This window comes from Pseudomonas sp. ATCC 43928 (assembly GCF_005938665.2).
In the GTDB taxonomy this organism is placed as follows: domain Bacteria; phylum Pseudomonadota; class Gammaproteobacteria; order Pseudomonadales; family Pseudomonadaceae; genus Aquipseudomonas.
In genome coordinates this window covers 6,067,034-6,123,772 of the sequence record NZ_CP041753.1, presented here as the reverse complement: position 1 = coordinate 6,123,772, position 56,739 = coordinate 6,067,034, and the positions used below count along the sequence as shown (strand labels likewise).

Below are 56,739 nucleotides of genomic sequence, written 5' to 3'. Positions count from 1 at the left end.
CGGCATCGTCGACACCACGCCGGATGCGTGCCCGATCATCTCGAAGACTCCGGTACCGAACATGTTCTTCAACTGCGGTTGGGGCACCGGTGGCTTCAAGGCTACACCTGGCTCGGGCAACGTGTTTGCCGCAAGCCTGGCCAAGGGTGAAATGCACCCATTGGCTGCACCTTTCTCCATCGACCGCTTCCACAGCGGTGCGTTGATCGACGAACACGGCGCTGCAGCAGTCGCCCACTAACAGGAGAAATCCCTATGTTGCATATCTTCTGTCCTCACTGTGGCGAACTGCGCTCCGAAGAGGAATTCCATGCATCCGGCCAGGCGCACATCCCGCGTCCACTGGATCCGAACAGCTGCACCGACGAGGAGTGGGGCGACTACATGTTCTTCCGCGATAACCCTCGCGGTCTGCACCACGAACTGTGGGATCACGTCGCCGGTTGCCGTCAGTATTTCAACGTGACCCGTGACACCGTGACCTACGAGATTCTCGAAACCTACAAGATCGGCACCAAGCCGCAGTTCACCGACAAGACCGACAGCCCGAAAGCGGCCGCCACGGCTCTGGGAGAGAAGGTATGAGCCAGATCAATCGCCTGTCCAACGGCGGACGCATCGACCGCAACAAAGTGCTGAGCTTCACCTTCAACGGCCAGGTCTACAAAGGCTTTGAAGGCGACTCGCTGGCTGCAGCCTTGCTGGCCAACGGTGTCGACATCGTCGGCCGCAGCTTCAAGTATTCGCGCCCTCGCGGCATCTTCGCCGCCGGTGCCGAAGAGCCGAACGCCGTGCTGCAGATCGGTGCGACCGAAGCCACGCAGATCCCGAACGTACGCGCCACGCAACAAGCGTTGTATCAAGGCCTGGTCGCCACCAGCACCAACGGCTGGCCAAGCGTGAACAACGACATGATGGGGATTCTCGGCAAGGTCGGCGGCAAGCTGATGCCACCGGGCTTCTACTACAAAACCTTCATGTACCCGCAATCGTTCTGGATGACTTACGAGAAGTACATTCGTAAGGCAGCCGGTCTTGGCCGTTCGCCGACCGAGAACGATCCGGACACCTACGACTACATGAACCAGCACTGCGACGTGCTGATCGTCGGCGCTGGCCCTGCGGGTCTGGCGGCTGCACTGGCGGCTGCCCGCAGCGGCGCCCGTGTGATCCTGGCCGATGAACAGGAAGAGTTTGGCGGCAGCCTGCTCGACTCCCGCGAAAGCCTCGATGGCAAACCAGCTACTGAGTGGGTTGCCAGCGTCATCGCCGAGCTGAAAAACACCCCTGACGTGCTGCTGTTGCCGCGCGCCACGGTCAACGGTTACCACGACCATAACTTCCTGACCATTCACGAGCGCCTCACCGATCACCTCGGCGACCGCGCTCCGATCGGCCAGGTGCGTCAGCGCATCCACCGGGTTCGCGCCAAGCGCGTGGTGCTGGCGACAGGCGCTCACGAGCGTCCACTGGTTTACGGTAACAACGACGTGCCGGGCAACATGCTCGCCGGCGCTGTGTCGACTTATGTACGTCGCTATGGCGTGGCACCTGGCAAGAAACTGGTGCTGTCGACTAACAACGACCACGCCTACCGCGTTGCCCTGGACTGGCTCGACGCCAGCCTGCAAGTGGTGGCCATCGCCGACGCCCGCAGCAACCCTCGCGGTGCGCTGGTGGAAGAAGCGCGGGCCAAAGGCATTCGCATCCTGACCGGCAGCGCCGTGATCGAGGCCCGTGGCAGCAAGCACGTGACCGCCGCTCGCGTTGCAGCGATTGATGTAAAAGCACACACCGTGACCAGCCCGGGCGAATGGCTCGATTGCGACCTGGTCGCCAGCTCCGGCGGTTACAGCCCAGTGGTTCACCTGGCTTCGCACCTGGGTGGCAAGCCGATCTGGCGTGAAGACATCCTCGGTTTCGTACCGGGCGAAGCACCGCAGAAACGCGTGTGCGTCGGTGGCATCAACGGCGTCTACAGCCTCGGCGATTCGTTGGCCGATGGTTTTGAAGGCGGTGCTCGCGCTGCCAGCGAAGCTGGATTCGGCAAGGTCGAAGGCGTACTGCCCAAAGCCCTGAGCCGACTCGAAGAGCCGACGCTGGCGCTGTTCCAGGTGCCTCACGAGAAAGCCACTGCCCGTGCGCCGAAGCAATTCGTCGACCTGCAGAACGACGTCACCGCAGCCGCCATCGAACTGGCGACCCGCGAAGGCTTCGAGTCGGTCGAGCACGTCAAGCGCTACACCGCACTGGGCTTCGGCACCGATCAGGGCAAGCTCGGCAACGTCAACGGCCTGGCCATCGCTGCCCGTTCGCTGAACGTGACCATCCCGCAGATGGGCACCACCATGTTCCGCCCGAACTACACGCCGGTGACTTTCGGCGCCGTGGCCGGTCGTCACTGTGGGCACATCTTCGAGCCGGTTCGCTTCACCGCGCTGCATCACTGGCACGTTAAGAATGGCGCCGAGTTCGAAGACGTCGGTCAGTGGAAACGTCCTTGGTACTTCCCGAAAAACGGTGAAGACCTGCATGCCGCCGTCAAACGCGAATGCAAAGCCGTGCGCGACAGCGTCGGCCTGCTGGACGCTTCGACCCTGGGCAAGATCGACATCCAGGGCCCGGACTCCCGCGAGTTCCTCAACCGTATCTACACCAACGCCTGGACCAAGCTCGACGTGGGCAAGGCGCGCTACGGCCTGATGTGTAAAGAAGACGGCATGGTGTTCGACGACGGCGTGACTGCATGCCTGGCCGACAACCATTTCGTGATGACCACCACCACCGGCGGCGCTGCGCGCGTGCTGCAATGGCTGGAAATCTACCACCAGACCGAATGGCCAGACCTGAAGGTGTACTTCACTTCCGTGACGGATCACTGGGCAACCATGACCCTGTCCGGGCCGAACAGCCGCAAGCTGCTCAGCGAAGTCACCGACGCCGACCTGAGCAACGAAGCCTTCCCGTTCATGACCTGGAAAGAAGCCCTGGTCGGTGGCGTGCCGGCGCGGATTTTCCGGATTTCGTTTACCGGTGAGCTGTCGTACGAAGTCAACGTGCAGGCCGACTATGCGATGGGCGTGCTGGAAAAAATTGTTGATGCTGGCAAGAAGTACAACCTGACGCCATATGGCACTGAAACCATGCACGTACTGCGGGCCGAGAAGGGCTTCATCATCGTCGGTCAGGATACTGACAGCTCGATGACCCCGGACGACCTGAACATGGGCTGGTGTGTCGGTCGCACCAAACCGTTCTCGTGGATCGGCTGGCGTGGCATGAACCGCGAAGACTGTGTGCGTGATCAGCGCAAACAGCTGGTTGGCCTGAAGCCGATCGATCCGACCAAATGGCTGCCGGAAGGTGCGCAACTGGTGTTCAACACCAAGCAAGCGATTCCGATGACCATGGTGGGTCACGTGACTTCCAGTTACTTGCACAACTCCCTGGGCTATTCGTTTGCCATGGGCGTGGTCAAGGGCGGCTTGAAGCGCATGGGTGAGCGGGTGTTCGCACCGCTGGCCGACGGCAGCGTGATCGAGGCGGAAATCGTTTCTTCGGTGTTCTTCGATCCGAAAGGCGATCGCCAGAACGTGTAATCGATCACCCCCCGCGCCAGGCGCGGGGGGCGACAAAGAATTCAAGACAGGTGCTTTATGACCGCAGCCAATGTTTACCAACAACGCCCAACCACCGGGGCCAAGGCCGAGTCGTCGCTGCATCACGCCGACCTCGCCAGCCTGGTGGGCAAGGGTCGCAAGAACGCCGGCGTGATCGTGCGTGAGAAAAAACTCCTCGGTCACCTGACCATCCGTGGCGATGGCCACGACGCCGCGTTCGCCGCTGGTGTGCACAAGGCTCTTGGCATCGAGTTGCCAGGTGCGCTGACCGTGATCATCAAAGGCGAAACCAGCCTGCAATGGATGGGGCCGGATGAATGGCTGCTGGTCGTGCCGACCGGTGAAGAATTCGCCGCCGAGAAAAAGCTCCGTGAAGCGCTGGGCGACCTGCACATCCAGATCGTCAACGTCAGCGGTGGCCAGCAGATCCTCGAACTCAGCGGCCCGAACGTGCGTCAGGTGCTGATGAAGTCCACCAGCTACGACGTGCACCCCAACAACTTCCCGGTGGGCAAGGCTGTGGGCACGGTGTTCGCCAAGTCGCAACTGGTGATCCGCCATACCGCCGAAGACACCTGGGAACTGCTGATTCGCCGCAGCTTCTCGGATTACTGGTGGTTGTGGTTGCAGGATGCGTCGGCTGAGTACGGGCTTAGCGTCCAGGCGTAATAGTGGCGAGGGAGCTTGCTCCCGCTCGGCTGCGCAGCAGTCGTAAAACCTGAGTCCGCGTTCCTTCTGCAGGAATGCGGTTGCTGACATAGGGGTCGCTTCGCAACCCAGCGGGAGCAAGCTCCCTCGCCACAGAGTTCTCTCTGATCACAGATGTAGCAGCAGGAGTCACCGCACTATGAGCCGCGCCCCAGACACATGGATTCTGACCGCCGACTGCCCAAGCGTCCTCGGCACCGTGGATGCGGTGACCCGCTTTCTGTTCGAGCAGGGCTGCTACGTCACCGAGCACCACTCCTTTGATGACCGGCTCTCAGGCCGTTTCTTCATCCGAGTGGAATTTCGGCAACCCGACGCTTTCGACGAACAAGCCTTCCGCGCAGGCCTGGCGGAGCGTGGTGCCGCCTTCGGGATGGTCTTCGAGCTGACCCCGCCGAACTACCGGCCGAAAGTGGTGATCATGGTCTCCAAGGCCGATCACTGCCTCAACGACTTGCTCTACCGCCAGCGCATCGGCCAGTTGTCGATGGACGTGGTCGCGGTGGTCTCCAACCACCCGGACCTCAAGCCGTTGGCCGACTGGCACCAGATTCCGTACTACCACTTTCCGCTGGACCCCAACGACAAACCATCGCAAGAGCGCCAGGTCTGGCAGGTGATCGAAGAGGCCGGCGCCGAGCTGGTGATCCTTGCCCGCTACATGCAGGTTCTGTCGCCAGAGCTGTGCCGCAAACTCGATGGCAAGGCGATCAACATTCACCACTCCCTGCTGCCGGGCTTCAAGGGCGCCAAGCCGTATCACCAGGCCTACAACAAAGGCGTGAAACTGGTCGGCGCCACGGCGCATTACATCAACAACGATCTGGATGAAGGTCCGATCATCGCCCAGGGCGTGGAAGCCGTGGATCACAGTCACTATCCCGAAGACTTGATCGCCAAGGGGCGGGATATCGAAGGGCTGACGTTGGCGCGGGCCGTGGGTTATCACATTGAAAGACGCGTGTTCCTTAACGCTAACAGGACAGTTGTTCTCTAGCGTTTTTACTGCCTGAAAAGATCGCCTGTCTCTGTAGACGCTGCCGAAGGCTCGGGCCGCGTTCGGACGATCTTTTGATTTATCGAGCAATCAACGCGCCGCCGCTTCCTGGCGACGCGACCGCTACATAAAAACAACAGCGAGGTGAAAGCATGTCTGGTAATCGTGGTGTGGTGTATCTCGGCGCAGGCAAGGTCGAAGTACAGAAAATCGACTATCCCAAAATGCAGGACCCGCGCGGCAGGAAGATCGAGCACGGTGTCATCCTGCGCGTAGTTTCCACCAACATCTGTGGTTCCGATCAGCACATGGTGCGCGGGCGTACCACCGCTCAGACCGGTCTGGTGCTGGGCCACGAGATCACGGGTGAAGTGATCGAGAAGGGCAGCGGTGTCGAGAACCTGCAGATCGGCGACTTGGTGTCGGTACCTTTCAACGTTGCCTGTGGCCGTTGCCGTTCGTGCAAAGAGCAACATACTGGCGTCTGCCTGAGCGTTAACCCGGCGCGTCCGGGCGGTGCCTATGGTTATGTCGACATGGGTGACTGGACCGGTGGCCAAGCCGAATACGCGTTTGTGCCGTATGCCGACTTCAACCTGCTGAAACTTCCAGATCGCGACCGGGCCATGGAAAAAATCCGTGACCTGACCTGTCTCTCCGACATTCTGCCCACCGGTTACCACGGCGCAGTGACTGCCGGCGTCGGCCCTGGCAGCACCGTGTACATTGCCGGCGCCGGCCCGGTTGGCCTGGCAGCTGCCGCTTCCGCTCGCCTGCTGGGTGCTGCGGTGGTGATCATCGGTGACGTCAACCCGATCCGCCTGGCCCATGCCAAGGCTCAGGGCTTCGAAATCGCCGACCTGTCGACAGACACCCCACTGCACGAACAGATCGCTGCACTGTTGGGCGAACCAGAAGTGGACTGCGCCGTCGATGCCGTAGGCTTCGAAGCTCGCGGTCACGGCCATGCCGGCGTGAAGCACGAGGCTCCCGCCACCGTACTCAACTCGCTGATGGGCGTGGTTCGCGTCGCTGGCAAAATCGGTATTCCTGGCCTGTACGTCACCGAAGATCCGGGTGCAGTGGACGCTGCCGCGAAAATGGGCAGCCTGAGCATTCGCTTCGGCCTGGGCTGGGCCAAATCCCACAGCTTCCACACCGGCCAGACGCCAGTGATGAAGTACAACCGCCAGCTGATGCAGGCGATCATGTGGGACCGCATCAAGATTGCCGAAATCGTGGGTGTGGAAGTCATCAGCCTGGATGACGCACCACGGGGTTACGGCGAGTTCGACGCGGGCGTGCCGAAGAAGTTTGTGATCGATCCGCACAAGTTGTTTAGTGCGGCGTAAGGCCTGGAGCAAGACGGAAAAAAGGGCGACAGTGATGTCGCCCTTTTTTATTCTTCTATGGGGTTCTTAACGTTTGATGAGAAGTTGTAATAGAGTCGATATAACTATATTGCCCGGATTAAATAAAAACAGGTGCTGCAGGTTAGAAAGGAAATGTGTGGGCTAGCTGTCGAGGGGCAATGGTTTGTTGGTGTATTCGTGGCCGACAATTGTAATGTTGATTGCGTAGAGCTGTCCGTTGTCACCTTGGACGACATCATACGTTACCTTATCGCCGACCTTCGGATGATAGTCGCCTGGGTTGATGCAAAAAATAATCGGCTGAATGTCCGAATCTATATTTTCCAAGCTTTTCGATGGCAGCGACGTAGAGTCGTTCATAACCAAGTTGCCAAATTGTTCCAGTAGTTTCTCCATCACTGCGACCCCCTTAAAAATGGCCTGCGCATACGGCTATACAACGCAGGCCTTATTGGATGCTCATACACGGAACGGTGTTTTTTACTCTGGTTGCACTTGCTCGGCCTGCATTCCTTTCTGCCCTTTTGTTGCTACAAAAGAGACTGTCTGACCCTCTTTCAGGGATTTAAAACCATCGCTTTGAATTGCTTTGAAATGCACAAAAAGGTCTGCGGCACCACTATCTGGTGTAATGAATCCAAAGCCCTTTTCATCATTGAACCATTTAACTTTACCCTTTTCTCTGTCAGACATATTGATGCTTCCTACCTAAGCGAAAACGAAGAAATGTGAGCTGCTTTTTACTGGTTTACTCACAATTGCTGTTGTTACGAATTCAGCTTAATTATGCTGTACGGAAGCAGCAACTGTCAGATCTGACAGTTTTTATATCGGTAGGATGTAAATGAGAGCTTTTTTATAGCTGCGAACAAGCCGAAGTATTCCATTGCTATTTTGGCGCTCCGTTCCAGAGGTAAAAATGGCTAACCCCGCAAGGAACAATGCCCCCCAAACCCCGGTCAAATCGGCAGTTTTACCGCTCCTGTTACCGGGCGGTCTTCATGTGGCACAAGAGGATGTCTGGATGAACGTTTCACGCTGTTTTGCACTGGCATCGCTCATGGCTGTCGCTTCGTTGACGACGCTGGCCGCCAGCCCGGCCTTTGCACAGTTAAGCCTCAGCGATGCGGTCAAGGCGGTGTCATCGATGCAGGACGACGAGGATGTCGAGGGTGTCGAGGCCGATGATGTCGATGGCATCGTGGCGGCGGCGCCTAAGGCCGCCGGTTTGCTCAATACCCTGGGCTCGCAGCTCGACATCACCCCGGAGCAGGCCATCGGCGGCGCCGGTGCGATGCTGGGCCTGGCGAGGAATCAGCTCAGCGGCCAGGACTTCTCCGAACTGAGCAAAAGCGTGCCGGGCCTCGCTCAGATCGCCGGCAACAGCGCGATCAGTGGCCTGACTGGCTTGGGTGGGTTGCTCGGTGCGGGTTCAGACAAGAATGCGTTGCTCGATGGCTTGCTGGGTAACGTCAAAGACACCAAGGACCTGAACAACGCCTTCAGCGCCCTGGGCATGGACACCGGGATGGTCGGCGTGTTTGCCCCGGTGATCCTGCAATACCTCGGTCAGCAAGGCGTTGCCGGTTCGCTGTTGCAAAACCTCGGCGGGATCTGGGGCACCGGCGCCGGTAGCTAAGTCAGCCCTCGGCGCGTAGTGCCTGGATGCGCCGGTCCTTCACGATCCAGAGCTGGTTGACCCAGTTCTGGATTGTTTCGCGAAACTCCGGATCGTTTTCGTAATCGCCTTGCCACAGTGCCGGGTCCAGTTCGCGGGTGTGGATGTCGATGATCACTTTGGGCACGTTGCCACTAAGCAAATCCCAGAACCCCGGAATCTTCTGCTGCGGATACACCACCGTCACATCGAGAATGGCGTCCAACTGTTCGCCCATCGCCGCCAGCACGAACGCCACGCCGCCCGCCTTGGGCTTGAGCAGGTGGGTGAACGGTGACTGTTGTTGGGCGCTTTTCGCCGCGGTGTAGCGGGTGCCTTCCAGGTAGTTGACCACGGTCACCGGCTGGCGCTTGTACAACTCGCAAGCTTGTTTGGTGATCTCCAGGTCCTTGCCGGCCAGCTCCGGGTGCTTCTCCAGGAACGCCTTGCTGTAGCGCTTCATGAACGGATAGTCCAACGCCCACCAGGCGAGGCCCAGGAATGGCACCCAGATCAGTTCTTTCTTGAGGAAGAACTTGAAGAACGGCGTGCGCCGGTTCAGTGCCTGGATCAGCGCCGGGATATCGACCCAGGACTGATGGTTACCGATCACCAGATACGAGGTGTCGCCGCGCAGCTCATCGCCGCCGCGAATGTCCCATTGGGTGGGAATGCACAGGCGGAAGATCAGCTTGTCGATCTCGGCCCAGGTTTCGGCAATCCACATCACCGCCCACGAGGCGTAATCGCGAAAGCGCCCGGGCAGGAGCAGTTTGAGCAGCGCGAACACCATCAAAGGCCCGAACAGGACCAGCGTGTTGAGCAATAGCAGCAGGGTAACGAAACAGCCGGTGAGCAGGCGGCGCATAGATAACTCTTGAAAGCGTGTGGGCGCGCCATGATAAGCAGCTTCGGTTGGCAGGCCAAATCGGTGGTGACGAATGTTTCACCTTGGTAGCGGTATGCTCTCAGCGTATCGCTGTTGCCTTTGTGGCGAGGGAGCTTGCTCCCGCTGGGTTGCGCAGCGGCCCTAAAACCAGGCGCCGCGATTTTCAGGTATACCGCAGGCAACGGTTTTGCGAGCGCCGCGCCCCCGAACGGGAGCAAGCTACCTCGCCACAAAAGTGGGAAGTGGTCCAACTATCGTTGTTTTTTGCGGTCTAGAATTCGGCCAATGCGTCCACATCCCTCAAGGAAGCCCCTTACGTGAAATCTCTCCTTGCACTGCTTGCCCTCGTGACCCTGCCGGTCCTGGCCGCCGAGCCGACCCTGTACGGGCGTTACGAATACATCGCGCTGCCGGAAATCGGCGGTGAAGTCCTCAAGGCCAAAATGGACACCGGCGCCCTGACCGCGTCGCTGTCGGCCAAAGACATCGAAACCTTCACCCGCGACGGCGACGAGTGGGTACGTTTCCGTCTCGCCACCAAAGGCGCGAGCAACAAGGTCTACGAACACAAGGTCGCGCGGATCAGCAAGATCAAGAACCGTGCCGATGAAGAAGATGAAGACAAGGCCGTGAGCGAAGTGACCAAGCGTCCGGTGGTCGATCTGGAACTGTGCCTGGGCAACGTCAAGCGCACCGTCGAGGTCAACCTCACCGACCGCAGCAGCTTCAACTATCCGCTGCTGATCGGCGCCAAAGCCCTGCGCGAATTCGGCGCAGCAGTGAACCCGGCGCGTCGCTTTACAGCCGACAAACCCGACTGCTGATTGACGGCGAATCAGCCTTGGGGCACCGTTCGCCCACTTAACCAGTGGGCTCGGACGCCATGCCTCATATCCTGATTGTCGAAGACGAAGCGGCGATTGCCGACACCCTGATTTTCGCCTTGCAGGGCGAGGGCTTTACCACCACCTGGTTGAGCCTTGGCGCGGCGGCGCTCGAACATCAGCGCGCCACGCCGGCCGACCTGATCATTCTCGATATCGGCTTGCCGGATATCAGCGGCTTCGAGACCTGCAAGCAATTGCGGCGTTTCAGTGACGTGCCGGTGATGTTCCTCAGTGCCCGTGACGCCGAGATCGACCGCGTGGTGGGCCTGGAAATCGGCGCCGACGACTACGTGGTCAAACCGTTCAGCCCCCGGGAAGTGGCGGCGCGGGTCCGGGCGATTCTCAAGCGCATGGCACCACGACCGGTGTCGGAGGTGGCTTCAGCGCTGTTTCGCATCGACGGCGATCGGGTGCAGATCAGCTATCGCAACCAGCCGCTGAGCCTGACTCGCCATGAGTTTCGTTTGCTGCAATGCCTGCTGGAACAACCTGAGCGAGTCTTCAGCCGCGAGCAATTGCTCGATGCGCTGGGCGTGGCCGCCGATGCCGGTTACGAGCGCAGCATCGACAGCCACATCAAGAGCGTGCGCGCCAAATTGCGCCTGGTGAAGGCCGACGCCGAGCCGATCCAGACTCATCGCGGCCTCGGCTACAGCTACAGCCCGGGGCACAGCTGATGTCACTGGGGATCCGGATTTTTCTGGTCTACGTGCTGTTCATCGGCCTGACCGGCTACTTCGTGCTCAACACCGTGATGGAAGAAATCCGCCCCGGTGTGCGCCAATCCACCGAAGAAACCCTGGTGGACACCGCCAACCTGATGGCCGAGATCCTGCGCGACGACTTCAAGGCCGGCACCCTCAGCCAGAACCGCTGGCCCGAGTTGCTCAAGGCTTATGGCGAGCGACAACCGCAGGCGAAAATCTGGGGCCTGTCGAAGAATCAGGTCAATCACCGCATTTACGTCACCGATGCCAAGGGCATCGTGGTGCTGGACTCCAGCGGGATTGCGGTGGGCCAGGACTACTCGCGCTGGAATGACGTCTACCTGACCCTGCGTGGCGAGTACGGCGCGCGTTCGACGCGCAGCAACCCCGATGACTCGAACTCGTCGGTGATGCACGTCGGGGCACCGATTCGCGACAACGGCCAGATCATCGGCGTGGTGACGGTGGCCAAACCCAACAGCTCACTGCAGCCTTACGTCGATCGCACCGAGCGCCGATTGTTGGCATATGGCGCCGGGTTGATCGGCCTCGGTTTGTTGTTCGGTGCGCTGTTGTCCTGGTGGCTGAGCGCGGCGCTGCGGCGGTTGACGGCCTATGCCCAGGCCGTCAGTGAAGGCCGCCGGGTCGAGGTGCCGCATTACCGCGGGGGCGAACTGGAACAACTGGCCACGGCGCTGGAGCACATGCGTACCCAACTCGAGGGCAAAGCCTACGTCGAGCGTTATGTGCACACCCTGACCCATGAATTGAAAAGCCCGCTGGCGGCGATTCGTGGCGCAGCGGAGCTGCTGCAAGGCGAAATGCCGCCAGCCCAGCAGCAGCGCTTCGTCAGTAACATCGACAGCGAAAGTGCGCGCATGCAGCAGTTGATCGAGCGACTGTTGAACCTGGCGCAGGTTGAGCAACGCCAAGGGTTGGAGGAGCGGGTGGTGGTGCCGTTGGCGGGCCTGGTGGAAGAACTGTTGAACGCGCAGGCTGCACGAATTGAAGGCAAGCAATTGCGTGTGGAGCGGCAAATTGCGGCGGATCTGAATCTGCTTGGCGAGCCGTTCCTATTGCGCCAGGCGCTGGGCAATCTGCTGGAGAATGCCTTGGACTTCACCCCAGCGAACGGCGTGCTGCGATTGTGTGCCGAACGAGTCGGTGAGCAGATCGAGTTCAAGCTGTTCAACCAGGCCGAAGCGATTCCCGACTATGCGTTGCCACGCTTGAGCGAGCGCTTCTACTCGCTGCCGCGTCCGGACAGTGGACGCAAGAGCACCGGTTTGGGGCTCAACTTCGTTGAGGAAGTGGTCAAGTTGCATGGTGGTGTGATGAGTATCGGCAACGTCGACGGCGGTGTTCAAGTGCGTTTGCGGTTGCCTTCAAGCCGCTGAAGATCGCAGCCTTCGGCAGCTCCTGCGCCGAGCGCAAATTCCACACACTCTCCACATTCCTCCCACAAAACCCCCACATACCCAATCCAGACTTTCCCCATCCAAACAGGGAGAGTCCCATGAACCGAAGCCTGACCCTAAAACTCGGGGCAATTGCCCTGCTGATTCTGTTGCTGCTGATCCCGCTACTGATGATCAACGGCGTGATCCAGGAGCGCCAGCAACTGCGTGACGGTGTACTCGAAGACATCGCCCGCAGTTCCAGTTACAGCCAGCAATTGAGCGGCCCGCTGATGGTGGTGCCCTATCGCAAAACAGTGCGCACCTGGAAAACCAACGAAAAAACCAACCAGCGTTATCAGGATGTCGGCGAGGAGCGTGGACGTTTGTATTTCTTGCCGGAGCGTTTCGAACTCGACGGCCAGGTCCAGACAGAGCTGCGCTCCCGGGGCATCTACGAGGCGCGACTGTTCCATGCCGATAACCGCATCAGCGGGCATTTTTCGGTTCCGGCACAACTGGGCATTAAGGAAGACTTCGCCGATTACCGCTTCGATCAGCCGTTCCTGGCTGTTGGCATCAGCGACATCCGCGGCATCGAAAATGCGCTGAAACTCGAACTCAATGGCCAGAAGCTGGATTTTGTACCGGGTAGCCAGGTGGGCTGGCTGGGCGAGGGTGTGCATGTGACGTTGCCGGCGCTGGACACCCAACAGGCCACGGAGCTGGCCTTCGGTTTCGACTTGCGTCTGCAAGGCACCGGCCAGTTACAGGTTCTGCCGGTGGGCAAGACCAGCAAGGTTTCACTGGCGGCCAATTGGCCTCACCCCAGCTTCATCGGCAATTACCTGCCGGCCCAGCGGGAAATCACCGATCAGGGCTTTACGGCCAATTGGCAGACCTCGTTTTTCTCCACCAACCTGCAAGAAGCGTTGAACAGTTGCGTGTCGGGCGGTCATTGCGAGGCGTTCAGCGGTCGTAGTTTCGGCGTGAGTTTCATCGACCCGGTGGACCAGTACCTGAAAAGCGACCGGGCAATCAAATACGCATTGCTGTTTATCGTCCTGACCTTCGCCGGTTTCTTCCTGTTCGAAGTGTTGAAAAGCCTGGCGGTGCACCCGGTGCAGTACGCCTTGGTGGGTGTAGCGCTGGCGTTCTTCTACCTGTTGCTGTTGTCGCTGTCCGAACACATCGGCTTTGCCCTGGCGTATCTGCTGTCGGCGAGTAGCTGTGTGGCGTTGATCGGTTTTTATGTCTGCCATGTGCTGCGCAGCGTGCGTCATGGTTTGAGCTTTTCGGCGGGGTTGGCGGCGCTATACGGGCTGCTTTACGGCTTGTTGAGCGCCGAGGATTACGCGCTGTTGATGGGCTCGCTGCTGTTGTTCGGGCTACTGGGTGTGTTCATGGTGCTGACCCGCAAGCTGGACTGGTACGGGATCGGGCAGAAAACCGCGAAGCCCTTGGACTTTGATATAGGTGCCGTGGAATGAGCCGGTGGTTGGGGTTGCACGAGGATCAGCGAGTGGGTGAGGTGTTGGCGACGCGGATTGCCAGGTTGTTTGCACAGAGATCAAAAGATCGCAGCCTGCGGCAGCTCCCACAGGAGCACGCGTTCGGCGTAGGAGCTGCCGAAGGCTGCGATCTTCTGAGGCCGGCATGGCCGACCAAAGATCAAACCTTGGGCATCGTCGCGATCATCGAAGGCCGCTGACTCACTTCGAAATACCACTCGGCCAACTTTGGATTTTCCTTGCGCCATTCCAGATCCGGATGGCGTAAATCCAGATAACCCAAGGCACAGGCCACACTGATCGCTGCCACATCGAAATGGCTGGTCAGCTCGGCAATCGCATCGGCCTCCAACAGCGCCAGGGCGCGACGAATCTTGTCGCGCTGACCGTCGAGCCATGCGTCCCAATGTTTCTCCGGTGAGCGCAGGGCCACTTCATAGCGAATCATCACGGCGGCATCCATGATCCCGTCTGCCAGAGAAGCCAGGGTCAAGCGCCGCCAGCGTGCCGAGCCTTCACGAGGAATCAGCGGATTGCCGACGTGTTGGTGATCGAGGTAATCGAGGATCACCCGGCTGTCGTACAACACATTGCCGTCGGCCAGGCGCAGCGCCGGAATCTTGCCCAGCGGGTTGTCTTTGTTGAGAGCCTGATCCGGGCTGACCGGCGTGAGCTGGCAGGCTTGCAGCGCCACGCGGTTCGTTTGGCCGGTCTCGTGCAGCAGCACCATGACTTTGCGAACAAAGGGCGAGGCGGGGTTGTGGAACAGGGTCATGCTGGGGGCGGACATGGCGGCATCTCGATCATGGGCAGTGTCGGGAGCATAGCGCTTTGGTGTTTGAGCTCAAGCTCGTTCCCACAGCAATTGTGTCGTTTGCCGATTTCGTGAACAGCACAATCCCTGTAAGAGCGAGGCTTGCCCGCGAAGGCGTCAGAACAGGCGCCGCTGATTCAGAAAGAAGGCGCTTGCCGCCGCCGCTTCCACTGACTCAGCCGCTGCTGCAGGTTCAACGGGCTATGAATCTGTTGCTGCCGCGCTCGGCTGAACAAAATCAGCATCAGCTCCGCCGTCGCCAAGGCATCGGCGCTGGCGTTATGCCGTTCGAAGACCTCCAGCTTGAACCAGTCGATCCACTCATCCAGCCCGGCCTCGCGAAAGTGTGCCTGGGGACAAAGCAGCGGGGCGATGTCTGCCACGTCCAGAAACGGATGCTGCAGCTTGTAACCCAGATGTTCTTTCAGTGCGCGCCCGAGCATGTGCTGATCGAACGGCGCATGAAAAGCCAACACCGGGCTGTCGCCGACAAATTCCATGAATTCGAGCAGGGCCTGCGCGGGGTCGCTGCCGGCGGCAATGGCGCTCGGACCCAGCCCATGAATCAACACGCTGGGGCCGAGTTTGAGTTCGGTGCATTGCAGCGTGCGCTCGAACTGCTGGCTGAAATCGATCGCCCCGTCCTCGATCACCACGGCTCCGATGGACAGCAGCCGATCCTTGTTCAGGTTCAGCCCGGTGGTTTCCAGGTCGAGCACCACCCAGCGTTGCTCGCGCAGGCTGCAGTCGCTCAGCTGGGCCACGGCCGGCAAGCGCTCCAGACGGTGTTGCAGTTCGCCGGGCAAAACGGGACTGGCCGGGCGCAGCCATGAAAACAGGCTCATAACTGATACCGCAGGGTCAGGCTGCTTTGCAGGCGTTGGGCCTGGCGCAGGGATTCACGCAAGATGCGTCGGTCCAGATGATTGAGGCTGTCGGGATCGACCCGGTTGGAGTAGGGCAAGTTTTCACGGGTCTGTAGCTGATGTTGCTGCATGCGGGTTTGCTGGATGAAGTGGTACGCCTCTTCATAGGCCGCGCCGTCCAGCTGATCGATGACCTCTTTTTCCACCAATTGGCGAAAGCGCTCCAAGGTGTTGTTGGCATCGATGCCGTGGGCCAGGGCCAGCACTCGTGCGCCGTCGACGAATGGAGTCAGGCCCTGGAGTTTCAGGTCGAGGGTGGCTTTCTCGCCATTCTTGCGTGCCAGGACGAATTCGCGGAAACGTCCTACGGGCGGACGGTTGCGCAGGGCGTTCTCGGCCATCATGCGCTGGAACAACCGGTTGTCGCCGACCTGATCGAGAATGCCCCGGCGCAGTTGCTCACAGCCTCGCTCATCGCCCCAGACCACGCGCAGATCGAAATAGATACTCGACCCCAACAGGTTTTCTGGTGTCGCCTCGCGGATAAATGCCGCAAAGCGTCGTGCCCACTCGATCCGGGACAAACACAGCTCGGGGTTGCCGGCCATGATGTTGCCTTTGCACAAGGTAAAGCCGCACAGTGCGAGGCTCTGATTGACCTGCTGGGCGATGGGCAGCAACTTGCCGCGAATCTCGGCGGCGTGGGCCGCATCGCGAGCTTCGAACAGAATGCCGTTGTCCTGATCGGTGTGCAGCGTCTGCTCGCGGCGGCCTTCGCTGCCGAAGCAAAGCCAACTGAACGGCACACCGGGATCACCTTTCTCCGCGATGGCCAGTTCGATCACCCGGCAGACGGTGTGGTCGTTGAGCAGGGTGATGATATGGGTGATCTGCGTCGAGGACGCGCCGTGGGCTAGCATCCGCTCGACCAATTGGCCGATTTCGCCGCGGATCGCCACCAGGTTTTCCACCCGCTGGGCGCTGCGAATGGTCCGCGCCAGGTGCACCAGATCGACCCTTTGCAGGGAAAACAGGTCACGCTCCGAAACCACGCCACACAGGCGCTGGTCCTTGACCAGGCAGACGTGGGCGATGTGTCGCTCGGTCATGGCGATCGCTGCGTCGAAGGCACTGTGGTCCGGCGACAGGAAAAACGGCGCCCGGGTCATGTGCCGCTCGATGGATTCATTGAAATCACTGGTGCCGTTGGCCACCACGTGTCGCAAGTCGCGAAGGGTGAAAATGCCCAGCGGCGCCTTTTGTTCATCGACCACCACAATGCTGCCGACTTGCTGATCGTGCATCAGCGTCACCGCTTCACGCAGAGGTGTGATCGGGCTGCAGGTTACCGGGTGACGCATGGCCAATTCGCCCAGCCGGGTATTGAGCGAATACTGGGTGCCGAGGGTTTCCACGGCTTTTTGCTGGACTTGCTGATTGACCTGATCCAGCAAGCTGCTGACACCCCGTAGGGCAAAGTCGCGGAACGGATTGGACAGTGCGAACAGTTTGATGAACGCGAGCTTGTTCAGCTGTAGGCAAAAGGTATCTTCGGCCGCCAGATGTTCGGTGCGGGTTGCACGTTCGCCCAGCAGCGCGGCAAGGGGGAAACACTCGCCGGTGGTGATTTCGAAAGTGGTTTCGGTGCCGCCCTTGGCCGTGTGCGGGCGCTCCCCCACGACCCGGCCCTGTTTGACGATGTAGAAATGCTCAATCGGGCCATCGGCGGGTTTGATGATGCTTTCGCCGGGGGCATAAAAACGCAGCTGGCATTGCTCCACCAGATAGGCCAGGTGAGCGTTTTCCATCTGATTGAAGGGTGGGAAGCGCTGCAGGAATTGCAAAGTGCCCTGGATGTTCTGCAACACCGCGGTTTTCCCTGCCTGGGTGAAGGCGTCCGCTTTACTCATAACCATTACCGCAGTCTTTTTCTGATTGTTGTGTCGGATCGTTGTTTCAGATCGTTCCAGGCATGGTCGACCCCTGCGGGCAGGGTGCCCATTGGACGTAAGTCTAGGTAGGCAGTGCAGCGGCCGGAATATGGGAAATGTCTGACACAACGGTGGGAAAAACCTCCTACATTGTCTATTGGAAAAGTTTCCGACGAAGTGCACATTGAAGTCTGCTGAGCGATGTCTGACACCCTGTGTCAGGGATCGCATTGAAAACGTTGAGAACGCCATGTCCGACCACGATATTTTGAGTGATGCCGAGCGCGAAGCGCTCAGCGCCGTCATGCTGGAACCAGACTTGCCGCCGCAGCGGGTGCTGATCGTCGATGACGATAAGGATGCCCGCGAATTGCTGTCGGAAATTCTGGGGCTCGATGGCATTCACTGCATGACGGCGGCCAGTGGCGAAACGGCGCTCAAAATGCTGGAAGAGAAGCCATCGATCGGTCTGGTGATTACCGACCTGCGGATGGGGCACGTCGATGGCCTGGAACTGATCCGCCAAGTGCGTGAGTCGGCACGTGCGGCATTGCCGATCATCATCGTTTCCGGCGACGCCGACGTGAAGGATGCGATCGAAGCCATGCATTTGCACGTCGTGGACTTTTTGCTCAAGCCCATCGATAGCGAAAAATTGCTTGAATTGGTCAAGCATGAGCTGGGGATGGATGTGTAGCGCGGACTTCCAGGTTGGCAGCTTTTGTGGCGAGGGAGCTTGCTCCCGCTGGGTTGCGAAGCAGCCCCAAAAACTGCGATCCCAATGTCCCTGATACACCGCATACGCCGGATTTACGACTGCTGCGCAGTCGAGCGGGAGCAAGCTCCCTCGCCACAGGGGACCGCAGCGTGTCTAGTCCTGAAACAGGTGTGAACCTATTTCAGGAAGAAACAGCGTAAATGAAAAAGCCCTGATCTCTTGATCAGGGCTTTTTCACGTCCGGCGTCAGCGTTTACTCAAAGGCCATTGGCAGCCTTGAACTCGCGACGACGACGGTGCAGAACCGGCTCGGTGTAGCCGTTCGGCTGTTTAGTGCCTTCGACCACCAACTCGACCGCCGCCTGGAAGGCGATGTTGCTGTCGAAGTTTGGTGCCAGCGGGCGGTACAACGGGTCGTTGGCGTTCTGACGGTCAACCACCGGCGCCATGCGCTTGAGGCTTTCCATCACTTGCGCTTCGGTAACGATGCCGTGGCGCAGCCAGTTGGCGATGTGCTGGCTGGAAATACGCAGCGTCGCACGGTCTTCCATCAGGCCGACGTCGTTGATGTCCGGCACTTTCGAGCAACCTACGCCCTGGTCGATCCAGCGCACCACGTAACCGAGAATGCCCTGGGCGTTGTTGTCCAGTTCGTTCTTGATCTGTTCCGCAGTCCAGCTCGGATTTACAGCCAGCGGGATAGTCAGGATGTCGTCCACCGAAGCACGCGCACGTTTGGCCAGCTCGGCCTGACGGGCGAACACGTCGACCTTGTGGTAGTGCAACGCGTGCAGCGCAGCAGCGGTCGGCGATGGAACCCAGGCGGTGTTGGCACCGGCCAATGGGTGAGCGATTTTCTGTTCCAGCATGGCGGCCATCAGGTCGGGCATGGCCCACATGCCTTTACCGATCTGGGCACGACCTTGCAGGCCGGTGCTCAAACCGATGTCGACGTTCCAGTTCTCGTAGGCACTGATCCACTTCTCGGCCTTCATGTCGGCCTTGCGCACCATCGGGCCGGCTTCCATGGAGGTGTGGATTTCATCGCCCGTGCGGTCGAGGAAACCGGTGTTGATGAACACTACGCGCTCGCTGGCAGCCTTGATGCAGGCCTTGAGGTTGACCGTGGTACGGCGTTCCTCGTCCATGATCCCGACTTTCAGCGTATTGCGCGGCAGGCCGAGGACGTCTTCGATGCGACCGAACAGCTCGTTGGTAAACGCGGCTTCTTCCGGGCCGTGCATCTTCGGCTTCACGATGTAGACCGAACCGGTACGGCTGTTCTTGCGCGAGCTGTTGCCGTTGAGGCTATGGATCGCCGCGAGGCAAGTCACCAGACCGTCGAGAATGCCTTCTGGCACTTCGTTGCCGTCTTTGTCGAGGATCGCGTCAATGGTCATCAGGTGACCAACGTTGCGCACAAACAACAGCGAGCGACCGTGCAGGCTCAGTTCGCTGCCATCGAGAGCGGTGTAGGTGCGGTCGGCGTTCATGGTGCGGGTAAAGGTCTGACCGCCCTTGGAGACTTCTTCCGACAGATCGCCCTTCATCAGGCCGAGCCAGTTGCGGTAGATCACCACTTTGTCATCGGCATCGACGGCGGCGACCGAGTCTTCGCAGTCCATGATGGTGGTCAGCGCGGCTTCCATCAGGATGTCTTTGACACCGGCCGCGTCGGTCTGGCCGACCGGGGTGCTGGCGTCGATCTGGATTTCGAAGTGCAGGCCGTTGTTCTTCAGCAGGATCGCGGTCGGAGCCGCTGCATCGCCGTGGAAACCGATCAGTTGAGCATCGTTGCGCAAGCCGGAGTTGCTACCACCCTTGAGGGCGACAACCAGTTTGCCGTCAACGATCTTGTAGCCGGTGGAATCGACGTGGGAGCCGGCAGCCAATGGCGCGGCTTCGTCGAGGAAAGCGCGGGCGAAGGCAATAACCTTGTCGCCACGTACCTTGTTGTAGCCTTTGCCCTTTTCCGCGCCATCCGCTTCGCTGATGGCGTCGGTGCCGTAGAGCGCGTCATATAGCGAGCCCCAGCGGGCGTTCGAGGCGTTGAGCGCGAAGCGCGCGTTCATCACCGGCACCACCAACTGTGGGCCGGCCATGCGGGCGATTTCGTCATCGACGTTTTGTGTCGTTGCCTGGAAATCGGCCGCTTCTGGCAGCAGATAACCGATGTCTTGCAGGAAGGCTTTGTAGGCCACCGCATCGTGCGCAACACCTGCACGAGCCTGGTGCCAGGCATCAATACGAGCCTGGAAATCATCGCGTTTGGCGAGTAGGGCTTTGTTCTTCGGTGCCAGGTCATGGATGACCTTGTCGGCACCGGCCCAGAACGTGTCGGCGGTGAGGCCGGTACCGGGAATGGCTTCGTTGTTCACGAAGTCGAACAGGACTTTGGCGACCTGCAGGCCACCGACTTGAACGTGTTCAGTCATTGCTTGCCTCACTCTGCTCAGCTATTTCGCTTTTCAGCTCTTCAATTTAACAATGAAGCCTCTGGCCATTTAAACCACAAACCCTTCTACCAGTACATGCCATTGCTGGCGGCTGGGTTCGTTCCGATCAACGGCATTGCGGCCTTGCTGACGGGGCTTTCAGGGTTGCGAGTGTGCCTGCGGCAGACATCGATCCAACGTTATGTAGTGCGCGCTGCGGCATACTACATGATGAATTGCGGTTGTGAAAATTAGACTAATTACGTCGTTCTGCGACCCCATGACGCATTGCAGTCATGTCGGGGAACGTGATGTTCTCAAAAAACTATTAGATTGTTCCAGTTAAATATAAAAACTTGTACACATAATATTTGATGCCCTGCTATGGAGATGGGGCTTTTGTGGCGAGGGGGCTTGCCCCCGTTCGGCTGCGAAGCAGTCGTAGATCGCCTGATGCGAACACGCTGGAGAAACTCAAGGGGCCGCTTTGCGACCCAACGGGGGCAAGCCCCCTCGCCACATCCAGCCCCTTGCCTATACTTGCCTTTCCATAACAAAAGTCATGACAAGAGGGCTGCGCCATGGACCATCTCGTACTCACGGTATTCGCCCCGGACAAGCCCGGGCAGGTCGAGCGCATTGCCCAATGCATTGCCGAGCATGGCGGCAACTGGCTGGAGAGCCGCATGTCGCGCATGGCCGGGCAGTTCGCCGGGATTCTTCGGGTGGGCGTACCGGCCGAAGCCTACGATGAACTGGTAGACGCCCTACAGGGACTGTCGACCCAGGGCATCCGTGTGATGATCGCCGAAAGCAGCATCGAACAATCCTGCACCTGGAAGCCGATTGCCATGGAACTGGTGGGCAATGATCGTCCGGGCATTGTGCGGGACATTACGCGTCTGCTGAGTGAGCAAGGGGTGAGCCTGGAGCGGCTGGTGACCGAAGTGCGTCCGGCGCCGATGAGCAGCGAGCCGTTGTTCCATGCCGAAGCAATCCTCGCGGTGCCCCTGACTTTGTCGCTGGAGGTGCTGCAATCGCGCCTGGAAACCCTGGCGGACGACCTGATGGTCGAATTGGTGCTGCGCAGCGAACCTTGAGCAGGTTATCCAAGTTATACGTGCACCTGCCTGTGGATAACCTGTAGAGACACCCCGCCAGCCCACGCCGGCCGGGGCTCTTCAGGATCTGATCAAAAAACCAGCAGTTTCAGTGACTTGCGCACAAACGCCGGGGATCACGCTGTGGATAACCTTGGGAAGGATGGATGCAGGCCACGGGATACGTGGCCTGTAGAGGTTTGTACGTTTTCTGATCAGCTACGGCGGCGCAGACTTATCCACGCGTCGACGCTGTAAACCGCCAGACCTGCCCAGATGAAGATAAACGCCACCAGCGTGCTGGATGACAAGTGTTCGCCAAACAGCAGGACGGCTTGCAACAGCACCAGCGTCGGCGCCAGGTACTGGAGAAATCCGAGGGTGGTGTAGGGCAAGTGCCGTGCGGCGGCGTTGAAACACACCAGCGGCACCAACGTCACCGGACCGGCGGCTACCAGCCACCAGGCTTCGGAGCTGGTCCAGAATGCGGCTTGCGCGCTGGTCGCCGTCGGGTTGAACAGCAGCCAGGCGACAGCAATCGGCACCAGCATCCAGGTTTCCACCACCAGCCCCGGCAGCGCCTTGACCGGCGCCTGTTTGCGGATCAGGCCGTAGAAGCCGAAGGTCAATGCCAGCACCAGCGACACCCACGGCAGACTGCCGACTTGCCACACTTGCTGCGCGACACCGACCGCCGCCAGCCCCACCGCAATCCACTGCATGCGCCTTAGCCGTTCGCCGAGGATCAGCATCCCCAGCAGCACGTTTACCAACGGGTTGATGTAGTAACCGAGGCTGGCCTCAAGCATGCGTCCGTTGTTCACCGACCAGACGTAAGTCAGCCAGTTGGCCGCGATCAGCGTGCCGCTCAGGGCCAGGATCGCCAGCCGCCGTGGATTCTCACGCAGCTCACGCCACCAGCCGGGATGTTTCCAGACGAGCAGCAGCAAGGCGCCGAACAACGCAGACCAAAGCACTCGGTGGATGATGATCTCCACGGCGGGCACGCTGGCGATGGCTTTGAAGTAGAGCGGGAAAAGTCCCCAGATGATGTAGGCACTCAGGCCCAGGATGTACCCGCGACGCAGGTTGGCGGCTTGCATGAGAATCCTTGCTTAGGCAGCTAACAAAGAAGGGATTGTATAGATGTGTGGCCTTTTTTGTAGGAGCGAGGCTTGCCCGCGAAGAACGATGACTCGGTATGTCAGGCAAACCGCATTATCGTTCTTCGCGGGCAAGTCGGATCGCCGCACCGCTCGCTCCTACAGGGACGCGGTGTTTAGAAGAGTTTCAATGGCTCTTCATTCAGTGCCGCCAATTGCTCACGCAACGCCAACACTTGATCGCCCCAATAGCGCTCGGTGCCGAACCACGGAAAGCTGCGAGGGAAGGCCGGGTCGTCCCAGCGACGGGCGAGCCAGGCGCTGTAGTGCATCAACCGCAAGGCGCGCAGCGGTTCGATCAGTGCCAGTTCCCGCGGGTCGAAGTCGTGGAATTCGCTGTAGCCGTCCATCAGTTCCGACAGTTGCCCCAGACATTCCTGACGGTCACCCGCCAGCATCATCCAGATATCCTGTACCGCCGGGCCCATGCGGCAGTCGTCGAGGTCGACGATGTGGAACATTTCGTCGCGACACATCATGTTGCCGGGGTGGCAATCGCCATGTATGCGGATGTTCTGGTGTGGCGTAGCCTGGTAGACCTCTTCCACGCGCTTGAGCAAGTCGCGGGCGACGGACTCGTAGGCCGGCAGCAGACTGCGCGGTACGAAATTGCCTTCGAGCAAGGTGGCCAGTGAGTCGTGACCGAAGTTTTTCACCCCAAGCACTTCACGGTGTTCGAACGGTTTTGTAGCGCCGACCGCATGCAGACGACCCAGCAGTTGGCCCAGGCGATACAGCTGATCAAGGTTGCCCGGCTCCGGTGCGCGACCACCCCGGCGCGGGAACAGGGTGAAACGGAATCCGGCATGTTCGTGCAGGCTTTCATCGTTGTGGATCAGCGGCGCGACCACCGGTATATCGCACTCGGCGAGTTCGAAGGTGAATTGGTGCTCTTCGAGAATCGCTTCGTTGGTCCAGCGCAACGGACGGTAAAACTTGGCGATCAGTGGCTCGGAGTCTTCGATGCCGACCTGATAGACACGGTTCTCGTAGCTGTTGAGCGCCAGAATACGGGCGTCGCTGAGAAAGCCGATGCTTTCGACGGCATCGAGCACGAGGTCTGGGGTGAGGGTTTCAAACGGGTGGGCCATGCTGACTCCTGCGCGCGGCAGGCTGCCGCGTCCGGCCAAGCATGGTAGCGCAGACGGGGCCTCTTTAGGGGGTGGGCTTGAGGTAAGTGTGGTTTGGGCTGACGCTTTCGCGGGCAAGCCTTGCTCCTGCAGTAGGCGCGAGACTTGCCGCGAAGAGGCCCTGTCAGGCGCCGACGATTCCGCCATCCTCGCGGGTAATCGCCATCACCGAAGACCGCGGCTTGCCATTGGGCAGGTGTTCAGGGAATGTCGACCCGCCGTTTTCCCCCGGATGCTGAATCCCGACAAACAAGGTCTTCTGATCCGGCGAGAAGCTGATCCCCGTCACTTCACAGCCCACCGGCCCCACCATGAAACGACGGATCTCGCCGGTCATCGGGTCGGCACACAACATCTGGTTATTGCCCATGCCCGCGAAGTCGCCCGCGTTGCTCGTGTCGCCATCGGTCAGAATCCACAAGCGTCCGGCCTTGTCGAAACCCAGGCCGTCCGGGCTGTTGAACATGTTCTGCGGGGTGATGTTTGACGAGCCGGCCTTCGGCGTGCCGGCGTGGACGCCCGGGTTGCCGGCGACCACAAACAGGTCCCAGGCAAAGCTATTCGAACCGTGATCGTCGCGGTCGGTGCGCCAGCGCAGGATCTGCCCGTAGACGTTCTTCTCGCGTGGGTTAGGGCCGCCCACCGGTTGGCCTTCTTCGCCGCGCTTGGCGTTGTTGGTCAGGGTGCAATAAACCTGGCCGTCCTTGGGGCTGACGACGATCCATTCCGGGCGGTCCATGCGCGTGGCGGTTACCACACTGGCTGCGAGACGTGCATGAATCAGCACTTCGGCCTGATCGGCAAAGCCGCTGCTGGCGTCGATGCCGTTCTTGCCGTGGGTCAGTTCGATCCACTGACCCTGGCCTTTCGGATGATCGGCGTTGCCGTCGCCCGCATCGAAACGCGCCACGTACAAGGTGCCGTGGTCCAGCAGATCGCGGTTGGCTTTGGGGTTTTTGTGGTTGATCTTGTCGCGGCTGACGAATTTATAGATGAACTCGCCACGTTCGTCGTCGCCCATGTACACCACGGCGCGACCGTCGTTGGTTTCGGCCAGGGCAGCGTTTTCATGTTTGAAGCGGCCCAGCGCGGTGCGTTTGACCGGCGTCGATTGCGGATCGAACGGGTCGATTTCCACCACCCAGCCGTGGCGGTTGAGTTCGTTGGGATTTTTCGCCAGGTCGAAGCGTGGATCGTGTTGATGCCAGTTGATGTCTTTGCTGGTTGCCACTGCGCCGTAGCGTTTCTGCGCGGCGTCGAATTTTTGCTCGGCATTGCTGCTGCCGAAGCAGTCGGTGAAGTTCTCTTCGCAGGTCAGATAAGTGCCCCACGGCGTTTTGCCGTTGGCGCAATTCTGGAAGGTGCCGAGGACTTTCTTGCCGTGTTTGTCGGCACTGGTTTTCAGCAGGTCGTGACCCGCTGCGGGGCCGCTCAGTTTGATGGGCGCATTACCGTGAATGCGCCGGTTGTAGCGCGAGCCCTGGACGAACTGCCACTGGCCGTTCTTGCGCTGCACTTCGATCACTGACACGCCTTCGCAGGCCAGGGCCTTGCGCACATCTTCCGCCGATTGCGGCATGCCGCCGTGGGGGTAGAGGTAGCGGTAATTGGTGTATTCGTTGTTGATCGCCATCAACGCCCGGTCTTTGTCACCGGGGAATTCGAACAGGCTCATGCCGTCGTTGTTGTCGCCGAACTGGACTTCCTGCGCCTGGGCCGTGCCGTTACCGCTAGGGTCGAATGCCGGGCCATTCTTTTGCAGAGGCTGACCCCAGCTAATCAAAACCGAGGACTTGTAGCCCGGCGGCAGGGTGATGGTATCGGTGGTGGCGGCGGCAATGCTGTCGAAGCCCAACAGCTTGCTGGAACCGGCGCTGACGCTGGCGGCCAGCACGCTGCGACTCAGCAGGTTGCCACCGAGAAACATCGCCGCACCGCAGAGGGCGCCGGCGCTGATGAAGCCACGACGGCTGAGGCCGACCATTTTTTCGAGGTCGGTGGGTTGGTTGTCTTCTAATAGGCTCACATCAGGCTCCCTGCGGGTTTTTGCAGCCACCTTAAGGGCGGTTGATGAAGCTTTTGTTGCAGCGCCTGCAGGCTAGAGCGGTGTACCCAGCAGGATGTTCGATGGCGCGAACTGCACCTGCACCGGTTTACCGGCGGCAAGCCCGAGGTTTTTCAGGTGCAGCGGCTCGGCCAGGGCGCAAAGTGTCTGGCCATTGGGCAGGCCGATGCGCACTTCGCTGGGGCTGTCTTCAGCGTCGAGGATTTCTTCGATCGTGCCCTTCAGGCAATTGTTGCCATGTGTTGCAGCTTGATCGATGCCAAGCAGTTCCAGCCAACCGGCCTTGATCAGTGCGACCACTTCGGTACCCGTTTCCAGCTCCAGGCGCAGGGTGCTGTCGTGAGTGATCTGCGCGTCAATGAGCAAGCCTTCGGCCAGTTCAAGGCGGATCCGGTCGTTGCGCCCCTGTGCATCGATCGCCACGACCTTGCCGTGCAATTGATTGCGCGCGCTGGTTCTGAGCATCAGCCGACCGAGCAAGTCCAGGTCGCTGGCCTCTTCGGCGGCTTCCAGAACCTGAGCCTGCAACGCTTGCAGCTTTTGATACAGGCGCAACACGCGCTCGCCTTCGCTGGACAATTTGGCGCCACCGCCGCCCTTGCCACCAACGCTGCGCTCCACCAGTGGTTTCTGCGCGAGGTTGTTCAGCTCGTCGATGGCGTCCCACGCGGCCTTGTAACTCAGACCGGCGCTTTTTGCGGCGCGGGTGATCGAGCCCTGTTCGGCGATGTGTTGCAGCAACGCGATGCGCTGCGGACGACGGACAATGTGCTGGGACAACAACGTAGGCAAGGACATGGCAAGGCGCTTTGGGCTGTGGCGATGGATGGGACGTTGGCGACTTGGCGTGCGGGAGTCAAGTCAGGCCCCATCGCCAGGTTTGGGGGTACGGGCCAGGCAGTAGACGTCGACCCGCGTCGCCCCCGCCACCATCAACAGCCGGGCCAGGGCCTGTGCGGTGGCGCCGGTGGTCAGCACATCGTCCACCAGTGCGAAGTGGCGACCTTTGACCGAAGCCTTGGGCGCCAGGGCGAAGGCGTGGCGCAGGTTCTTTTTACGTGCGTCGGCATTAAGGTCTTGTTGCGCACTGGTGTCCTGAGTCCTCACCAATAGCGTTTCATCGCAAGGAATATCGAGGCCGGCGCTGAGCCAGCGGGCGAGCATCGCCGCCTGGTTGAAACCCCGCTGGCGCAGCCGCTTGGGGGCCAGCGGTACCGGTATCAGCGCGTCGGGCCGATCCAGATCTTCATCGAAGCGATGTTGCAGGAACTGAGCAAGAAGTTCGGCGAGCAGGCGGCCAAACGGCCATTTTGCGCTGTGCTTGAAGCGGGTGATCAAACTGTCGACGGGAAAGCTGTAAGTCCAGGGCGCGGCGACTCGCTCGAAGGCTGGCGGTTGTTTCAGGCATTGGCCGCACGTCAGACCGGTGGCGGGCAAGGGCAGGGCGCAGGTGTGGCATTGGTCGTCCAGCCAGGGCAGCTCGGTTTCGCAGGCCATGCAGATCGGTATGGTGTCGTCCGCGGCCTCTGAGCAGAGCAAACAGGATTGTTTGTTTTTTAACCAGATGTAAACCGGTCCTTCGTATCGTGGTTGACAGTGCATGAGTCTTCCTTAAATATGCCGAACATCCGTGTCGCGTCTGTGGGTATTCCATTCCCCAGTCGCTTGCCAAGCATAACCAAGGAATCGCCCATGAGCGCCAGCACCACTGCCACCCTGCGTCACGACTGGTCTTTGGCTGAAGTCAAAGCACTCTTCGTTCAGCCATTCAATGACCTGCTGTTCCAGGCGCAGACGGTGCACCGCGCGCATTTCGATGCCAATCGCGTCCAGGTTTCCACCCTGCTGTCGATCAAGACCGGCGCGTGCCCTGAAGATTGCAAATATTGTCCGCAGTCGGGTCACTACAACACTGGCCTGGAAAAAGAAAAGCTGATGGAAGTGCAGAAGGTCCTCGAAGAGGCTGCTCGCGCCAAGGCCATCGGTTCGACCCGTTTCTGCATGGGCGCGGCGTGGAAACACCCGTCGGCCAAAGACATGCCTTACGTGCTGGAGATGGTCAAAGGCGTGAAAGCCATGGGCCTGGAAACCTGCATGACCCTTGGTCGTCTCGATCAGGACCAGACCGTCGCCCTGGCCGAAGCCGGCCTGGACTACTACAACCACAACCTCGACACCTCGCCGGAGTTCTACGGCAGCATCATCACCACCCGCACTTACAGCGAGCGCCTGCAAACCCTGGCCTACGTGCGTGATTCGGGGATGAAGATCTGCTCCGGCGGCATTCTCGGCATGGGCGAGTCCCTCGACGACCGCGCCAACCTGCTGATCCAGCTGGCCAACCTGCCAGAGCATCCAGAGTCGGTGCCGATCAACATGTTGGTGAAAGTCGCCGGCACGCCACTGGAAAATGCCGACGACGTCGATCCGTTCGACTTCATCCGCATGCTCGCCGTTGCACGCATCCTGATGCCGAAATCCCACGTACGCCTGTCCGCCGGTCGCGAAGCGATGAACGAGCAGATGCAGGCCCTGGCGTTCTTTGCCGGCGCCAACTCGATTTTCTACGGCGAAAAACTGCTGACCACCGCCAACCCGCAGGCAGACAAGGACATGCAACTGTTCTCGCGTCTGGGCATCCTGCCGGAAGCCCGCGAAGAGCACGCCGACGAAGTGCATCAGGCCGCCATCGAACAGGCACTGGTGGAGCAGAAGAGCAGCGAGCAGTTCTATAACGCTGCTGTTTAACCACGTTCAGGCTTTTCTGTAGGAGCTGCCGAAAGCTGCGATCTTTTCTGGATCGAAGCTGATACGGGCAAGATCAAAAGATCGCAGCCTTCGGCAGCTCCTACAGATGTTCGTGCCTCTCTTCTACTCGCGAGGTCTGCATGTCTTTCGATCTCAGCGCGCGCCTTGCTGCCCGTCGTGCCGAAAACCTTTATCGCCAGCGCCCGCTTCTTGAAAGCCCTCAAGGCCCGGAAGTGGTGGTCGATGGTCAGCCATTGCTGGCATTCTGTAACAACGATTACCTGGGCCTGGCCAATCACCCGCAAGTGATCGAAGCCTGGCGCGCCGGCGCGTCTCGTTGGGGCGTGGGCGGTGGTGCTTCGCATCTGGTGATTGGCCACAGCGGCCCGCATCACGCGCTGGAAGAAGCCCTTGCCGAATTCACCGGCCGCCCGCGCGCACTGCTGTTCACCACCGGCTACATGGCCAACCTCGGCGCGGTCACCGCATTGGTCGGGCAAGGCGATACGGTGCTGGAAGACCGGCTCAATCACGCGTCGTTGCTGGATGCCGGTTTGCTATCCGGTGCGCGTTTCAATCGCTATCTGCATAACGACGCGGCCAGTCTGGCCAAACGCCTTGAGAAGGCCACCGGCAATACGCTGGTGGTTACCGACGGCGTGTTCAGCATGGACGGCGACATCGCCGATCTGCCGGCGCTGGCGCGGGAAGCCAAGGCCAAAGGCGCCTGGTTGATGGTCGATGACGCTCACGGCTTTGGTCCGCTGGGCGCCAATGGCGGTGGGGTCGTCGAGCATTTCGGCCTGAGTCAGGAGGACGTGCCGGTGTTGGTCGGCACCCTCGGCAAGGCGTTCGGTACGGCCGGTGCTTTTGTGGCTGGCAGTGAGGAGTTGATCGAGAGCCTGATCCAGTTCGCTCGCCCCTACATCTACACCACCAGCCAGCCGCCGGCACTGGCCTGCGCGACGCTTAAAAGCCTGGAATTGTTGCGCAGCGAACACTGGCGACGTGAGCATTTGCAGGCGCTGATTCGCCAGTTCCGCCAAGGCGCCGAGCAGATTGGCCTGGAGTTGATGGACAGCTCCACGCCGATCCAGCCGATCATGATTGGCGATGCCGGGCGTGCGGTCCGGCTGTCGCAGATGCTGCGTGAGCGTGGCCTGATGGTGACCGCGATCCGTCCACCGACCGTGCCCGCCGGCAGCGCACGCTTGCGCGTTACCCTGACTGCCGCTCACAGCGAGGCGCAGGTGCAGCTATTGTTAAATGGACTGGCCGATTGTTTTCAACAACTGGGACCGGAGCCAAGCCATGCGTGATCGTCTGATTCTGCTGCCGGGCTGGGGTCTCGGGATTTCTCCGCTGGAACCCTTGGCGGCTGCCTTGCAAGGCCTGGATGAGCATCTGCGCGTCGAAATCGAACCACTGCCGGAACTGGAATCGAGCAACCTTGAAGAATGGCTCGATGAACTGGATTCGACGCTGCCCCAGGATGCCTGGCTAGGTGGTTGGTCATTGGGCGGCATGCTGGCATCCGAATTGGCGGCGAAGCGCGGTGACCGTTGCTGCGGTTTGGTGACCCTGGCGAGTAACCCTTCTTTTGTCGCCCATGAGCAGTGGTCGAGCGGGATGCCTGGCGAGACCTTCGACGCGTTTCTGGCCGGTTGCAAAGCCGATCCGGGCATGACGTTGAAACGTTTCTCGCTGCTGTGCACCCAAGGTGCCGCAGACCCGCGCGGGCTATCGCGGCTGTTGCTCGCTGGCGCACCGCTTTCGTCTCCATCGGTGCTGATGAGCGGCCTGGAGTTGCTTGCACAGCTGGATACCCGGCAAGCGTTGCAGGCGTTTCGCGGTCCGCAATTGCACTTGTTCGGTGGTCTCGACGGATTGGTCCCGGCCGAAGCGGCGGGGGATTTGCTGGCGCTGCTGCCGGATGTCGAAATCGGTCTGATTGAACAGGCCAGCCACGCGTTTCTTCTGGAAGACCCCCACGGTGTGGCGGGGGCGATTCAGGCCTTTTTGCATGAGTCCGGTGATGACTGATTTGTCCTTTCCCAACCTGCCCGGCGGCTTGCCCGATAAACGCCAGGTAGCGGCGTCCTTTTCCCGAGCGGCGGCGAGCTACGACAGCGTGGCCGAGTTGCAGCGCGACGTTGGCAATGAATTGTTGCGTCGTTTGCCGGAGGATTTTGTCCCGGGTCGATGGCTGGACATGGGTTGTGGCACCGGGTATTTCAGCCGTGCGCTCGGTGAGCGTTTTCCTGCCGGCAACGGGCTGGCCCTTGATATCGCAGAGGGGATGCTCAATCACGCCCGTCCCTTGGGCGGCGCCAACCATTTCATCGCCGGTGATGCCGAACGCTTGCCGTTGCAGGATTCGACCTGCGACCTGGTCTTCTCCAGCCTGGCGGTGCAATGGTGCGCGGATTTCGCCTCGGTGCTCAACGAAGCGTATCGGGTGCTGAAACCGGGCGGTATTTTCGCGTTTGCTAGTCTGTGTGTAGGGACTCTGTACGAATTGCGCGACAGCTGGCGTCAGGTGGATGGCATGGTGCACGTCAACCGCTTCCGCGAGTTCGGTGTTTACCAGCAGCTTTGCGCGGGCAGTGGCTTGAAGGTCATCAGCCTTGAAACACATCCACATGTGTTGCATTACCCCGATGTCCGCAGCCTGACCCATGAGCTCAAGGCACTCGGGGCGCATAACCTGAACCCCGGTCGGCCGGGCGGTTTGACCGGCAGGGCGCGAATCCTCGGCTTGATCGAGGCTTACGAGCAGTTTCGTCAGGCACAGGGACTGCCGGCGACTTATCAAGTGGTTTACGCCGTGCTGGAGAAACCCTTATGAGCGCAGCCTATTTCATCACCGGTACTGACACCGATGTCGGCAAGACCACCGTCGCCGCAGGTTTGCTGCATGCCGCGCGATTGTCAGGCTTGAGCACAGCGGCGGGTAAGCCGGTAGCCTCCGGGTGTGAGCTGACGCCCAAGGGATTACGCAACGCCGACGCACTGGCACTGCTGGCCGAATGCTCGATACCGTTGACCTACGATCAGGTCAATCCGGTCGCGTTCGAGCCGGCGATCGCACCGCATCTGGCAGCGCGGGAGGCTGGCGTGGCGCTGACCGTGCAATCGTTGCTGGCACCAATGCGGCAGGTTCTCGATCTGCAGGCGGACTTCACCTTGATCGAAGGCGCTGGCGGCTGGCGAGTGCCGTTGGCGGATCAAGACAATCTGTCAGACCTGGCCATGGCGCTGGATCTGCCGGTAATCCTGGTGGTTGGTGTGCGCCTGGGCTGCATCAACCATGCGCTGCTGACGGCTGAGGCAATTGCTCGGGATGGTTTGCAGTTGGCGGGGTGGGTGGCGAACATCATCGATCCGAAGACCTCGCGCCTGGAAGAAAACCTGGCGACGCTGGCCGAGCGCATTCCCGCGCCGTGCCTGGGGCGGGTGCCGAAACTCAAGTCGGTGACGGCCGAAGCGGTGGCCGAACATCTACAGCTGGATCTGCTGGACTGACGTTTCTGGCGTGGGTTTTACCTATGATAAGGCACTGTGCCATTAGTGTTTTTGTCGGGCCTTTTAGCGGCGTGTCTGGTTCAATGGCCGCTGTTGATCCTTTGTAGGACGAGTTCTCCCATGGAAATCTCAGGAAACACCGCTTTCTATGCCGGTCTGAGCACTATTCAGACAGGGCAGAGCCGCGTCGATCAGGCTTCGGGACAGATCGCCAACAACACCATCGAGCGTTCGGTCACCAGTCAGTCCTCCGAGGTTCAGGTCGATCGTTTGCGCTCGGTAGACCGCAGCCAGCAATCGGATCTGGCCAGCAATGTGGTCGAGATGTCTCAAGGCAAGTTCCAGGTGGAACTTGGCGTCAAAGTCGCCAAGGCCTCCGATGAAATGCTCGGTACGTTGATCGATACCTTCGCCTGATTCCTCACTGAATTCACTACCCCAGCGCCGCGCCTGTTCGCGGCGTTTTTCTGCGTAAGTCCTTCTCCCTCAACTAATCTCTCCTACATGACGTGTTGCTCAATCAACGACGTTGCGCCACTGCGCGCCCAAGATTTTCATAGATCGAAGACGAACGGCAAAAGATCGGCGCTTGACAAGGTTTGGGCGTAAACGTATGTTTCAAACAACTGTTTGACCGTCACAACAAATCACCACGGTCGTTCATTCCCGGTTACATCAGCAGAGGTTTATCGCTATGCCTGACTACAAGGCCCCCTTGCGTGATATTCGCTTCGTTCGTGACGAACTGCTCGGCTACGAAGCGCACTATCAGAGCCTTCCGGCTTGCCAGGACGCAACTCCGGACATGGTTGACGCCATTCTCGAAGAAGGCGCCAAGTTTTGTGAGCAGGTGCTGGCTCCGCTGAACCGCGTGGGTGACACCGAAGGCTGCACCTGGAGCGAGTCGGGCGTTAAAACCCCGACCGGTTTCAAAGAAGCCTACAAGCAATTCGTCGAAGGCGGCTGGCCTAGCCTGGCCCACGATGTAGAGCACGGCGGCCAGGGCCTGCCGGAGTCTCTGGGCCTGGCTGTCAGCGAAATGGTTGGCGAGGCCAACTGGTCGTGGGGCATGTACCCAGGCCTGTCCCATGGCGCGATGAACACTATTTCCGAGCACGGCACGCCTGAGCAGCAAGAGGCTTACCTGACCAAACTGGTTTCCGGCGAATGGACCGGCACCATGTGCCTGACCGAACCGCACTGCGGCACTGACCTGGGCATGTTGCGCACCAAGGCCGAACCTCAGGCCGACGGCTCCTACAAAGTGTCCGGCACCAAGATCTTCATCTCGGCCGGTGAGCACGACATGGCCGACAACATCGTCCACATCGTTCTGGCACGTCTGCCGGACGCACCTGCCGGCACCAAAGGCATCTCGCTGTTCATCGTGCCGAAATTCCTGCCGAACGCAGATGGCTCGATCGGCGCGCGCAACGCTGTGAGCTGCGGTTCCCTGGAACACAAGATGGGCATCCACGGCAACGCCACCTGCGTGATGAACTTCGACGCGGCCACCGGTTACCTGATCGGCCCGGCGAACAAAGGCCTGAACTGCATGTTCACCTTTATGAACACCGCACGTCTGGGTACCGCGCTGCAAGGTCTGGCACACGCCGAGATCGGCTTCCAGGGCGGCCTGAAATACGCTCGCGATCGCCTGCAAATGCGCTCCCTGACTGGCCCGAAAGCGCCGGACAAAGCCGCTGACCCGATCATCGTTCACCCTGATGTTCGTCGCATGCTGTTGACCATGAAGGCGTTCGCCGAAGGCAACCGTGCGATGGTTTACTTCACCGCCAAGCAAGTCGACATCGTCAAATACGGCGTCGATGAAGAAGAGAAGAAGAAAGCCGACGCATTGCTGGCCTTCATGACGCCGATCGCCAAAGCCTTCATGACTGAAGTCGGTTTCGAATCCGCCAACCACGGCGTGCAGATCTACGGTGGCCACGGTTTCATCGCCGAGTGGGGCATGGAGCAGAACGTTCGCGACAGCCGTATTTCGATGCTGTACGAAGGCACCACCGGCATCCAGGCACTCGACCTGCTGGGCCGTAAAGTGCTGATGACTCAAGGCGAAGCGCTCAAGGGCTTCACCAAGATCGTCCACAAGTTCTGCCAGAGCAACGAAGGCAATGACGCGGTCAAAGAGTTCGTCGAGCCATTGGCTGCGCTGAACAAAGAATGGGGCGAGCTGACCATGAAGGTCGGTATGGCGGCCATGAAAGATCGCGAAGAAGTCGGCGCAGCATCCGTGGACTACCTGATGTACTCCGGTTACGCCTGCCTGGCCTACTTCTGGGCTGACATGGCGCGTCTGGCGGCCGAGAAACTGGCTGCCGGTACCACCGAAGAGGCGTTCTACACCGCCAAGCTGCAGACTGCGCGCTTCTACTTCCAGCGCATCCTGCCGCGTACCCGCACTCACGTTGCAACCATGCTGTCGGGCGCCAACAACCTGATGGACATGAAAGAAGAAGACTTCGCACTGGGTTACTAAGCCCTACGCAGTCTCTTCACAAAGCCGCTGCTTCCTCGGAAGCAGCGGCTTTTTTATGCCTGACGCAAACGATCACGTCTTTAAATATTCCTGACTAAAACGCTAAGAAGAACGACTTTGCTGCCGTTAAAGAGGCTGCGATGTGACGCCTGTCACGTTGCACGTGCTTAGCTGCGCCAAATGCAGGCACAATGCCATCTTTGTTTGCCGGGTCGGAGCTTTACCCTTGCCGCGTTCTTCCGCTGTACGTTTCAGCCATTTTTTGCCATCGCTGCTGTTGTTGCTCGCGGGGCTTGCGGCTGCCTACGTCAAGGATCTCAACGTCTTCTTCACTTCGCTGTTCAACGTGCTGCCCACTCTGGTGCTGTTGCTCGGCGGTGCGTATTGCGCGGTTTATCGACGTCAGCGTGAACTGTTTCTGATGGTCACGGTGTACATCGCCTACTTCCTGCTCGACACCCAGACCGACTATTACCGCGACAACGGCAAGGTTCGTGAAGACGCCGCGGTGGTGTTCCATCTGTGCTGTCTGTTGTTGCCGTTGCTGTTTGGCTTGTTCGCTGCCTGGCAAGAGCGTACTCACCTGTTCCAGGACATGGTGGCGCGTTTCGCTGTGTTGCTGGCGTTCGGCAGTGTGGCGCTGGGGCTGGAGCAAAGTTACCCACAGGCGCTGCTGATGTGGCTGTCGGAGATCCGCTGGCCGGCGTTGCATGGTGCGTGGATGAGCCTGATCCAATTGTCTTATCCCGTGTTCCTCGCCTCGTTCCTGTTATTGGCCTGGCAATACTGGCGCAACCCAAGACCCTTGCACGCTGCGCAATTGGTGGGGCTGTTGGGATTGTTCTGGATGTTGCCGAAAACCTTCATCCTGCCCTTCACCCTCAACATCATGTGCAGCCAGGTGATGTTGATGATTGCCGCCGCGGTTGCCCATGAGGCCTATCAGATGGCTTTCCGCGACGAACTCACCGGCCTGCCGGGGCGCCGCGCCCTGAACGAGCGCATGCAACGGCTGGGGCGCAATTACGTGCTGGCGATGAGCGACGTCGATCACTTCAAGAAATTCAACGACACCCACGGCCACGATGTCGGCGATCAAGTGTTGCGTCTGGTCGCCAGCAAGCTGTCGAAAATCAGTGGTGGCGGTAGGGCATATCGCTACGGCGGTGAGGAATTTGCCTTGGTGTTCGCAGGCAAGACCCTCGAAGAGTGCATGCCGCATCTGGAGGTCATCCGCGAATCCATTGCCACTTACAACATCCAGCTGCGCAATCAGGACAGCCGTCCCCAGGATGACCAGCAGGGACGCCAGCGTCGCGCGGGTTCGGGTGCCTCGAGTGTTTCGGTCACCGTCAGCATCGGCGTCGCCGAACGCCTGGAACAACGCACCCCCGAAGAAGTGCTCAAATCCGCCGACCAGGCGCTCTACAGCGCCAAGGGCGCGGGGCGAAACTGTGTGATGGCCTTCGGTCAGAACCGCCGTGGCGCAGTGCGCATGGACGCCGCTGCGGGTTGAGTGATGATGGCGCATTCAGCGTCTGGACTGTGATTGTGAGGTGTGATGCACGGCAGTAGGTTTGAGCCATCTGCTGCCGGAGAAATGAACATGCCCGAGTACAAAGCTCCCCTGCGCGACATGCGCTTTCTGATCGATCACGTGTTTGATTTTCACAGCAACTACGCCGCGCTGGGGGCCACCGATGCCAGCCCGGACATGGTCAATGCGATTCTCGAAGAAGGCGCGAAATTCTGTGAGAACGTTCTCGCACCGCTGAACCGCAGCGGCGACGAAGAAGGCTGCCATTTCGACAACGGTGTGGTCACAACGCCTACAGGCTTCAAGCAAGCATTCGCACAATACGTGGAAGGCGGCTGGCATGGTCTGGCGGCGGACCCGGCTTACGGCGGCCAGGGCTTGCCAAGTTCCTTGGGGCTGGTCATCAGCGAAATGGTCGGCTCCAGTAACACGTCCTGGGGCATGTACCCCGGCCTGACCCATGGTGCGATGTCGGCCATCCATGCCCATGGCACTGAAGAACAGAAACAGACCTACCTGAGCAAACTCACCGCAGGCCAATGGACCGGCACCATGTGCCTGACCGAAGCCCATTGCGGCACCGATCTGGGCATCATCAAGACCCGCGCCGTGCCTCAGGCCGATGGCAGTTACGCGATCTCTGGCAGCAAGATATTCATCTCCGCCGGTGAGCACGACATGAGTGACAACATCATTCATCTGGTGCTGGCCAAATTGCCGGACGCGCCAGCGGGGACCAAAGGCATTTCTCTGTTTATCGTGCCCAAATTCCTACCCAATGCCGAGGGTGAGGCAGGCGAGCGCAACGGCGTTTCCTGCGGTTCGATCGAACACAAAATGGGCATCAAGGCCTCGGCCACCTGCGTGCTGAATTTCGACGATGCCAAGGGCTTCTTGATCGGTGAGCCGAATAAGGGCCTGAACTGCATGTTCACCATGATGAACCACGCGCGGCTCGGCACCGGCATGCAAGGTTTGTGTCTGGGGGAGACGAGCTTCCAGGGTGCGGTCAAATACGCCAACGACCGTCTGCAAATGCGCTCGCTGACCGGCCCGAAAGCTCCGGAAAAACCTGCCGACCCGATCATCGTGCATCCCGATGTGCGCAGGATGTTGTTGACCATGAAGGCCTTCAACGAAGGCAACCGGGCGCTGACTTACTTCACCGCACAGTTGCTGGACGCTGCGCACCTGAGCCCGGATGAAACGGCGCGTCAGGACGCCGAGGATTTGCTGGCGTTCCTCACACCGATCTGCAAAGCCTTCATGACCGACACCGGGCTGGAGGTGACCAACCTCGGCATGCAGGTGTTTGGCGGCCACGGTTTCATTCGTGAATGGGGCATGGAGCAGTTGGTTCGCGACTGCCGGATCGCGCCGATCTATGAAGGCACCAACGGCATTCAGGCGCTGGATCTGCTTGGGCGCAAAGTCCTTGGCAGTCAGGGAAAACTGCTGCGCGGCTTCACTAAAATCGTCCACAAGTTCTGTGCGGCAAACGCTGAGCACCCGCAACTCGGCGGTTATGTGGCGCAACTCAACGATCTGAATCAGCAGTGGGGTGAATTGACCACCAGGATCGGCATGGCTGCGATGAAAAATCCGGATGAGGTCGGCGCCGCTTCGGTGGATTACCTGATGTACTGCGGCTACATCATCCACGGCTACCTGTGGCTACGCATGGCGCTGGTGGCTCAGTCGCAGTTGGAGGCGGGCAGCGGTGATGCCGATTACTGCCGAGGCAAACTGGCGACCAACGAGTTTTACTTCAAGCGTTTACTGCCGCGGACGGCTGCTCATCGGGCGGCCATCGAGGCGGGTAGCGATTGCCTGATGAAGTTGCCGGCGGAGTTGTTTGCACTTTAATCATTCAAATCAGCCATAAAGAAGCCCGCCTTGCTGCGGGCTTCTTTATGAAGAACAGCTCAGTGACTAAAAATAACAAATCGGTCATTGGCTGACCCTATGTGTCGTAAAAGTTGTTGAGGTACACTCGGACACAGCGAAATCACTATTCCTACGAACCACCTGTTTAGATCTTGCGAGGTTTGCCATGGCTGACTACAAAGCGCCCCTGCGCGATATGCGCTTCGTCCTCAATGAAGTTTTCGAGGTCGCCAAACTCTGGGCCGAACTGCCAGCGCTCGCCGAGACCGTCGATGCTGAAACCGTCGAAGCCATTCTGGAAGAAGCCGGCAAGGTCACCAGCAAAAGCATCGCGCCCCTGAGCCGTGCGGCTGACGAAGAAGGTTGCCACTGGGCCGACGGTGCCGTCACCACCCCGGCCGGTTTCCCACAGGCGTATCAGACCTACGCTGAAGGCGGTTGGGTCGGTGTCGGTGGCGATCCAACCTACGGCGGCATGGGCATGCCCAAGGCGGTTTCGGCGCAGGTCGAAGAAATGGTCAACTCCGCCAGCCTGTCGTTCGGTCTGTATCCGATGCTGACCGCCGGCGCCTGCCTGTCGATCAACGCCCACGCCAGCGAAGAGCTGAAAGCCGCGTACCTGCCGAACATGTACGCCGGTGTCTGGGCCGGTTCCATGTGCCTGACCGAGCCGCACGCCGGTACTGATCTGGGGATTATCCGCACCAAGGCCGAACCTCAGGCTGACGGTTCCTACAAGGTCAGCGGCACCAAGATCTTCATCACCGGCGGCGAACACGACCTGACCGAGAACATCATCCACTTGGTCTTGGCCAAGCTGCCGGACGCGCCAGCAGGGCCGAAAGGTATTTCGCTGTTCCTGGTGCCGAAGTTCATGGTCAATGCCGATGGCAGCCTCGGTGCGCGCAACCCGGTGACCTGTGGTTCGATCGAACACAAGATGGGTATCCAGGCATCCGCAACCTGCGTGATGAATTTCGACGAAGCCGTGGGTTACCTGGTCGGCGAGCCGAACAAAGGCCTGGCGGCGATGTTCACCATGATGAACTACGAGCGTCTGGGTGTCGGCATCCAGGGCCTGGCCTCGGGTGAACGTTCCTACCAGAACGCCATTGAATACGCTCGCGACCGCCTGCAGAGCCGTTCGCCGACCGGCGCGCAGAACAAGGACAAAGTGGCTGACCCCATCATCGTCCACCCTGACGTGCGTCGCATGCTGCTGACCATGAAAGCCTCGAACGAAGGCGGCCGTGCATTTTCCACTTACGTGGCGATGCAACTGGACACCGCCAAGTTCAGCGAAGACGCCACCACCCGCAAGCGCGCAGAAGACCTGGTCGCACTGTTGACGCCTGTTGCCAAGGCATTCCTGACCGATTTGGGGCTTGAAACCACAGTTCATGGCCAGCAGATTTTTGGCGGCCACGGCTACATCCGTGAGTGGGGCCAGGAGCAACTGGTTCGTGACGTGCGTATCACGCAGATCTACGAAGGCACCAATGGTATTCAGGCGCTGGACCTTGTCGGGCGCAAGATCGTCGGCAGCGGCGGGGCGTTCTACAAACTGTTCGCTGACGAGATTCGTCATTTCACCGCGACGGCCAGTGTTGATTTGGCGGAGTTCACCAAACCGCTGAACGATGCAGTGGGCACCCTCGACGATCTGACCGCATGGCTGCTGGACCGGGCGAAAAACAACCCGAACGAAATCGGCGCTGCTTCGGTCGAGTATCTACAAGCATTCGGTTACACCGCCTATGCCTACATGTGGGCACTGATGGCCAAGGCAGCCTTCGGCAAAGAAGCGCAGGACGATTTCTACGCGAGCAAACTGGGTACGGCGCGGTTCTATTTCGCTCGTCTGCTGCCACGTATTCACTCGTTGAGCGCGTCGGTAAAGGCGGGAAGCGAATCGTTGTTCCTGTTGGACGCAGGACAGTTCTGACTCTGTAACGTCATGTAAGCATTCTCTTACATGACGTGCTGCTGTTTTCCCATATGCGCAGATTGGATCCAGAGCTAATCTACTTCACATGGACGTCGCGCAGGAAGCGCAAAGCAACAACACGGACACGTAGGATTCTGCCAGGACGGCGGAGTGAAATGGATGTCAGGGAAACAGTCTGCAAAGCCCCGCTTCGGCGGGGTTTTCTTTTGCCTGCAAAAAAGTTCAGCTCAACCCATCCAGGGCCGTCGGGCTACGCAAGTGTTCATCCATCACCTCTTCCAGCAATGTCCGCAACAACGCCAGCGAAGCCTGTTGCCGCTGCACATCCCGACACACCAACCCCACTTTCAGCGGCACCCGCGGCTCACTCAGTGGTTTCCACAGCAACTCTTGGTCGCCATGGGTCTTTTGCGAGCGTCCGGGCAGCACAGTCGCCAGCCGCGTGTGCGGCAGGCTGTCGAGAATCCCCGCCATGTTGTTCAGCTCGGCCTGCACCTGCGGCCGGCGCCCAAGACTGGCCAGTTGTGCCTGCCAGATCTGCCGCACCTGGAACTCTTCACCCAACAGCAACATGGGCAACTCGGCCGCCTGGCTCATGGAGACCTTCTTGAATTCGCGCAACGGATGGTCCGCCGGGATGACAAGGGTCAGCTCATCTTCGTACAACGGCACGCCGTGCAAACCCGGCTGACGGGGCGGCAGGTAACTGATCCCGATGTCCAGCGAACCATTGAGTAGTCGCCGCTCGATTTCCAGGCCGGTCAGTTCATAGATCTGCACCACCAGATGCGGCTGTGCCTTGCGCACGCGTTCGAGCATTTGCGGCACCAGGCTGGAGTGGACGGTCTGCAGTACGCCAATGGCCAAGGTTCGCAGCGCCTTGCCCTTGAAATTGCCCAAGGCTTCGCGCGCGCGTTGCAAGCCATCGAGCAAGGGCAGGGCATGGTTGTACAACGTGTGGGCCGCCAGGGTTGGCAGCAGACGCTTGCTGCTGCGTTCGAACAGGCTTACATCGAGGTTCTGTTCGAGTTGGCGGATCTGCTGGGACAACGCAGGCTGGGAGATAGAAAGCCGCTCGGCGGCCCGACCGACGTGGCCCTCTTCGTAGACCGCGACGAAATAACGCAGTTGTTTGAAATCCATAAGTAATACTTATCGAAAATGCTGAGAAATCGAAATGGCTCAGTGCCTTGCCTACGCCTAGTCTAACCGCATTCACAAGGCTTACAGGGCCATAAAGCACGATGAATACCGTTTACAGCGATGGTGTTTACATAGGCAAGGCAAAAAACCTCGGACGAGGTTTTATCCGATGAATCTGTTCAACCTGCGACGCAAGCCACCGAGCCTTGATGACCTGGCGATGGACACTTCCCTGCCGGCCAGAAGCGACAACTTTTCCAGCGAGTGCCTGATGCCCAGTGTCGAACGACCGAAACAGATTTTCGTGCGTGGCCAAGGCTCCTGGTTGTGGGACAGCGATAACCGCGCTTACCTGGATTTCTCACAGGGTGGCGGCGCCAATAGCCTCGGACATAGCCCTTCAGCACTGGTCAAAGCGATTTCGGAGCAGGCTCAGTCGCTGATCAATCCGGGTTTCGGACTGCACAACCGCGGCGTGCTCAACCTCGCCGACCGGCTCTGCGCCAGTACCGGCAGTGACCAGGCGTACCTGCTCAACAGTGGCAGCGAAGCCTGTGAAGCGGCGATCAAACTGGCGCGCAAATGGGGCCAGCAACATCGTGGCGGCGCTTCGCGGATCATTGTGGCCAGTAAAGGCTGTCATGGTCGTAGCCTCGGGACGATTTCTGCGTCGGACAGTTCGAATCTGATCAACCGATTCGAGCCACAGTTGCCGGGCTTCAGCCATGTCCCGTTCAATGACCTGCCCGCCTTGCATGCGGCCGTGGATGCCCAGACGGTCGCGATCATGCTCGAACCGATCCAGAGCGAGGCCGGGGTGATTCCCGCTACCGAGCACTACCTCAAGGGCGTCGAGCGCTTGTGTCGTGAGCTTGGCATTCTGCTGATATTTGACGAAGTGCAAACCGGCGTCGGTCGCTGCGGCACATTGCTTGCCGAACAGTCCTACGGTGTGCGGGCAGATATCGTGGTGCTCGGCAAAGGGCTCGGTGGTGGCGTGCCATTGGCGGCATTGTTGGCGCGAGGCAAGGCCTGTTGTTTCGAAATCGGCGAAATGAGCGGCACTCATCATGGCAATGCGTTGATGAGTGCCGCCGGGCTTGTCGTGCTCGACAGCGTGCAGGACAAGGGCTTTATCGATCATATGCGGGAAACCGCTCAGCATCTGGGCGAAGGCCTGAGTCGTCTGGCCCATCGCTATGGTCACGGCGAATTGCGTGGGCAAGGGCTGCTCTGGGGGCTCGATCTGTCCGACGATTCGGCCGACGCCGTAGTCAAGGCTGCGTTGTACGAAGGCTTGCTGCTCAATGCGCCGCAAGCCGATTGCCTGCGCTTTACCCCGGCCCTTACGGTCAGCAAGGCCAATATCGACGAAATGCTCCTGCGTCTGGCCCGCGCCTTCTCCCGCGTGCGCACCGCGCAACTGCAGTGCCGCAAAGGTATTGCTGTCTGATCAGACCCGCCCTACACGAATTTCCGAACCGTCTCGCGGTATAACGCAGCGCCCCACGTTTGATTCTTTTCGCGTGGGGCGTTTTTTTGTCTCTGCGGTTTGCCGAAGACATTTCAGTGCTTGAGCGATAGCAGGATCAATGGTTGCCCGCGAATGGGGCGCTACGATTTCAGTCCGCCAACTCCATCACCCGCCGATAAAACATCCATTCCTGCTCCAGCACATGGGCCTGGTTGCCGGCCTTGCGAAAGCCATGGCGTTCGTCGGCGTAGTAATGCGCTTCGACCAGAATGCCGTTGTCCTGTAATGCCTTGACCATGTCGCGGGTCTGTTGCGGCACCACCACGGCGTCCAGTTCACCCTGAAAGAAGATCATTGGAACGCTAATGTTGTTCGCGTGCAGCAGCGGCGTGCGCGCGGCGTAGCGTTCAGCGTCCTCTACCGGGTCTCCGATCAACCAGTCCAGATAATCGCTTTCGAACTTGTGCGTGACGCGGCCCAGCGCAACGGGATCGCTGACGCCATACAGGCTGGCACCCGCACGAAAGACCTTGTGAAAGGCCAATGCGCACAATGCGGTGTACCCGCCGGCGCTGCCACCACGGATAAACGCTTTATCGCCGTCGATCAGTCCGCGCCCGGCCAGGTAGCCGACCACTGCGCAGGCATCTTCCACGTCCACCTTGCCCCAGCTCAAATGCAGCGCCTGGCGATAAGCACGGCCGTAGCCGCTGCTGCCTCGGTAGTTGAGATCGGCCACGGCGAAGCCGCGTTGTGCCCAATACTGGATTCGCGGGTCGAACATCGGGTAGCAGGCCGAAGTCGGGCCGCCGTGAATGAACACCACCAAGGGCGGTTTCGTATCGTCGTTCATTGCCGGGTAGAAGAACCCATGGGCCTCGCCCGAACCGCTCGGATAACGCAGGGTTTGCGGGCGGCTGATCTGATCGGCCGGCAGGGGGACAACACCACCGGCGAGGGTCTTCACCTGTCGGGTCTTGCGGTCAATGGCAATCACCGACGCCGAACTGACCGGCGAAGCAGCGATGCAGTAGATGAACTGTTCATCCTGTGCGAGATGGCGGAAGCGGCTGTAGTCGCCCGTGAAATCCTCACGGGAGCCATCGCCATGACAAAGCCCCAGTCGCCCAAAACCCTCTTCGGTCCAACTGGCCAGATAAGTGTCTTCGCTCAACGGTAACCAGGTGCAACCACCCAATTGCCAGGGCGCCGGTCCATGGTCGGCAGCAGTGCTCGGGAGTGGGCTCAGTCCTTCTGTCGACTCCACCCACGGCTGCCAGAAACCGCCGCGATCAGTCAGACAATACAGACGGCCGCTGTCATCGAATCCCGGTTGTTGCAGTGACTCCTGAGCACCGTCACCGGCCACACAACGCGGCTGCGCAAAGGTGTGATCGCGCTGGCGTTCGGCAACCATCAGGCGTGTTGCGGTCCAGGGCTGATCCGGGCGATTCCACTCGATCCAGGCCAGACGTCGACCGTCAGGACTCAAGGTCGGTGCCGCGTAGAAATCAGCGCCTTCGGCCAGCAGATGGCGTCGGCCATCTGCCAGATCGATCGCCACCAGGCGATGCCGATCGCGGTTTTCTTCCACCGCCAGCACTTGCCCGTTGGCGAAGTGCAGATCGCCGTACCGGCATTCACTTGAAGTCAGCACCTCAGGCGTCTCATCGCTCAGCGATTGCCGATACAGCTGCTGATCGGCCTCGTTGACGAACACCAGCCCGTCATCGGTCAGACAAAACGCGCCACCGCCATATTCGTACACCCGGCTGCGCACACTGAACGTGGGTGGCGTCAGGCAATGGGCCTGACCGTCGCGCCACTGCCAGACTCGGCAGGCAGCATCTTCGGGGCGGTACTCGTTCCAGAACAGGCCATGTGGCCCGACCTGCAACTCGGCGAAGTCGATGCCGGCCGCGACGGCCCTGGCGGCGCTCAAGGGTTCAGCTTTTGGCGATGAGGCGTGAGTTTCGTTCATTGCGAAAGGCCAGTTGTTCGATGGTCTGGGTCGCGTGCTCGGCTTCTTCGCGGGCCTTGAGGATCACGCCGTGATGTTTCGACTTGCTGCACACCGGGTCGGCATTGCTCGCGTCACCCGTGAGCATGAACGCCTGGCAACGGCAGCCGCCGAAGTCCTTTTCTTTCTCGTCGCAGGAGCGGCACGGCTCGGGCATCCAGTCGTAACCGCGAAAGCGGTTGAAGCCGAACGAGTCGTACCAGATGTGCTGCATGCTGTGGTCGCGCACGTTGGGAAACTGCACCGGCAGCTGTCGGGCGCCATGACAGGGCAGGGCGGTTCCGTCTGGTGTGACCGTCAGAAAAATACTGCCCCAGCCATTCATGCAGGCTTTCGGACGCTCTTCGTAATAGTCCGGCGTCACGAAAATCAGCTTGCACGGATGCCCTTCGGCTTCCAGTTTCGCGCGGTATTCGTTGGTGATGCGTTCGGCGCGAACCAATTGTTCCTTGGTCGGTAGCAGGCCGACCCGATTGAGCTGAGCCCAACCATAGAACTGGCACGTCGCGAGTTCGACGAAGTCTGCCTCAAGGGCAATGCACAGCTCGATGATCCGGTCGATTTTGTCGATGTTGTGCCGATGGGTGACGAAGTTCAGCACCATCGGATAGCCGTGCGCCTTCACCGCACGGGCCATTTCGAGTTTTTGCGCGAAGGCCTTTTTCGAGCCGGCCAGCAGGTTGTTCACCTGCTCGTCGCTGGCCTGGAAGCTGATCTGGATGTGGTCCAGGCCGGCCTTTTTGAAGTCGCTGATTTTCTGCTCGGTGAGGCCGATGCCGGAGGTGATCAGGTTGGTGTAGAACCCCAGTTTGCGCGCCTCAGCGATCAACTCGGCGAGGTCCTGGCGCACCAGCGGTTCACCACCGGAAAAGCCCAACTGCGCCGCGCCCATTTCCCGGGCTTCGCGAAAGACCTTGATCCACTGCTCGGTGGTCAACTCCCGGCCTTGCTCGGCGAAATCCAGCGGATTGGAGCAGTACGGGCATTGCAACGGGCAGCGATAGGTCAGCTCGGCCAGCAGCCAAAGGGGCAGGCCGATTTCGGGCTTGGGCGGTAACTTGCCTGACACGGAATCAGGCAAGTTCGATCCAGTGCTGAGCACGGGCGACCTCCATGAATTGCTCGATGTCGTCACCGAGCTCGGGCACGCCGGGGAACTGTTTGTCGAGCTCGGCGATGATGGCCGCGACATCTCGCTGGCCATCGATCAAGCCGCCGATCAGCGCGGCGCTCTCATTGAGTTTGATCATGCCTTCGGGGTAGAGCAATACATGGCCCTTTTGCGCCGGTTCGTACTGGAAACGGTAGCCGGGACGCCAGGTCGGGGTTTTGCTGCGATCAAAACTCATAAGGTGATTCCTTTATGCCAGACCCGCTGTTCGGTCACGCTGTGGTACGGCGGGCGGTTCAGTTCGTAGGCCATGCTCATGGCATCGAGCATGCTCCAAAGAATGTCCAGTTTGAACTGGAGAATTTCCAGCATGCGCTCCTGGCCTTCCCGCGTAGTGTAATGCTGCAACGTGATTGCCAGACCGTGCTCCACATCCCGGCGAGCCTGGCCCAGGCGTGTACGGAAATATTCGTAACCGGCCGGGTCGATCCACGGGTAATGCTGCGGCCAACTGTCGAGGCGCGATTGGTGGATTTGCGGCGCAAACAGTTCGGTCAATGAGCTGCTGGCGGCTTCCTGCCAACGGGCCCGGCGGGCGAAGTTGACGTAGGCATCCACGGCGAAACGCACGCCGGGCAGCACCAGTTCTTGGGAGCGCAACTGATCCGGGTCGAGGCCGACCGCTTGCCCAAGACGCAACCAGGCTTCGATACCGCCGTCTTCACCGGGGGCGCCGTCATGGTCCAGCAGGCGCTGAATCCACTCGCGACGAATCTCGCGGTCCGGGCAGTTGGCCAAGATCGCGGCGTCCTTGAGCGGGATGTTCACCTGATAGTAAAAGCGGTTGGCGACCCAGCCCTGGATCTGCTCGCGAGTCGCCCGACCTTCATACATCGCCACGTGATATGGGTGATAGATGTGGTAATAGGCGCCCTTGGCGCGCAGGGCCGCTTCGAATTCGGCGGGGGACATTGGGGTATCAGTCATTGCGGTTCTCCGGGAACAACCGGTGGATTCTTTGGTGTCTGGTCTGACGCCTTCGCGGGCAGGCCTGCTCCCACAGAGATAACGCTATCCCTGTGGGAGCGTGGTTGGCCTGCGAAGAGGCCATCCGCTACAGCACAATACTCATGCCGTCATAAGCCACTTCAACTTCACGACGGGCCAGCTCCGCACGCTCTGGCGAATTCTCATCGAGAATCGGGTTGGTGTTGTTGATGTGGATAAGCACTTTGCGCTGCTTGGGCAGTTGTTCCAGCACTTCGAGCATGCCGCCGGGGCCGTTCTGCGCCAGATGGCCCATTTCCCGACCCGTGCGCGTGCCGACACCACGGCGCTGCATTTCGTCGTCGTCCCACATCGTACCGTCTACCAACAGACAATCGCTGCTGGCCATGATCTTCAGCAGCGGAGCATCGACCTTGCCCAGGCCCGGTGCGTAGAACAGTTTACCGCCGGTGCTCAGGTCTTCGACGATCAGGCCGATGTTGTCGCCCGGATGCGGGTCAAAGCGGTGCGGCGAGTAGGGTGGGGCGGCGCTGCGCAGAGGCAGTGGGGTGAAGCGCAGATTCGGGCAGGCCGGGACGGTGAAGCTCTGATCGAGTTCGATACGGTTCCAGTTCAACCCGCCGTTCCAGTGGGTCAGCATGGTGAACAACGGGAACCCGGTGCTCAGGTCTTCATGGACCATGTCGGTGCACCAGACCTGATGCGGGCAGCCTTCGCGCAAGCTGAGCAGGCCGGTGGTGTGGTCGATCTGGCTGTCCATCAGGATGATTGCGCTGATGCCGGTATCTCGCAGCGCGCGTCCCGGCTGCATCGGCGCGAAACTCTGGAGCTGGGCGCGGATGTCCGGCGAAGCATTGCACAGCACCCAGTTCACGCCATCATCGGAAATCGCGATGGACGACTGGGTACGCGCTTCGGCCCGCAGGCTGCCGTCGCGAAAACCTGCGCAGTTCGCGCAGTTGCAGTTCCACTGGGGGAAACCGCCGCCGGCGGCGGAACCTAGAATCTGGACAAACATGGCCGCTCCATCATTGAAAACTGAAAATAAAAACGCCCCGGCAAGCCGAGGCGTAGCACTGCATTCTCTACCAAACGGCAGAGCTTAGCGGCTTGCGAAGTACATGGTGACTTCGAAGCCGATACGCAGGTCGGTGTAAGCAGGTTTGGACCAGGACATAGAAGCGCTCCTTCAGGTGGATGGGACAGTTGAGACCTACACATATAGTCCACCTCCAGCCGGAGATGTTCAGATAGTTAGGTGGCTATGTTACTCAAAATTACAGAGTGATTGGCTGCGAATCTTTGAGAAAGCTAATTGCAGCGCCGGTAATGATCATTTTGCCACTTGCCAGCGCGTAGTCGGGCAAGCTCCGCTGGCCAGACAGCGCCAGCCACCTTCGGCCATATTCAGTCGCTGTGCCGCGGCCAGCAAGGCTTTGCGGTCGATCTTCAGAATCGCTTGAGGTAAAAGGCCCAGATAATCCGACGAGTGGCCGGCCAGTTTGCCTTGCCAGAGCAGTTCGGCGGCCTGGGTGTTGGGCAGGGCGGTGCTGTCGAATTGATCGGCCAGGGCTTGGCGTTGGGCGATGAAGGTCAGCTCATCGATGCTTTCGATCATCCTTTCGAGCTCGCCGAGGAATTGTTCGATGTGCTGCAACAAGTCCAGAGGCGCGACGCTCGGCGATTGCACGCCGAACAACAGCCCGGTCTGACCGTTGATCTGGCGCAGGCCACTGAACACCGCGTAACCGAGTTGCAGTTCCACCCGCAAGCGTTGATAGAACGGTGTCTGGCACACGTGTGCGAGCAAGCGCCAGGCAGCTTCGTCGGCGATGTCATGGGTTGCCGTCGGACAAAAGAGTAACAGCGCGTGTTCGCTGGAGCCGGTATCGATGGCGCTCCAGAGATGCTGTGAGCCGATCGATAGAGGTGACGTCGATTGATGGTCTGGCGTTCCCGGCACACGACTCAACGCCAACCCCATCGCCGCTTGCGTCTGGGCCGACAATCCGGTCGCCAGGCCATCCCAACGCGCACTCGACCAGAGTTGCTGCAAGTCATCCGAGGCTGCGGTGTGTTCAGTGCATAGATCGGGCAGCGCCTTGAGCAGCTGTCGAATCGGCATCAATGGGGTGGCCGTCGGTGCATCCTGTAAGAAACGCGCATCAGGTTTTGTCAGCGCTTTCAGCACATGTTCGAGGACTGTTGGCATCGGTTCCTGCAGGCCCGTCAGTTTCAGCAGCCACTCATTGCCCGATGCGCTGAAGGAAACGTCGACACCGGCCTGACGTGCATCCTCGCGCAACGGCCCCAGGTTGTTTTCCAGATTGGTCTGAAGACGGCCGTGAGGCGCGGACTCCAGGCGCCAGCGCAGATAAACCGCGCCTTCATCCGTGTTATCCGGCAACTCCTGACTGAACTGCATCGGCGAACGTTCGCGGCGACTGCGCGAGCGATCCTGGGCAAAGGTCCGCAGGCCACGGTGGGCGCTGGTCTGGCCGCGAATCAAGCCGGCATTCGGGGCTGGAGTCTCGGTACGCAAAAACGGGTTGGGGGGCGGCAGTTGCCACTGGCCGGTGAAGTTATCCACAGCGCCGATTTGTTTCAGGATTGCCTTGAGGGCAACAACGCCCTGTTCGGATAATTCCGGTTCAAGTTGCTCGCTGTCCCGTTGGGCCAGTTGCAAGGCGCTGCTGACTTGCTGTTGGCGCTGCTGCAGGGTTGCGTACTCTTCGCGCAATTGAGCCCAATCCTGACGGGAGGCAAAAAAGCCCAGCCAATCCAGAAGCCGTTCGCGGATCACGCTGCCCGATTGCGTGGCGTTTGCGGGCTGCGTGAATTCGATGTGCAGCAAGGCTTGCCCGGCATAGCAGTAGAGCGGCGCGGCTTTCAGGTTGTCTGCCAGCCCGCTGTCTCGCAGCTGCGCCAACAGGCCGCCGGGTTTTGCGGCGGTCAGCCAATGGCACAGGAACGCCAGCGCTTCGGGCGATGAGTCGGGCAGCCCTTCGAAGGTGAACAGCAGATCCAGTCGACGTTCTCCAGCCTGTTGATAATTATTGGCCGATGAATCCATCAACAGGCTGGGCTTTGCCTGGGGGACTTTTTTACCGGCGGGAATGGCAATGGCAAACGCCTGCGCCATCCCTTTCAATTCTTCGAGACTCTGCGGGCCGGCCAGGCTCAACGTCATTTGCCCGGTCTGATAAAACTGCTGATGGAAGTCCTTCAACGCTTGCTGAAACTCGGGCTGCGGAATCGGCAGGCTGTAACGGTTGCCAGCATGAAACGCCCGTAACGGGTGAGCCGCCGAGAGCCCGTCGAACAGCGCGAATTGCTGTTGGGCTGTGGCATCCCGCGACCAGGCGACAAATTCGGCGTGCAGCACTTCCCGTTCCCGCCGCTGATCGTCTGGATTCATACGCGGATGGGCGAGCATGTCTGACAGATGCTCCAGCCCAGCGCTGAACGCCTGGGGCGGCAGTTCGAAAAAGAAGTCCGTCGTCCGTTCGCTGGTGCGCGCATTCACCTGCCCGCCATGACCTTGCACATAGGCCATCAGCCCTTGTCCTGCGGGAAAGCGCTCTGTACCCAGGAACAGCAAATGCTCGAGAAAGTGCGCCAGCCCCGGCCAGGCCGATGGCACGTCGTGACTGCCGGCAGCGACCCGCAACGCAGCGGCGCCGCGCTTCAAACCGGGAGCATGACGCAGCGTCACCCGCAGACCGTTGGCCAGGGTTTCAGTGTGAAGGTGGGGGTGATTCAGCGCAGGCATGAGCACTTCCAGAACAGAGAAGCGCTAATGCTAGCGGATTAGGGGGCGTTCTCAATGAGTTTCCACACTGCGCCGGGGAAACATATTGAGAACGCCCCCTAAGTGGATCAGCGCTTGTTCAGCGCGTCGTAAAGCTCGGGACGGCGATCGAGGAAGTAGCGATTGGCGGCGCGGGAATCGATCATCAGCTGGCGATCCAGCTCACCGACAATCAGTGCTTCATCAAGGCCGGCCTGGGCGATACGGCTGCCATCCGGCGCGGCGATGCTGCTCTGGCCGCAATACTGGATCTCGCCCTCGCTCCCACAGTAGTTGGCGTAAGCCACATAACACTGGTTTTCGAAGGCCCGGGCGCGGACGGTGACGTCGGCGATGAAATCGTAGGGAATCATGTTCGCCGTCGGCACCAGGATCAGCTCGGCACCGGCCAACGCCAGACGCCGGGCGTTCTCCGGGAACTCCAGGTCGTAGCAGATCAAAAAGCCAAGCTTCCAGCCATTGAGTTCAACCAACGGAAACTCATCCGACCCGGGGCTGAACATCGAGTGATCGAGGTCACCGAACAGATGAGTCTTGCGGTAGTTGCACAGCCGCTCGCCATGGGCGTCGATCAACTGCACGGCGTTGTAGATCTGCCCGTCCTCGGTACGCTCGGGGTAGCCATACAGAATGGCGATCCCGGCTGCCTTGGCGATGCGCGCGATTTGCTGCGCCGATTCACCGTTGTGCACCTCCGCCAGCACGCTGACGGCGTCTATGCCGATGTTGTAGCCGGTCAGGAACATCTCCGGCCCCACCAGCAAATCCGCGCCCTTGGCCTCCAGCGCCAGTTGATGCAGGCGTTGCAGGTTGCCTGCGACATCCAGGGGCCGCGGTGGACATTGGTAAAGGGCTACGCGCATTTCGGATTCCTCTTACTCGGGCAGGGCGATCGGACCGATCTCGTTGAACACATCTCCTGGACCCGGGTTTTCGGCGTGAGTTTCACCGCCGAAGTGTTTCATGATGCCCCATACCGCGTTGAGCGAGGTCTGCACCGCGCCTTCAACCCACGCCGGCGTCCATGAAACGTCATCGCCGGCGATGAAAATCCCGCGTTGCTCGGGCGGCATGTCGTCCTGCATGAAGTGCGCGTACATGCGCTGGTTGTAGCGGTAGTGACCGGGCAGGGCGCCCTTGAAGGCCCCGAGGAAATGCGGGTCGGCTTCCCACGACACGGTGATCGGATCGCCGATGATCCGCGCGGCGATGTCGACTTTCGGGTAGATCTTCTTCAACGCATCCAGCGCCAGCTTCACGCGCTTTTCCACTGGCTGTGGAAGCATTTTCAGGGCGTCGCTCATCCATGAGTACGACAGGCAAATCACCCCAGGCTTGTCGTCGCCGTTATCGAACAAGTACGTGCCACGGGTCAGGCGATCAGTGAGGGTCATGCTCATCAGGTCGCGGCCGGTTTCCGGGTCTTTGTCCTTCCAGAACGGGCGGTCGACCATCACGAAAGTTTTCGACGACTGCATGTAGCGGGTACGGTCCAGGGCCATCCACATCTTTTGCGAGAACAGGCTCTCGTCGCATTCGATCTGGGTGGTCAGCAGCCAGCTCTGGCAAGTGGTCAGCACCGCTGCGTATTCGCGGGTGTCGCCCCAGTTGTCGGTGACCGCAAAACGGCCGCCTGCCGCATGGGCAATTTTCTTCACGCCGGTACGTGGTGCGCCGTTGTGCAGCGAGCTGAGGCTGGTGCCTTCAGGCCAGTGCACGCAACGCTCCGGCACATGGCGCCAGATGCCTTGCGGCACTTGTTCCACGCCGCCGACCACCAGGTGCTGGTGATCGTCGCAGTTGGTCATCACCACGCGGAAGATTTCCAGCATCGAGTTGGGGAAGTCCGAGTCCCAGCCGCCGGTGCCGAAACCGACCTGGCCGAACACTTCGCGGTGATGGAAGGAGAGCTTGGCGAAGGCTTTGGAGGTGGCGACGAAATCGTAGAACGTGCGGTCGTCCCACAACGGCACCAAGGTGTTCCACAATTCCTTGAGGCGCGGCACGTCGCGATCGCGGATCGCCTGCTGGATCTCGCCGAAGCGAGAACCGTCTTCCAGGGCATCGGCCCAAGCGTCAGCCACTTCCTGGAACAGTGCAGGAAGATCCGCCAGTTTCTGTGCGTAATGGGTTTTGCCTTCCAGATCGATCACCGTGCTGCCAGACGCGGGGGTCAGCGGGTTCGGGAAGGGCCTGGTCTCGAGGCCGAGTTTATCGACGTAGTGATAAAACGCAGTGGACGACACCGGGAAGCGCATGCCGCCGAGCTCGGCGATGATGCCTTCGGCACCGTTGAACGCCTGGGAGCGCAGACGACCGCCCATTTTCGAGGCTTCGTAGACGACAGGTTTGAGGCCCAGTTTCATCAGTTCATAGGCGGCCACCAGACCGGCAATGCCAGCCCCGACGATCGCCACTTCGGCGCCGTGATTGTGCGCTGGAATGCTCCCCAGGCCGGCCGGGTGCTCGATCCAGTCATCGAAGGCGAAAGGAAAGTCCGGGCCGAAAATGGTGACTGGTTTTTTACCGTCTGCAGGATGGCGATTGTTCTTGTTCATGGCTGACCTTGCTGGCGACCCGACGCAGGATGCGCGTCTGAGTATAGGAAAAGATGGCAGCCATTCTAGAGAGCGTAGAACACGTTAATAAGACGCAATGTGTCGTCGTTTTGCTAATTGTTTTATCAGTATGACGATGCATCACTACATATTGTAGGTGTGAGCAGTGCGACGATCCGACTTGCCCGCGAAGAGTTCCGACCAGACACCGAAGGCCTCAAACCGGCTGCCCCCGATCAATCTTGCTGCTCAGGATGATCGAAGTCGTCGTCTTCTCCACCCCATCCACACTGCCGATCTGATCCAGCAACTGATCCAGCTGCTCCGGCGAATCGGTGCGCAACCACGCCACATAATCAAACTCGCCACTCACCGCACACAGCTGCTGCACCTGAGCCATGGCGCTAAGTCGTCGCAGCACTTCCTTGCCAGACCTCGGTTGCACCGTAATCCCGACGTAAGCCTGCAACCCGCCATCCACCACACGCTGACCCAGTCGCACACCGTAACCGGTGATCACCTTGGCCTTTTCCAACCGAGCCAGGCGCGAAGTAACGGTGGTCCGGGCGATGCCCAGTTGCCGGGCAAGCATGGCCACACTTTCACGGGCATTGATCTGCAAGGCGGCGATCAATTGGCGGTCGATTTCGTCGAGAACGGGCGGGCGAGTGTCAGGCAAAGGGGCATCTCCAGCGGTACAGAGCAATGGGCTGGCATATTACAGGCAGTCCATGCCCTCAACGGGTTAATTGGATGGACACAAATTGTCACTCGTAGTCGAATGCGCAACCAGGGGCTGTGAAGCGAGGGGATCGAAATGAAGAGCATGCCTGCGGCTCTGCGCGACTATGCACTGCAGATTGCCAATCACGAAATGGGGCATTACGTCGTAGCCCGAGCCCTGGGTTTTGAAACGGGTGATGTGACCCTGAAAGTGACCATGGGCCTGACGCATCATGGTGGGGCCTCCATTACCTTGACGCGGTCCATTTCGTCGCTCGAAGCCATGAAGGAACATTTGGAAGCCCGGATAATGGTCCTCTTCGCCGGCGCCATGGCGCAGACATTACCTGCAAAGCACTCGCCCGAGAAACGCGTCGATAAGTCGAAAGCGGCAGCCATCCTGAACGGAGAGTTTGGAGCGGAACAGGATCACGCAAAAATAAGAGAGTTGCGGTACTTGCTTCGAAACATCGCCTATCCCGATACGGATCCAGCGTCGTCTGATCGCATCATTGCTGAGCTGACAGACATTAATGATCGCTTGTGGTTGCGCACCCAAGAAATCGTCGAGGTGTTAGCCGATACGATTACTGGATTGGCGGGGCTTTTGGTGGAGCGCATGGTCATTGTGGAGCAGTGGGGGCGGCCGGCGGATACGTATGAGGTTGTGTTGACGGGGGAAGTGCTTGAGCGGTTGCAGCCGGTGCAGGCGATCCCTTCATTGGGTGTTTGGACGTAAGCTGATTGGCAGCGACGTCCGGAGAGTATCCCGTCGAAAAAAAGCCCAACAAGGCGGCAAAGTGCCCAAATGCGCCCATTACGCAATTCTCGGAGTTTGCCTACAACCTTGGCGGACGTCATCCGATAACCCGCCGTCCGCGCAAAATATAACCTAGACGACAGGCAGGAAAAATGACGCACGACCCGCCTCGGAGCCGCGCACAAGGCGCGATCTGATCCCGACAGGAAGACGCTGTATGTCCTTACCTCCCACGACTCAAGCCAGCATTGAACAGTTGCACCGAGACGTGGCTGCTTTGGCTGAAGACATGCGTAGCCCGGCCCCCACCGCGACCCGAGCGATACTACTGCCGTTCGGGCTCGGCGCCGCGCTGGCCCAGGTGACCTTTCATGTGCGCTAGATCCGTGCTGTCTAGGATCAGAATTAGGCCGCGCCCGCAGAGTTGGCAAGGCTGGTCAATGTGGCATTACACATTTCCGACGCACCTGGCCTGCGTTACAGCCGCCACCGATCATTTAGCAGTGATTTTGGCGGCATCTAACCAACGTTAGGAGTTACCAGTATGTTCAAAGTAACCCCCAATCCACCGGCAAGGTCCAACGCTAAGATCATCGATCAACGCGCTGTTGATCGACTGTTGTCCCATATGATTTTGGGTCAGAGACGGCACCGAGAAATCGTGCCAGGGCTTCAGTCCCCCTCCGTGAACCGCCGCCGCGTCAGGAAAAGCACCACGCCCAGCGGCACGGCCAGCAGTGCTAGCAGCTCCAGGTCAAAGCCCAGCACCTGCTGTTCACCAACCTTGAAGATGCTGACCAAGCCCGTTGCCAGCAGCGCCAAACCCAGCCACTTGCGCAGCGGGTATGGTTTCAGAAACTGAACGAGGATCGCGCCCAGCACCAGAAGGACGATAGTTTGCATGATGTAGGGCATGTGCAGTTCCTCAGACCTTGATGACCAGCGTCACGACAGAGCGCTGTGGGCCAATCCCGCCATGGACCTCTCCGACCAGCACGTCACCTGCATGCAGGTTCGAATTCCCTTGGCGACGTTGCCGCGCATAGTGCTGATAGCATCGCCGGGTGAGGGGATTGGAAATGCAGACTGTCAGCAGGCATGGCAGGTTTCGAGCCTGCATTCGGTCGTACATATCGACGACCATGCTGTTGACTTGCTAATGGGCGCGTTTCGCTTCGCCAAAGTGCAGCTCGCGCAGACGACCTCAGTCGCTTTCCATGAGGGTGATTTGAGACAGATTGAAGACGATCCCTTCCTCGGACCTGTACTGCGTGGTCTTCTCGAACTTCATGCGCGTATCCATTCGTGCAAAAAGACGATGATTTTCAACAAGCGGTGACTAAGATGCAAACGGTCTTTGATGTGAGGCCCCGGGGAATTTGACGTCTGCACGGGTCTCATCGCCAGCTACCGCACCCCCGCAAGGTCAGTTTTCGGTCAGCGGCAACAGCGACGGCTCTGGGACGGTACTCCTTCGCGGTGCCGGATGAGGTTGCACGCGGTGAGTTGCGGCTGTTGCGCAATCCAGAGGATGACCTGTAGGCCAAGGCACCTCCTTGAAGCGCCTTGGCGGCTGGCGAACCAGCACTGCACCTAAATTGTACCCTTGGACCCTGGGACTGTATCTGTGGTGGACCAGCCAGAAACGCGAAAGCCGCGCAATGCGCGGCTTTCTTGTTTGGTGGGCCCACACGGACTTGAACCGTGGACCAAAGGATTATGAGTCCTCTGCTCTAACCAACTGAGCTATAGGCCCTCAGTAGGCCGCGGATTATAGCGATGGTTTCTCGGCTGTGCTATCCGAAAAATCCGATACGGCTATACGAAGAAACGTCGCGGCGAATTCGTCGGGGGAAAGTGGCAGGCTGACGATGTAGCCCTGGATCTGTTCGCAGCCTTCGGCGGTGAGGAATTGTTGCTGGGCATGGGTTTCGACGCCTTCGGCGATGACGGTGAATTGCATGCTGCGGCCCAGGGCGATGATTGCGCGGACAATCGCTGCGTCGTGCGGGTCGTCC

The 56,739-nt window shown here is 59.8% G+C and carries 52 protein-coding genes and 1 tRNA gene (2 of these 53 only partly in view); 27 read left to right on the top strand and 26 right to left on the bottom strand.

Features of this window, described 5'->3' with window-relative positions:
• The 6 genes from FFH90_RS28280 to fdhA all read left to right on the top strand — a co-directional run.
• Positions 1–241: the end of a sarcosine oxidase subunit beta gene (locus tag FFH90_RS28280; RefSeq protein WP_007936415.1), read on the top strand. It extends 1,010 nt beyond the left edge of the window; the window shows 241 of its 1,251 coding nt (coding positions 1,011–1,251); its start codon lies beyond the left edge, outside the window; its stop codon occupies positions 239–241.
• Positions 242–255: 14 nt separating this feature from the next.
• On the top strand, positions 256–585 hold the full coding sequence (locus tag FFH90_RS28275; RefSeq protein WP_007907563.1) for a sarcosine oxidase subunit delta: 330 nt from the start codon (positions 256–258) through the stop codon (positions 583–585).
• Positions 582–3,599, top strand: a complete 3,018-nt coding sequence (locus FFH90_RS28270) for a sarcosine oxidase subunit alpha (protein WP_018928797.1) — start codon at positions 582–584, stop codon at positions 3,597–3,599. The genes FFH90_RS28275 and FFH90_RS28270 overlap by 4 nt, the downstream gene beginning before the upstream one ends.
• Before the next feature lie 57 nt (positions 3,600–3,656).
• Positions 3,657–4,289 carry a sarcosine oxidase subunit gamma gene (locus FFH90_RS28265; RefSeq protein WP_111452940.1) on the top strand — a complete coding sequence of 211 codons (633 nt, stop codon included), beginning with the start codon at positions 3,657–3,659 and terminating at the stop codon, positions 4,287–4,289.
• Positions 4,290–4,467: 178 nt separating this feature from the next.
• Positions 4,468–5,325 (top strand): formyltetrahydrofolate deformylase, encoded by an 858-nt coding sequence (gene purU, locus FFH90_RS28260; RefSeq protein WP_018928799.1) that lies wholly within the window; start codon positions 4,468–4,470, stop codon positions 5,323–5,325.
• 152 nt (positions 5,326–5,477) lie between these two features.
• Entirely contained in the window at positions 5,478–6,677 is a 1,200-nt protein-coding gene (gene fdhA, locus FFH90_RS28255) for a formaldehyde dehydrogenase, glutathione-independent (RefSeq protein WP_018928800.1), read from the top strand.
• A gap of 162 nt (positions 6,678–6,839) precedes the next feature.
• On the opposite strand, the gene FFH90_RS28250 is transcribed toward fdhA, so the two are convergent.
• Together FFH90_RS28250 and FFH90_RS28245 are read right to left on the bottom strand one after the other, a co-directional pair.
• Positions 6,840–7,094 (bottom strand): hypothetical protein, encoded by a 255-nt coding sequence (locus FFH90_RS28250; protein ID WP_032830934.1) that lies wholly within the window; start codon positions 7,092–7,094, stop codon positions 6,840–6,842.
• A gap of 84 nt (positions 7,095–7,178) precedes the next feature.
• Complete coding sequence (locus FFH90_RS28245; protein ID WP_028939048.1) at positions 7,179–7,391, bottom strand: cold-shock protein; 213 nt, start codon at positions 7,389–7,391, stop codon at positions 7,179–7,181.
• A gap of 331 nt (positions 7,392–7,722) precedes the next feature.
• On the opposite strand from FFH90_RS28245, the gene FFH90_RS28240 reads away from it, so the two are divergent.
• Positions 7,723–8,337 (top strand): DUF2780 domain-containing protein, encoded by a 615-nt coding sequence (locus tag FFH90_RS28240; protein WP_111452938.1) that lies wholly within the window; start codon positions 7,723–7,725, stop codon positions 8,335–8,337.
• 1 nt (position 8,338) lies between these two features.
• On the opposite strand, the gene FFH90_RS28235 is transcribed toward FFH90_RS28240, so the two are convergent.
• Positions 8,339–9,223, bottom strand: a complete 885-nt coding sequence (locus FFH90_RS28235) for an acyltransferase (protein WP_018928802.1) — start codon at positions 9,221–9,223, stop codon at positions 8,339–8,341.
• A 338-nt stretch (positions 9,224–9,561) separates the two neighbouring features.
• Here FFH90_RS28235 and FFH90_RS28230 point away from each other — a divergent pair, with 338 nt between their 5' ends.
• The 4 genes from FFH90_RS28230 to creD all read left to right on the top strand — a co-directional run bounded on the left by FFH90_RS28230 (position 9,562) and on the right by creD (position 13,725).
• Positions 9,562–10,068 carry an ATP-dependent zinc protease gene (locus FFH90_RS28230; protein WP_018928803.1) on the top strand — a complete coding sequence of 169 codons (507 nt, stop codon included), beginning with the start codon at positions 9,562–9,564 and terminating at the stop codon, positions 10,066–10,068.
• A gap of 59 nt (positions 10,069–10,127) precedes the next feature.
• A complete protein-coding gene (creB, locus tag FFH90_RS28225) occupies positions 10,128–10,808 on the top strand; it encodes a two-component system response regulator CreB (RefSeq protein ID WP_138866414.1) in 681 nt (226 codons plus the stop codon).
• Complete coding sequence (creC, locus tag FFH90_RS28220) at positions 10,808–12,235, top strand: two-component system sensor histidine kinase CreC (protein WP_086944441.1); 1,428 nt, start codon at positions 10,808–10,810, stop codon at positions 12,233–12,235. The genes creB and creC overlap by 1 nt, the downstream gene beginning before the upstream one ends.
• A 119-nt stretch (positions 12,236–12,354) precedes the next feature.
• Positions 12,355–13,725 carry a cell envelope integrity protein CreD gene (gene creD / locus FFH90_RS28215; RefSeq protein ID WP_064620818.1) on the top strand — a complete coding sequence of 457 codons (1,371 nt, stop codon included), beginning with the start codon at positions 12,355–12,357 and terminating at the stop codon, positions 13,723–13,725.
• Positions 13,726–13,906: 181 nt separating this feature from the next.
• Here creD and FFH90_RS28205 read toward each other — a convergent pair whose 3' ends face one another.
• The 3 genes from FFH90_RS28205 to FFH90_RS28195 form a co-directional block, all read right to left on the bottom strand.
• The gene (locus tag FFH90_RS28205) at positions 13,907–14,536 is read right to left on the bottom strand and encodes a glutathione S-transferase (protein ID WP_019650301.1); all 630 of its coding nucleotides are present in this window, start codon (positions 14,534–14,536) and stop codon (positions 13,907–13,909) included.
• Between the two features lie 161 nt (positions 14,537–14,697).
• Positions 14,698–15,405 (bottom strand): PolC-type DNA polymerase III, encoded by a 708-nt coding sequence (locus FFH90_RS28200; protein WP_064620815.1) that lies wholly within the window; start codon positions 15,403–15,405, stop codon positions 14,698–14,700.
• On the bottom strand, positions 15,402–17,342 hold the full coding sequence (locus FFH90_RS28195; protein ID WP_018928809.1) for a putative nucleotidyltransferase substrate binding domain-containing protein: 1,941 nt from the start codon (positions 17,340–17,342) through the stop codon (positions 15,402–15,404). Before FFH90_RS28195 ends, FFH90_RS28200 begins: the two co-directional genes overlap by 4 nt.
• A gap of 265 nt (positions 17,343–17,607) precedes the next feature.
• Here FFH90_RS28195 and FFH90_RS28190 point away from each other — a divergent pair, with 265 nt between their 5' ends.
• Positions 17,608–18,054 (top strand): response regulator, encoded by a 447-nt coding sequence (locus tag FFH90_RS28190; protein ID WP_111452931.1) that lies wholly within the window; start codon positions 17,608–17,610, stop codon positions 18,052–18,054.
• Between the two features lie 278 nt (positions 18,055–18,332).
• On the opposite strand, the gene FFH90_RS28180 is transcribed toward FFH90_RS28190, so the two are convergent.
• The gene (locus tag FFH90_RS28180; protein ID WP_018928811.1) at positions 18,333–20,510 is read right to left on the bottom strand and encodes a malate synthase G; all 2,178 of its coding nucleotides are present in this window, start codon (positions 20,508–20,510) and stop codon (positions 18,333–18,335) included.
• Between the two features lie 581 nt (positions 20,511–21,091).
• On the opposite strand from FFH90_RS28180, the gene FFH90_RS28175 reads away from it, so the two are divergent.
• Positions 21,092–21,610 carry a glycine cleavage system protein R gene (locus FFH90_RS28175; RefSeq protein WP_007936467.1) on the top strand — a complete coding sequence of 173 codons (519 nt, stop codon included), beginning with the start codon at positions 21,092–21,094 and terminating at the stop codon, positions 21,608–21,610.
• A 215-nt stretch (positions 21,611–21,825) separates the two neighbouring features.
• Here the strand turns inward: FFH90_RS28175 and rarD are convergent, their stop codons facing one another.
• The 5 genes from rarD to FFH90_RS28150 form a co-directional block, all read right to left on the bottom strand.
• Positions 21,826–22,713: an EamA family transporter RarD gene (rarD, locus tag FFH90_RS28170; RefSeq protein WP_018928812.1), complete on the bottom strand. Its 888-nt coding sequence runs from the start codon at positions 22,711–22,713 to the stop codon at positions 21,826–21,828.
• Between the two features lie 176 nt (positions 22,714–22,889).
• A complete protein-coding gene (locus tag FFH90_RS28165) occupies positions 22,890–23,864 on the bottom strand; it encodes a serine/threonine protein kinase (RefSeq protein ID WP_018928813.1) in 975 nt (324 codons plus the stop codon).
• 163 nt (positions 23,865–24,027) lie between these two features.
• Positions 24,028–25,929 (bottom strand): PhoX family phosphatase, encoded by a 1,902-nt coding sequence (locus FFH90_RS28160; RefSeq protein ID WP_138866413.1) that lies wholly within the window; start codon positions 25,927–25,929, stop codon positions 24,028–24,030.
• A gap of 72 nt (positions 25,930–26,001) precedes the next feature.
• Complete coding sequence (locus FFH90_RS28155; RefSeq protein WP_018928815.1) at positions 26,002–26,766, bottom strand: TOBE domain-containing protein; 765 nt, start codon at positions 26,764–26,766, stop codon at positions 26,002–26,004.
• 63 nt (positions 26,767–26,829) lie between these two features.
• A complete protein-coding gene (locus FFH90_RS28150) occupies positions 26,830–27,570 on the bottom strand; it encodes a ComF family protein (RefSeq protein ID WP_138866412.1) in 741 nt (246 codons plus the stop codon).
• 90 nt (positions 27,571–27,660) lie between these two features.
• Here FFH90_RS28150 and bioB point away from each other — a divergent pair, with 90 nt between their 5' ends.
• The 10 genes from bioB (at position 27,661) to FFH90_RS28100 (ending at position 40,110) form a co-directional block, all read left to right on the top strand.
• A complete protein-coding gene (gene bioB / locus FFH90_RS28145; protein WP_008008198.1) occupies positions 27,661–28,716 on the top strand; it encodes a biotin synthase BioB in 1,056 nt (351 codons plus the stop codon).
• Positions 28,717–28,856: 140 nt separating this feature from the next.
• Entirely contained in the window at positions 28,857–30,035 is a 1,179-nt protein-coding gene (gene bioF, locus FFH90_RS28140) for an 8-amino-7-oxononanoate synthase (protein WP_138866411.1), read from the top strand.
• Entirely contained in the window at positions 30,028–30,759 is a 732-nt protein-coding gene (locus tag FFH90_RS28135; RefSeq protein ID WP_018928818.1) for an alpha/beta fold hydrolase, read from the top strand. Before bioF ends, FFH90_RS28135 begins: the two co-directional genes overlap by 8 nt.
• Positions 30,752–31,564, top strand: coding sequence for a malonyl-ACP O-methyltransferase BioC (gene bioC, locus FFH90_RS28130; RefSeq protein WP_018928819.1), 813 nt, complete (start codon positions 30,752–30,754; stop codon positions 31,562–31,564). Before FFH90_RS28135 ends, bioC begins: the two co-directional genes overlap by 8 nt.
• Entirely contained in the window at positions 31,561–32,241 is a 681-nt protein-coding gene (gene bioD / locus FFH90_RS28125; protein WP_018928820.1) for a dethiobiotin synthase, read from the top strand. Before bioC ends, bioD begins: the two co-directional genes overlap by 4 nt.
• A gap of 120 nt (positions 32,242–32,361) precedes the next feature.
• Positions 32,362–32,658 carry a hypothetical protein gene (locus tag FFH90_RS28120; protein WP_018928821.1) on the top strand — a complete coding sequence of 99 codons (297 nt, stop codon included), beginning with the start codon at positions 32,362–32,364 and terminating at the stop codon, positions 32,656–32,658.
• 277 nt (positions 32,659–32,935) lie between these two features.
• Positions 32,936–34,741, top strand: coding sequence for a phenylacyl-CoA dehydrogenase (locus tag FFH90_RS28115; RefSeq protein ID WP_007936490.1), 1,806 nt, complete (start codon positions 32,936–32,938; stop codon positions 34,739–34,741).
• Between the two features lie 226 nt (positions 34,742–34,967).
• Entirely contained in the window at positions 34,968–36,257 is a 1,290-nt protein-coding gene (locus FFH90_RS28110; protein ID WP_064620796.1) for a GGDEF domain-containing protein, read from the top strand.
• A gap of 90 nt (positions 36,258–36,347) precedes the next feature.
• Entirely contained in the window at positions 36,348–38,144 is a 1,797-nt protein-coding gene (locus tag FFH90_RS28105; RefSeq protein ID WP_138866410.1) for an acyl-CoA dehydrogenase C-terminal domain-containing protein, read from the top strand.
• A gap of 187 nt (positions 38,145–38,331) precedes the next feature.
• Complete coding sequence (locus FFH90_RS28100) at positions 38,332–40,110, top strand: acyl-CoA dehydrogenase C-terminal domain-containing protein (protein ID WP_138866409.1); 1,779 nt, start codon at positions 38,332–38,334, stop codon at positions 40,108–40,110.
• A 225-nt stretch (positions 40,111–40,335) separates the two neighbouring features.
• Here FFH90_RS28100 and FFH90_RS28095 read toward each other — a convergent pair whose 3' ends face one another.
• Entirely contained in the window at positions 40,336–41,256 is a 921-nt protein-coding gene (locus FFH90_RS28095; protein ID WP_028940266.1) for a LysR family transcriptional regulator, read from the bottom strand.
• Positions 41,257–41,425: 169 nt separating this feature from the next.
• Between FFH90_RS28095 and FFH90_RS28090 the strand changes: the two genes are divergently transcribed.
• On the top strand, positions 41,426–42,709 hold the full coding sequence (locus FFH90_RS28090; protein WP_138866408.1) for an aspartate aminotransferase family protein: 1,284 nt from the start codon (positions 41,426–41,428) through the stop codon (positions 42,707–42,709).
• Between the two features lie 169 nt (positions 42,710–42,878).
• Here FFH90_RS28090 and FFH90_RS28085 read toward each other — a convergent pair whose 3' ends face one another.
• The 10 genes from FFH90_RS28085 to FFH90_RS28040 all read right to left on the bottom strand — a co-directional run bounded on the left by FFH90_RS28085 (position 42,879) and on the right by FFH90_RS28040 (position 53,917).
• The gene (locus FFH90_RS28085; protein WP_138866407.1) at positions 42,879–44,711 is read right to left on the bottom strand and encodes a S9 family peptidase; all 1,833 of its coding nucleotides are present in this window, start codon (positions 44,709–44,711) and stop codon (positions 42,879–42,881) included.
• Positions 44,677–45,819, bottom strand: coding sequence for a pyrroloquinoline quinone biosynthesis protein PqqE (pqqE, locus tag FFH90_RS28080; protein WP_168206208.1), 1,143 nt, complete (start codon positions 45,817–45,819; stop codon positions 44,677–44,679). The genes FFH90_RS28085 and pqqE overlap by 35 nt, the downstream gene beginning before the upstream one ends.
• A 4-nt stretch (positions 45,820–45,823) precedes the next feature.
• Complete coding sequence (gene pqqD, locus FFH90_RS28075) at positions 45,824–46,099, bottom strand: pyrroloquinoline quinone biosynthesis peptide chaperone PqqD (RefSeq protein ID WP_018928829.1); 276 nt, start codon at positions 46,097–46,099, stop codon at positions 45,824–45,826.
• Entirely contained in the window at positions 46,096–46,848 is a 753-nt protein-coding gene (pqqC, locus tag FFH90_RS28070; protein ID WP_007936521.1) for a pyrroloquinoline-quinone synthase PqqC, read from the bottom strand. Before pqqC ends, pqqD begins: the two co-directional genes overlap by 4 nt.
• Positions 46,849–46,975: 127 nt before the next feature.
• Positions 46,976–47,887: a pyrroloquinoline quinone biosynthesis protein PqqB gene (gene pqqB / locus FFH90_RS28065; protein ID WP_138866406.1), complete on the bottom strand. Its 912-nt coding sequence runs from the start codon at positions 47,885–47,887 to the stop codon at positions 46,976–46,978.
• Positions 47,888–47,971: 84 nt separating this feature from the next.
• Positions 47,972–48,046, bottom strand: coding sequence for a pyrroloquinoline quinone precursor peptide PqqA (gene pqqA / locus FFH90_RS28060; RefSeq protein ID WP_009045898.1), 75 nt, complete (start codon positions 48,044–48,046; stop codon positions 47,972–47,974).
• A 156-nt stretch (positions 48,047–48,202) separates the two neighbouring features.
• On the bottom strand, positions 48,203–50,641 hold the full coding sequence (gene pqqF, locus FFH90_RS28055) for a pyrroloquinoline quinone biosynthesis protein PqqF (RefSeq protein WP_138866405.1): 2,439 nt from the start codon (positions 50,639–50,641) through the stop codon (positions 48,203–48,205).
• A gap of 107 nt (positions 50,642–50,748) precedes the next feature.
• Positions 50,749–51,543 (bottom strand): carbon-nitrogen hydrolase family protein, encoded by a 795-nt coding sequence (locus FFH90_RS28050; RefSeq protein WP_138866404.1) that lies wholly within the window; start codon positions 51,541–51,543, stop codon positions 50,749–50,751.
• Positions 51,544–51,555: 12 nt separating this feature from the next.
• Complete coding sequence (locus FFH90_RS28045; RefSeq protein ID WP_138866403.1) at positions 51,556–53,238, bottom strand: NAD(P)/FAD-dependent oxidoreductase; 1,683 nt, start codon at positions 53,236–53,238, stop codon at positions 51,556–51,558.
• A gap of 217 nt (positions 53,239–53,455) precedes the next feature.
• Entirely contained in the window at positions 53,456–53,917 is a 462-nt protein-coding gene (locus tag FFH90_RS28040; protein ID WP_007980298.1) for an Lrp/AsnC family transcriptional regulator, read from the bottom strand.
• Between the two features lie 138 nt (positions 53,918–54,055).
• Here FFH90_RS28040 and FFH90_RS28035 point away from each other — a divergent pair, with 138 nt between their 5' ends.
• Positions 54,056–54,700: a peptidase M41 gene (locus FFH90_RS28035; protein ID WP_138866402.1), complete on the top strand. Its 645-nt coding sequence runs from the start codon at positions 54,056–54,058 to the stop codon at positions 54,698–54,700.
• Between the two features lie 238 nt (positions 54,701–54,938).
• A complete protein-coding gene (locus tag FFH90_RS30080; RefSeq protein ID WP_168206189.1) occupies positions 54,939–55,103 on the top strand; it encodes a hypothetical protein in 165 nt (54 codons plus the stop codon).
• 290 nt (positions 55,104–55,393) lie between these two features.
• Here the strand turns inward: FFH90_RS30080 and FFH90_RS28030 are convergent, their stop codons facing one another.
• Positions 55,394–55,636, bottom strand: a complete 243-nt coding sequence (locus FFH90_RS28030; RefSeq protein ID WP_138866401.1) for a hypothetical protein — start codon at positions 55,634–55,636, stop codon at positions 55,394–55,396.
• A gap of 61 nt (positions 55,637–55,697) precedes the next feature.
• Here FFH90_RS28030 and FFH90_RS30075 point away from each other — a divergent pair, with 61 nt between their 5' ends.
• Positions 55,698–56,060, top strand: a complete 363-nt coding sequence (locus tag FFH90_RS30075; RefSeq protein ID WP_168206188.1) for a hypothetical protein — start codon at positions 55,698–55,700, stop codon at positions 56,058–56,060.
• A gap of 340 nt (positions 56,061–56,400) precedes the next feature.
• Here FFH90_RS30075 and FFH90_RS28020 read toward each other — a convergent pair.
• A tRNA-Ile gene (locus FFH90_RS28020) sits at positions 56,401–56,477 on the bottom strand.
• Positions 56,478–56,492: 15 nt separating this feature from the next.
• Positions 56,493–56,739 carry the 3' end of a bifunctional diguanylate cyclase/phosphodiesterase gene (locus FFH90_RS28015; RefSeq protein ID WP_138866400.1) on the bottom strand. It continues 3,500 nt past the right edge of the window, so only the last 247 of its 3,747 coding nucleotides appear in the window; its start codon lies off the right edge, out of view; it ends in the stop codon at positions 56,493–56,495.

What these genes read in the sequence shown, in the direction of transcription:
- pqqD (WP_018928829.1), bottom strand. Translation starts at nt 46,099, where the DNA reads ATGAGTTTTGATCGCAGCAAAACCCCGACCTGGCGTCCCGGCTACCGT.
- FFH90_RS28100 (WP_138866409.1), top strand. Translation starts at nt 38,332, where the DNA reads ATGGCTGACTACAAAGCGCCCCTGCGCGATATGCGCTTCGTCCTCAAT.
- FFH90_RS28155 (WP_018928815.1), bottom strand. Translation starts at nt 26,766, where the DNA reads ATGTCCTTGCCTACGTTGTTGTCCCAGCACATTGTCCGTCGTCCGCAG.
- fdhA (WP_018928800.1), top strand. Translation starts at nt 5,478, where the DNA reads ATGTCTGGTAATCGTGGTGTGGTGTATCTCGGCGCAGGCAAGGTCGAA.
- FFH90_RS28115 (WP_007936490.1), top strand. Translation starts at nt 32,936, where the DNA reads ATGCCTGACTACAAGGCCCCCTTGCGTGATATTCGCTTCGTTCGTGAC.
- FFH90_RS28205 (WP_019650301.1), bottom strand. Translation starts at nt 14,536, where the DNA reads ATGTCCGCCCCCAGCATGACCCTGTTCCACAACCCCGCCTCGCCCTTT.
- bioB (WP_008008198.1), top strand. Translation starts at nt 27,661, where the DNA reads ATGAGCGCCAGCACCACTGCCACCCTGCGTCACGACTGGTCTTTGGCT.
- FFH90_RS28245 (WP_028939048.1), bottom strand. Translation starts at nt 7,391, where the DNA reads ATGTCTGACAGAGAAAAGGGTAAAGTTAAATGGTTCAATGATGAAAAG.
- FFH90_RS28135 (WP_018928818.1), top strand. Translation starts at nt 30,028, where the DNA reads ATGCGTGATCGTCTGATTCTGCTGCCGGGCTGGGGTCTCGGGATTTCT.
- FFH90_RS28165 (WP_018928813.1), bottom strand. Translation starts at nt 23,864, where the DNA reads ATGGCCCACCCGTTTGAAACCCTCACCCCAGACCTCGTGCTCGATGCC.
- FFH90_RS28095 (WP_028940266.1), bottom strand. Translation starts at nt 41,256, where the DNA reads ATGGATTTCAAACAACTGCGTTATTTCGTCGCGGTCTACGAAGAGGGC.
- FFH90_RS28200 (WP_064620815.1), bottom strand. Translation starts at nt 15,405, where the DNA reads ATGAGCCTGTTTTCATGGCTGCGCCCGGCCAGTCCCGTTTTGCCCGGC.
- FFH90_RS28085 (WP_138866407.1), bottom strand. Translation starts at nt 44,711, where the DNA reads ATGAACGAAACTCACGCCTCATCGCCAAAAGCTGAACCCTTGAGCGCC.
- pqqC (WP_007936521.1), bottom strand. Translation starts at nt 46,848, where the DNA reads ATGACTGATACCCCAATGTCCCCCGCCGAATTCGAAGCGGCCCTGCGC.
- FFH90_RS28195 (WP_018928809.1), bottom strand. Translation starts at nt 17,342, where the DNA reads ATGGTTATGAGTAAAGCGGACGCCTTCACCCAGGCAGGGAAAACCGCG.
- FFH90_RS30075 (WP_168206188.1), top strand. Translation starts at nt 55,698, where the DNA reads ATGGACCTCTCCGACCAGCACGTCACCTGCATGCAGGTTCGAATTCCC.
- bioF (WP_138866411.1), top strand. Translation starts at nt 28,857, where the DNA reads ATGTCTTTCGATCTCAGCGCGCGCCTTGCTGCCCGTCGTGCCGAAAAC.
- FFH90_RS28045 (WP_138866403.1), bottom strand. Translation starts at nt 53,238, where the DNA reads ATGAACAAGAACAATCGCCATCCTGCAGACGGTAAAAAACCAGTCACC.
- FFH90_RS28120 (WP_018928821.1), top strand. Translation starts at nt 32,362, where the DNA reads ATGGAAATCTCAGGAAACACCGCTTTCTATGCCGGTCTGAGCACTATT.
- FFH90_RS28190 (WP_111452931.1), top strand. Translation starts at nt 17,608, where the DNA reads ATGTCCGACCACGATATTTTGAGTGATGCCGAGCGCGAAGCGCTCAGC.
- FFH90_RS28105 (WP_138866410.1), top strand. Translation starts at nt 36,348, where the DNA reads ATGCCCGAGTACAAAGCTCCCCTGCGCGACATGCGCTTTCTGATCGAT.
- purU (WP_018928799.1), top strand. Translation starts at nt 4,468, where the DNA reads ATGAGCCGCGCCCCAGACACATGGATTCTGACCGCCGACTGCCCAAGC.
- FFH90_RS30080 (WP_168206189.1), top strand. Translation starts at nt 54,939, where the DNA reads ATGTCCTTACCTCCCACGACTCAAGCCAGCATTGAACAGTTGCACCGA.
- FFH90_RS28235 (WP_018928802.1), bottom strand. Translation starts at nt 9,223, where the DNA reads ATGCGCCGCCTGCTCACCGGCTGTTTCGTTACCCTGCTGCTATTGCTC.
- pqqB (WP_138866406.1), bottom strand. Translation starts at nt 47,887, where the DNA reads ATGTTTGTCCAGATTCTAGGTTCCGCCGCCGGCGGCGGTTTCCCCCAG.
- FFH90_RS28175 (WP_007936467.1), top strand. Translation starts at nt 21,092, where the DNA reads ATGGACCATCTCGTACTCACGGTATTCGCCCCGGACAAGCCCGGGCAG.
- creB (WP_138866414.1), top strand. Translation starts at nt 10,128, where the DNA reads ATGCCTCATATCCTGATTGTCGAAGACGAAGCGGCGATTGCCGACACC.
- rarD (WP_018928812.1), bottom strand. Translation starts at nt 22,713, where the DNA reads ATGCAAGCCGCCAACCTGCGTCGCGGGTACATCCTGGGCCTGAGTGCC.
- bioC (WP_018928819.1), top strand. Translation starts at nt 30,752, where the DNA reads ATGACTGATTTGTCCTTTCCCAACCTGCCCGGCGGCTTGCCCGATAAA.
- FFH90_RS28150 (WP_138866412.1), bottom strand. Translation starts at nt 27,570, where the DNA reads ATGCACTGTCAACCACGATACGAAGGACCGGTTTACATCTGGTTAAAA.
- FFH90_RS28275 (WP_007907563.1), top strand. Translation starts at nt 256, where the DNA reads ATGTTGCATATCTTCTGTCCTCACTGTGGCGAACTGCGCTCCGAAGAG.
- FFH90_RS28250 (WP_032830934.1), bottom strand. Translation starts at nt 7,094, where the DNA reads ATGGAGAAACTACTGGAACAATTTGGCAACTTGGTTATGAACGACTCT.
- FFH90_RS28270 (WP_018928797.1), top strand. Translation starts at nt 582, where the DNA reads ATGAGCCAGATCAATCGCCTGTCCAACGGCGGACGCATCGACCGCAAC.
- FFH90_RS28090 (WP_138866408.1), top strand. Translation starts at nt 41,426, where the DNA reads ATGAATCTGTTCAACCTGCGACGCAAGCCACCGAGCCTTGATGACCTG.
- bioD (WP_018928820.1), top strand. Translation starts at nt 31,561, where the DNA reads ATGAGCGCAGCCTATTTCATCACCGGTACTGACACCGATGTCGGCAAG.
- FFH90_RS28030 (WP_138866401.1), bottom strand. Translation starts at nt 55,636, where the DNA reads ATGCCCTACATCATGCAAACTATCGTCCTTCTGGTGCTGGGCGCGATC.
- FFH90_RS28180 (WP_018928811.1), bottom strand. Translation starts at nt 20,510, where the DNA reads ATGACTGAACACGTTCAAGTCGGTGGCCTGCAGGTCGCCAAAGTCCTG.
- creC (WP_086944441.1), top strand. Translation starts at nt 10,808, where the DNA reads ATGTCACTGGGGATCCGGATTTTTCTGGTCTACGTGCTGTTCATCGGC.
- FFH90_RS28265 (WP_111452940.1), top strand. Translation starts at nt 3,657, where the DNA reads ATGACCGCAGCCAATGTTTACCAACAACGCCCAACCACCGGGGCCAAG.
- creD (WP_064620818.1), top strand. Translation starts at nt 12,355, where the DNA reads ATGAACCGAAGCCTGACCCTAAAACTCGGGGCAATTGCCCTGCTGATT.
- pqqF (WP_138866405.1), bottom strand. Translation starts at nt 50,641, where the DNA reads ATGCCTGCGCTGAATCACCCCCACCTTCACACTGAAACCCTGGCCAAC.
- FFH90_RS28035 (WP_138866402.1), top strand. Translation starts at nt 54,056, where the DNA reads ATGAAGAGCATGCCTGCGGCTCTGCGCGACTATGCACTGCAGATTGCC.
- FFH90_RS28050 (WP_138866404.1), bottom strand. Translation starts at nt 51,543, where the DNA reads ATGCGCGTAGCCCTTTACCAATGTCCACCGCGGCCCCTGGATGTCGCA.
- FFH90_RS28240 (WP_111452938.1), top strand. Translation starts at nt 7,723, where the DNA reads ATGAACGTTTCACGCTGTTTTGCACTGGCATCGCTCATGGCTGTCGCT.